This is a genomic window from Ferrigenium straubiae, assembly GCF_051257895.1.
GTDB lineage: Bacteria > Pseudomonadota > Gammaproteobacteria > Burkholderiales > Gallionellaceae > Gallionella > Gallionella straubiae.
Genome location: NZ_CP194331.1, coordinates 2,441,331 through 2,499,001 on the forward strand (window position 1 = coordinate 2,441,331; position 57,671 = coordinate 2,499,001).

Here is a 57,671-nt window from a genome sequence, read left to right on the forward strand (position 1 = left end):
GGTGCGGATCTTCAGTGTGACCGGCACCGCCACCGCGCCGACCACCGCTTCGAGTATCTCGGCGACCAGCGGCTCGTTCTGCAGCAGCGCGGAGCCGGCCATCACGTTGCAAATTTTTTTGGCCGGGCAACCCATGTTGATGTCGATGATCTGCGCACCGCGATCCACGTTGTACTTCGCGGCCTGCGCGAGCATTTTGGCGTCCGCACCGACGATCTGCACCGAGATCGGGCCGGGCTCGCCTTCATGGTTTGCGCGCCGTTTGGTCTTCTCCGAGCCGTACAGCAGCGAATTGGACGCCACCATCTCGCTCACCGCCATGCCCGCGCCCATGCGCTTGCACAGCATGCGGAAAGGGCGATCGGTCACCCCGGCCATAGGGGCGACGATGAGATTGTTTTTGAGATGGTAAGGACCTATGCGCATGATGGTTTTTCGCGAGGGATGCGATTATAAATGAAACTGGATGCCATGCTATGATTGCCGCCCTGAATTTTTGAAGTCGCGATGGCCGGCTTGACCGCCATGCCCGAATATCAGGGATTGCCGTCGGCATGAACGAAAACTCAGGAAAAGCAATCGGTTACTGATTACGACACGCCCACAACCAACCAAAGAGAACATCATGAAAAAATTTCCCGCCTTGAGCCTGTGGAAGTGGCTTGTCCTGTTTATGTCTGCATGGCTGTCCTGCGCGCAAGCCGGGGAGGAGGAAATCCGCCAGTCGCTGCAAGGCAAGTTTCCCAACATCGGCAAGCTCGAGCATATCGTCAAAACACCCTATGCCGGACTCTATGAGGTGGTCATCAACGACCAGCTTCTCTATACCGATGCGCAGGGGCAATACCTGTTCGATGGCAGCGTGATCGAGGTGAATAGCCGCCGCGACATGACGGAAGAGCGCCGCCGCGTATTGTTTGCCATCGAATTCGACAAGCTGCCGTTCGATCTCGCGGTGAAGAAGGTCAAGGGCAACGGCAAGCGCAAGCTGGCCTATTTCAGCGACCCCAATTGCGGTTTCTGCAAACGCCTGGAAAAGGAGTTGAGCAAGGTCAACGATGTCACCCTGTACCTGTTCCTGTACCCGATCTTCCAGGGCTCGGACGAGCTCGTGCGCAACGTGTACTGCGCCAAAAATCCGGTCAAGGCATGGGACGAATTGATGCTGGACGGCAAGGTGCCGACCAACGCATCCTGCAAGACGCCCACCGACAAGGTGCTGGCGCTGGGCAAGAAGCTGCGCGTTAACGGTACGCCCAACCTGATTTTCGGCAACGGAATACAAATTCCCGGATACCTGCCTGCCGAGGAACTGGAAAAACGCCTGAATGAGGCCGGCAAGAAATAGGAGAGCAGCGTGATATCTGCGGCCAATATTCCCAAAGAACTGCTTGCCCAGGCAGTCGACCAGTCGCACGATGGCGTCACGATCGCCGACGCGAAGCAGCAGGGTTTTCCTCTGATTTACGTCAACAAGGGGTTTGAGACGTTGACCGGCTACACCTCCGACGAGATTCTCGGCAGCAGTTATCGCATCCTGCAAGGCACCGATACCGGGCAACCCGGGCTCGACATCGTCCGCGCGGCTGTCGCCAAGGGGGAGGGCTGTCTGGTCACGCTGCGCAACTACCGCAAGGATGGCTCGATGTTCTGGAATGAACTCAGCATCTCCCCGGTGCGTGACGCCGACGGCACACTGGCGCATTACATCGGCATCCAGAAGGACGTGACTGCGCGCATCCTGCTCGAGCAGCACCTGCACCAGTCCAATCTCGATTTGCAGACGCTCAACCAGCAGTTGAATACGCTGGCTTATACCGATCATCTGGTCGGCCTCAGCAACCGAAGGCATTTCGGCGAGCAGTTCACGAGCCTGCTTTCTGCCGCGCAGCGCACCCATAGCGAGCTGTCGGTGCTGATGATCGATTTCGATCATTTCAGGCAGTTCAACGAGCGTTACGGTCGGTCGGCGGGGGATGGGTGCCTGCGCATGGTGGGGGATTGCATCGCCAAGTCGTTTGCGCGCACTTCGGACTGCACGGCGCGCTACAGCGGAGACGAATTCGCTGTGGTTTCGCTGGCCGCAAATCTCGAAGACCTGCGGCGCCATGCGCAGAAGCTTTGCGAGCAGGTGCGCGCTCTCAATATCCCGAACAGCGACTCGTCATACGGCGTCGTGACCATCAGCGTCGGCGGCATTCATCGCCTGCCCGAGCGCGGGGCCACCGAGGCTGAGCTTGTCGGGCTGGCCGACCAGGCGCTGCTTGCCGCCAAGCGCAGCGGCGGCAACCGCGCCAACATCATCACCTAGGGAAGCGCTGAAATAACCCCCGTTTGTGGTTAAGTAGTGACTTGGCACGGTGTCGTCGTGCTTAGTCAATACTTAGTTGCTCCACCAGAGCCTGTCGAACCATGAATGGGGAAGTGTTTGCAATCGACAGGATGTGGAATTCACCCTTCGACAGGCTCAGGGCGAACGGACTTATTCAGCGCCTCCCTTATTGGCTGAGCGCCGGCTCCGCACCCTTGGGGAACAGCACCCACATCTGCCCGCCCTGCTTCATGCGCCCCGCCTGAATGCCCGCCTGTTCGCCGAAGCCCCAGAAAAAGTCGGCGCGTACCGCGCCCTTGATTGCGCCGCCGGTATCCTGCGCCAGCACCAGGCGATTGAGCGGTTCGGCGGTGTTCGGGTGGGTGGTCGCGAGGAACACCGGCGCGCCGAGCGGGATGGTGCGCGGGTCCACCGCGATGCTGTATGCCTCGGTCAGTGGCACGCCCAGTGCGCCCAGCGGCGCGGCCAAACCGTTCGGCAGTTCGCGGAAGAACACATAGCTGGGATTTTGCGCGAGCAGCGCAGGCAGCTTTTCGGGGAAGCGGTTTGCCCAATCCTTGATGCCCTGCATCGAGGCTTCCTCGAGCTTGAGTTCGCCCGTCTCGACCAGCTTCCTGCCGATGGAAACATAGGGATAGCCGTTCTGTTCGGCGTAACCGACCTTCACCAGGCTGCCGTCCGGCAGTTCGATGCGCCCCGATCCCTGTATCTGCAGGAAGAACAGCTCCACCGCGTTGTCCACCCAGAACAGTTCACGGCCCTGCAGCGCGGCTTTTCCTGCCTCGATTTCGGAACGGTTGTAATAAGGCACGACGCGCTTGCCCTGCAGCCGCCCGCGCAGGCGCAAGTCCTTGAGCTGCGGGTAGGCCTCGCCCAGATCTATGGTCAGCAGGTCGTCCGGTGCGGCATACAGCGGGTAGCGGAAACGCTCGGTCCGGACGCGGCTGCCGGCCAGCTTCGGCTCATAGTAGCCGGTAACTAGCCCCTGCGAAGAGCCGTCGGAATTGAATACCTGATAAGGCGTGAAGCCTTCCTCGAAGAAGGCACGCAAGGCGGCGTTGTCGGGCTGCGCCAATTCCTTGCTGCGCGTGCAAACCGCTTGCCAGTTTGGCTTGCCGTTCAGCGCACGGCAGCTCTGCAGGAAGGCTGCCCAAGCCGGCTGCAAGTCGGTGGTCTGCCAGTCCGGCAGCATCTCCCATTTGCTCACCGCAAACGGTGCGGCGGGAGATGCAATAGATGGAATCGCCGCTTGAGGCGGTGCGACTGGCGGCTTGGGCACGGTGCAGGCGGTGAGGAAGATCAGCAGGAGTAGGGCGGCTTTGAATTGCATGGTGCGGAAAATCTAGTGGAGCACGCGCGGTACGCTCAATACAAATTGCGGAATCTCGACATCGAACTGGCTGCCGTCGTCGGCGTGCATGCGGTAGCTGCCGCGCATCGTGCCGACCTGCGTGGACAGTACCGTACCGCTGGTGTATTCGAAGCTCTGGCTCGGCCGGAGCAAGGGTTGCTCGCCCACCACGCCCTGCCCGCGTACTTCCTGGACGTTGTTGTGGGCGTCGGTGATGATCCAGTGACGGCTGATGAGTTTTGCGGCGATGCTGCCGAGGTTGGTGATGCTGATGGTATAGGAAAATACGAAGCGGTTGCTCGCTTCATCGGATTGATCCGGCAGGTAATTTACCTGTGTCTGGATGATGAAACCTTGCGGGTCGTCTTTTTCCATGCGCGGCATTTGAACCGATTTTTCCCCGGCTCGCAAGCTGGGGGGGAAACTAAAAATTAATTTTGCGGTACTAGAAGGAAAAATCTACCTCGGCGGTCACGTTGCGGCCGGGCAGCAGGAAGTAGGAATAGGCCTTCTTGTCTAGCAGGTTGTTGACCGCGAGCGCTCCCTTTACCGCCCGCGTGAAGGCGTAGGCCAGCTTTGCGTTCACCATGGTGTGCGCGTCGTAACTGCCCGGCACACCTTCCACGACATCGGTGTTCTGCGCCGTCCAGAAAATATGGCTCACGTAGCGCGCATTCAACGAGCCGGACCAGGCTCCCTGCCGTGCAGTCAGCCCGATGCCGGTGATGTTCCTCGGGGCATCGGTCAGGCGCTTGCCGACGCTCAGGGGATCGGCCGCGTTTTCGAGCACTCTTGAATCTATATAGGCATAGTTGGCATCCAGCTCCAGCCATTTGGCCGGTTTTGTTGTGACGCCCAACTCAATTCCGCTGACTTTCGCCTTCCCCGCGTTGATGCGCAGCGAATTGGTCGCACTGACCTGCTTCAGGTAGATCAGGTTGCTCAGCCGGGTGTCGTAATAGGTGGCGGTCACTTTGGTGTCTTCCGTGAGGCGGAATTCGCCGCCCACCTCCCAGGTGGTGCCGTGCTCAGGCTGGAGATTGGGGTCGCCTGTCGTCGTGCGGCCCCGGCTGGTCGAAGAGGTGTAGAGGTCCTGATTGGCCGGCGCGCGGAACGACTTTCCGAACGAGGCGCGCAGCACGGCAGTTTTCGTTGGCTGGTAAACGGCGGATGCCTTGGGGCTGAAAGCCGAGATGCTGCGCGCCGCATAGCGCGTCGTGCCGATCGGCGCGGTGTTGCTGAAATTGTCGCCCTCGGTTTTCCAGTCATCCCAGCGTCCGCCCAGATAAATTTTCAGCGCCTCCGTGGCGCTGAACTCGTCCTGCGCGAAGACGGAAACGGTGGTCGAATGGCCGCGGTAACCGCTGTTCACGGCGGTTTTTGTGTCCGGATTGCGCCAGTTGGAGAGCGCGTAGATTTGCTGGTTCACCGAGTCCTTGTGCAGCGCGAGGCCGGTCACCAGCACCTGTCGCGAGCCAACCGGGAAGGTCAGTTGCGCCGTGCCGTCGAGGCCATCGTTCGGCGTGTCCGAGAGCGAGCCCGCGCCGCCGTTCCAGGTGGCAGCGGGGTTCGCCAGCGTGAAGTGGTACTTGCGCTCGATTCTCGCAAGGTCAATCTTCAGCAGGTAATCGTTGCCGACCGTTCCGTCGTAACCGGCAAAATAGCGCGTCGCGGATTCATAGAGCGGCAGGAACGAGAAAAGGGTGAAATCGGAATTCGCCAGGACGACGCGCTGTCCGTTGATCCCGAGCGTCCCGCTCGAGACCGGTGTGCCGGCGGCGTTTCTGAGATAGGTGTTGAACTGGGTGTAATCCTGCCTGGTTTCCTGGTAGTTGGCGCCCGCGTAAATCTTGTTGCGGCCATTCAGGTTGTAAAACAGTTTGGCGGTGGCATTGGCCGCGTTCCACGGCACGGCTCCCAGATCGCCTACCAGATAGGCCGGGACGCCTTCCCGGGTGGTGATGGCCTGCGCACCCGTGACGGGCGTGCCTGCCGCTCCCGCTACCGGCGTCTTGACGACGAAATCGTTCACGTAGCTGTCGTGCCTCTGGTGGCCGAATCCGGCTACCAGCCCCAGTCCGTTATCCATCTTGTCGCGGAAATAAAGGCTGCCGTCCTCGCCGCGGGCATCGCCCCAGCCTTTCTTCACCTTCGCGGTGAGTTCGCGTTTATCCGGCTGTTTGGTGATGATATTGACGACTCCGCCGACGGCATTGCTGCCGTAGAGCGAGGAGAACGCGCCGGGTACGACCTCGACGCGGGCGATGTCTTCGACAAACGGGATGCGCCAGTTCACCTTTCCAGAACCCGCGTCCTGGATGGGCTGCCCGTCCAGCAGGATGAGAACCTTGTTCTGGTCGATGCCGCGTAGCGACATGCCGCTCGTTCCTATGGTGCCCTGCGACTGGCCGAGCGCGCCGCCGCGCAAATAGAGGCTGGGCACCTGATCCAGCACGTCGCCGAGTCGCGAGGCGTTTTTCGTTTCGATATTGTTGGCGTTGATTACGGTCACTGCGGCGGGCGCCTCGGAAAGCGTAGCGCTGGTTCTGGTCGCAGTCACCACTACTTCGCCCAGCTCTGCTGTTGCATCGCTTTCCGCCGCACCCGCTGCATTGGCCAAGCCATAAATACAGCCCAACGCCAACAACAATTTTCTATTGCGAAATTGATTTTTCATCATACTTTTCTGTGAAATTTTTTGATGAAACTGAAAGAAAGGGCGGGTTTTTCCCGCCCTTCAAGGATACACGTTTCAACACAAGTCTTTGTGATTCGCCATTCCGGCAAAGATCCACCGGAATGGCGAAACCGGAATTTACCGGAGAGTCCTAGTAAATATCGTGCATCGTATTGTTGACGTTAAAGTGCCCGGTAGGCGTAATCAGCCTCGGGTCATTGATGACCTTCTTCAGCTTGCGCGTCTTGTCGTCAACTACTACGAGAGCAGACTTCTTGTCGGCGGCATTCCAGACTGCAAACCATACCTCGTCGCCTGTCTTGTTGTATTCCGGCTGAACGACACGCTTGGCGCCTTCACCAAGGTTGGCCCATTCGGCGATTGGCAATACGGTCACCCCTTTTTCAAGATTGTTGATGTCAAGCACCCCGATCGATTGGCTGATCTTTGCATCCTTGTTGAGCGGTGCATCTACCCACAGATTGGTTGACTTGGGATGGCTCTTGATGAACAGCGACCCACTTCCATGTCCCTTGATGGTTCGCACCACTTTCCATGCATGCTGCTTGTGCTTTTCAGGATCGGTGCCAATTACGGCGATCGTGTCGTCGCCCAAGTGGCTGGTAGCCCAGACCGGCCCGAATTTCGGGTCGATGAAGTTTGCGCCGCGCCCCGGATGCGGAACCTTGCCCACATCGATCGTGGCAGCCAGCTTGCCTTCCTTGAGGTCGATGACCGCAATCTTGTTCGAGGCGTTGGCGGCATCCATGAAGTAACGATGAGTGGATGTTAAACCGCCGTCATGCAGGAAGCGCGGTGTGTCGATCGTTGTTGTTTTCAGGTTGTTCAGGTCCGAGTAGTCGACCATCATCACCTTGCCGGTTTCTTTTACGTTGACCATGAACTCGGGTTTGTAGTGGGAAGCCACGATAGCTGCGACGCGCGCTTCTTTTACGAATTCATTGGTCTCGGAGGCGATACCGCTGGTTGCGACGACTTTCAACGGCTTCAATGTGTCACCTTCATGAATCACATATTGCGGCGGCCAGTAGGTGCCGGAGATCGCATACTTGTCTTCCCAGCCCTTGAACTTGGAGGTTTCCACCGAACGTGCCTCGACACCGGTCTTGACTTCAGCCACAACTTTGGGTGTTTCCATCCACAAGTCGATCAGGCTGAGCTTGGAATCGCGGCCGGTCACATACAGGTAGCGGCCGGACGCGGAGTAGCGGGAAATATGTACCGCATAACCGGTCTTCAGAATGGTAATGATTTCTTTGGTATCGCCATCGATCAAAGCCACTTCGCCTGAATCGCGCAGCGTGGTGGAGAAGACGTTGGAGATATTGAAGTTGTTCATCTTTTTCGTTGGGCGGTCCTTTACCGGCACAATCAGCTTCCAAGTGGCTTCAATGTCCTTCAAGCCCATTTCAGGTGGGGCTACGGGTGGTTGTTGCACATAGCGCGCCATCAGATCGATTTGGTCTGCGGTCAATTCGCCTCCAGTGCCGAAGTTCGGCATACCGCCTGGGGTGCCATTGGAGATAGTCTTCTTCAGGTAAGCGGTGCCTTTCATTGATACATCGGCAGGAGTCAACGGTTTGCCGGTTGCACCTTTACGCAGAACACCGTGGCAACCTGCGCAGCGCTCGAAATATATCTGGTTTGCCTGCTTCATTTCGTCCGCAGACATCGCCGGAGCTGTTGCTGGCGCAGCCGCATCTGCATCTGCAGCGTAGGCATTGGTAATGGCTAGCGGCAAAGAGGCCAGGATAGCCAAGGCCGCTAGTGTTTTTTTGTATTTCTTTTCCATGTTGTCTCCAAGTTTAAGATTGCCGAACAATTCCTTGCTTGCATCAAAGATTTTGGAAGAATCTCTAGGTTCTTAACCAATCAGCCGGTTAAGTACAATGAAGCGGAATTCTATGGAACCCGAGCGTGGTTTTTATTTCGGGTTCGAATGAATAGTACAGAGAAAAATTTGCATCAGGAATGCGACATGATGTCGCGCGACAATTTGCCGCATCCCTTATTTCATAAGGTTTTGTGGCGATTGTGAATCTGCGGGAAATCGATGATTATGGTGTGTATTTTTATCATCTTGGCGCGTCTTGCAGAGCTCGTACGGTGTTGCATCACCCTCCATCAGGGAGAATGAGTGAATGTGGAAATTGGGGCAAGAGGTGGGGGTTTTGCCCTGCTCTTCAATAAGCTCAATAGAGCAAAGGATTTGCGATAGCGATTTGAAAAACTTGTTCTCTCTCAATTTGGCAAACATGTTTTCCCTTGTTGTTCGGGGTGATTGCATGAATGGGTGCCAAAAGTCCGCATTACGTTCTCGGCAAATTGAAGTGTCGATCGGGAGAGGGCACATCACACACTAGCGCCGGAAATCAATGATGCGTACTTCTGGCGAGGCGGATTGTTTATCAAGAAAACCGGTTTGGGAATGTGGCATGATGCCGCGCGGCAATTTGTCGCGCCTGCCTGTTCGACATGCAGCTCCAGGAGCAATTGGGTGGGTATGTCTTGTGGTTTTGCTGCAAAGGCGTTAACCCCAAGGGCGAATGGTCATGCCTTCCAGATAGTTTTTTCGATTTCCCAGGAGTCTAGTAAATGTCGTGCTGCGTGTTGTAGAGGTTGAAGTGGCCGGTAGGCGTAATCAGTCTCGGATCGGTGATTACCTTTTTCAGCTTGCGGGTCTTGTCGTCAACAATCACGATGGCGGATTTGTCTTTCGATCCGCTCCAGACCGAGAACCAGACTTCGTCACCGGCCTTGTTGTATTCCGGGTGGACAACGCGCTTGGAGCCTTCGCCGAGGTTGGCCCATTCGGCGATTGGCAGCACGGTCACGCCGGCATCGAGATTGTTGATGTCGAGCACGCCGACGGACTGGTTGATCTTGGCGTCGGGATTGAGCGGCGCATCGACCCACAGGTTCTTCGACTTTGGATGGCTCTTGATGAACAGCGATCCGGCGCCATGACCCTTGATGGCGCGCACCACTTTCCAGGCGTGCTGCTTGTGCTTGACCGGATCGGTGCCGATCACGGTGATGGTGTCTGCCCCCAGGTGGCTGGTCGCCCAGACCGGCCCGAATTTGGGGTCGATGAAGTTTGCGCCGCGTCCCGGATGCGGAACCTTGTCCACGTCAATCGTGGCAGCCAGTTTGCCTTCCTTGATGTCGATGACCGCGATCTTGTTGGAGGCATTGGCGGCATCCATGAAGTAGCGCTTGCTCGACTCGAAGCCGCCGTCGTGCAGGAAGCGCGGCGTGTCGATCGTCGTCGTCTTCAGGTTGTCCAGGTCCGAGTAGTTGACGATGAGCACCTTGCCGGTTTCCTTCACGTTGACCATCCACTCCGGGTGGTAGTGGGAGGCCACGATGGCAGCAACGCGCGCTTCGCGGACGAACTGGTTGGTCTCGGAGGCGATGCCGCTGGTCGAGACGACTTTCAGCGGCTTCAGCGTATCGCCTTCGTGGATCACGTATTGCGGCGGCCAGTAGGAGCCGGAGATCGCATACTTGTCTTCCCAGCCCTTGTACTTGGAAGTCTCGATCGAGCGCGCCTCGGCGCCGGTCTTTACTTCGGCGACAACCTGCGGCACTTTCATCCACAGGTCGATCAGGCTGAGCTTGGCATCGCGGCCGGTCACATACAGGTAACGGCCGGATGCAGAGTAACGGGAGATATGCACCGCATAGCCGGTGTTGAGGGTGGTGATGATCTCCTTGGTGTCGCCGTCGATCAGCGCCACTTTGCCGTCATCGCGCAGCGTGGTGGAGAAGATGTTCTCGATGTTGATGCTGTTCATCTTCTTCGTGGGGCGATCCTTCACTGGCACGATGACTTTCCAGGTGGCCTCGATTTCCTTCAGTCCCATTTCGGGAGGGGCCACCGGTGTCTGCTGTATATAGCGCGCCATCAGATCGACTTCCTGCTCGGTCAGTTCGCCGCCGGTCTGGAAGCCGGGCATGCCGCCCGGCGAGCCATAGCCGATGAATGCCTTCAGGTAGTCCGTGCCTTTGGGGATGGTGACATCAGGAGTCAGAGCTTTGCCGGTCGCGCCTTTGCGCAGCACGCCATGGCAGCCCGCGCAACGCTCGAAGAAAATCTTGTTTGCCTGACCCATTTCCGCTTCGGTCATCGCCGGGGCACCGGCCGCCGCGCCGTGGGCGCTGGCAATGGTCAGTGGTAAAGCAGCCAATATTGCGAGTGTCTTCGTATAACGTATATTCATGGTCATCTCCAGATTTAAGTTAACAATTCACACTGTTCGATTAAAAATTCTGCAAATACCGCCCCGCTTATTAATAAACCGGTCCGTGAAACATGCCGGAATGCCTTCCGAATGTGAGAGTAAGAAACAAGAAAACCAAAAGTATCCATCGCACTCTTGCGCCAGCCTACGCCCCTTGCCATGAGGCTCCATGAACAAAGAGGCAGAATTTGCGAAAGCGGGATGGCGATGCGCTACCAAGGGCTGCGCAGATTATGCGCCAACCTTTTTGAAATTGGAATGCGGCGATTCACCACCTTCATGTGTTTGGAGCGGCGATGAAATTCCGGGAGCTGTTGGATGGAATTTTCCCGCAATTTTGTTTTCCGGAAACGATGGAAACCGAAGCAGCCGGGTTAAAGTTCCTTGCTGATTTCCGTCAGGTTCCAGCGCGGTTTGACGTTGAAGCGGTAATCCTTGTTGCCCTGCTGTTGTGCGAGACGCAAGGCTCCGGCGAAGGCGATCATCGCACCGTTGTCGGTGCAAAATTCCAGGTCCGGGTAAAACACGGTGCCGCCGCGCTTGCCGATATCCTCATTCAGGCGGCTGCGCAATAAGCGGTTTGCACCCACGCCTCCCGCAACGACCAAGCGGCTCAGGCCGGTTTGCGCCAAGGCGGCGCGAGCCTTGTGCGCCAGCACATCGACGATGGCTTCCTGCGTCGCACAGGCGATGTCGGCGCGACTCTGTTCATTGTCGTCGCTCTGCCTGACCAGGGTGAGCACCGCGGTCTTTAGTCCGCTGAAACTGAAATCCAGGTCGCCGCTGTGCAGCATCGGGCGCGGCAGTTTGAATTGTCCGGGGCGGCCCGATGCGGCGAGCTTCGCCAAGGCGGGCCCGCCCGGGTAACCCAGGCCCAGTAGCTTTGCGCTCTTGTCGAAGGCTTCTCCTGCGGCGTCGTCCAGTGTTTCGCCGAGCAAGGCGTATTGCCCCACGCCGTCCACGCGCATCAGCTGCGTGTGCCCGCCGGAAACCAGCAAGGCGACGAAGGGAAACTCCGGCGCGGGGTCGGACAGCAGAGGCGAGAGCAGGTGGCCTTCCAGATGGTGGATGCCGATGACGGGAATGTCGAGCGCATAGGCCAGGGCATTCGCGGCACTGGCGCCAACCAATAATGCGCCACCTAAGCCTGGTCCCTGGGTATAGGCAATCGCATCGATTTGATTGAGAGCCACATTGGCTTCATGCATGACCTGACGCACCAGCGGGATGACGCGCCGAACATGATCGCGTGAGGCGAGCTCGGGAACCACGCCGCCATACTCGCTGTGCATGGCGACCTGGGTATGCAAGGCGTGCGCCAGCAGCCCGCGCCCCATCTGGTAAAGCGCGATGCCGGTCTCATCGCAGGATGATTCGATTCCAAGGGTGATCGGTGACATTTTCAGATTCTCTGGCATGGCGGAATTGTAGTTAATTTTGCTCGGGAACAGGCTTTGCGCAGGCATTTGCAAAAATTTTTCAGAAAAGTGTTGACGGGAATTTTTCTGTCCCTATAATGCGCACCTCTTCGCTGCCACGGCAGCCCGATCTTTAAAAAGAAAACGAACAACCGACGAGTGTAGGCACTTGGTTTTTGGGAAGTTTTCGTGTCCTTTTGGATGCGGGAACGACTTTAAAAATATGCAGTAAAAAGTGCTTACGCAAAGTCGAAAAGAATCATGTCAATGATTCACTTTGAGTAAGACCGGTTCAGAAGTGAACCAAAACAGGAATTGAACTGAAGAGTTTGATCCTGGCTCAGATTGAACGCTGGCGGCATGCTTTACACATGCAAGTCGAACGGCAGCACGGGGGCAACCCTGGTGGCGAGTGGCGAACGGGTGAGTAATATATCGGAACATGTCCGGAAGTGGGGGATAACGTAGCGAAAGTTACGCTAATACCGCATATGCCCTGAGGGGGAAAGGGGGGGATCGCAAGACCTCTCGCTTTCGGAGTGGCCGATATCGGATTAGCTAGTTGGTGAGGTAAAGGCTCACCAAGGCGACGATCCGTAGCTGGTCTGAGAGGACGACCAGCCACACTGGGACTGAGACACGGCCCAGACTCCTACGGGAGGCAGCAGTGGGGAATTTTGGACAATGGGCGCAAGCCTGATCCAGCCATGCCGCGTGAGTGAAGAAGGCCTTCGGGTTGTAAAGCTCTTTCAGACGGAAAGAAATCGCACGATCCAATACATCGTGTGGATGACGGTACCGTAAGAAGAAGCACCGGCTAACTACGTGCCAGCAGCCGCGGTAATACGTAGGGTGCGAGCGTTAATCGGAATTACTGGGCGTAAAGCGTGCGCAGGCGGTTTCGTAAGACAGATGTGAAATCCCCGGGCTCAACCTGGGAACTGCATTTGTGACTGCGAGACTAGAGTGTAGCAGAGGGGGGTAGAATTCCACGTGTAGCAGTGAAATGCGTAGAGATGTGGAGGAATACCGATGGCGAAGGCAGCCCCCTGGGCTAACACTGACGCTCATGCACGAAAGCGTGGGGAGCAAACAGGATTAGATACCCTGGTAGTCCACGCCCTAAACGATGTCAACTAGGTGTTGGGGAAGGAGACTTCTTTAGTACCGCAGCTAACGCGTGAAGTTGACCGCCTGGGGAGTACGGTCGCAAGATTAAAACTCAAAGGAATTGACGGGGACCCGCACAAGCGGTGGATTATGTGGATTAATTCGATGCAACGCGAAAAACCTTACCTACCCTTGACATGCCAGGAAGATTCCAGAGATGGGATTGTGCCCGAAAGGGAACCTGGACACAGGTGCTGCATGGCTGTCGTCAGCTCGTGTCGTGAGATGTTGGGTTAAGTCCCGCAACGAGCGCAACCCTTGCCAATAATTGCCATCATTCAGTTGGGCACTTTATTGGGACTGCCGGTGATAAACCGGAGGAAGGTGGGGATGACGTCAAGTCCTCATGGCCCTTATGGGTAGGGCTTCACACGTAATACAATGGTCGGTACAGAGGGTAGCCAACCCGCGAGGGGGAGCCAATCTCAGAAAGCCGATCGTAGTCCGGATTGTTCTCTGCAACTCGAGAGCATGAAGTCGGAATCGCTAGTAATCGCGGATCAGCATGTCGCGGTGAATACGTTCCCGGGTCTTGTACACACCGCCCGTCACACCATGGGAGTAGAATCTGGCAGAAGTAGGTAGCCTAACCGCAAGGAGGGCGCTTACCACGCTGGGTTTTATGACTGGGGTGAAGTCGTAACAAGGTAGCCGTATCGGAAGGTGCGGCTGGATCACCTCCTTTCTAGAGATATCCAAAGGCTGAGTGCCTACACTCATCGGTTGTTCAAGAGCAGGATTGAAGATTGTGGAAAGAGGATTGAGTAGGGGCAGCGTGCTGCTTTACCCCTCAATCCCAATTCTCGCTCCTTGGTCCTGACAAGTTCAGGGTCTGTAGCTCAGCTGGTTAGAGCATCGTGTTGATAACGCGAGGGTCGTTGGTTCGAGTCCAACCAGACCCACCAGAGAAAATGGGGGTTTAGCTCAGCTGGGAGAGCACCTGCTTTGCAAGCAGGGGGTCGTCGGTTCGATCCCGTCAACCTCCACCAATACCTGAAACACAAAAAGCAAGAACCTATATCCAAGCCTTGTTGGTTTTGATATTGGCTTTTGCCGATAAGCAGTTCTTTAAAAATTTGGAAGAAGTAAAGAAAGTGATTCACGCAAACGTGGACATAGGGAGACCTATGGAAGCGGATGCATGAAAAATCATGGGTTTTGATTGTATCAAGTCAGTTCATGCTAGTCGTATGAACTGGACACAAATGCGAAACACCTATGGCGCCTTGGCAGCGATGCTGAGGGCTTAACGTTATAGGGTCAAGCGAATAAGTGCATGTGGTGGATGCCTTGGCGATTACAGGCGAAGAAAGACGTGACAGCCTGCGATAAGCTGCGGGGAGCTGGCAATAAGCTTTGATCCGCAGATTTCTGAATGGGGAAACCCGGCCCGCAAGGGTCACTCCTGGCTGAATACATAGGTCAGGTAGAGCGAACCCAGGGAACTGAAACATCTAAGTACCTGGAGGAAAAGAAATCAACCGAGATTCCGTAAGTAGTGGCGAGCGAACGCGGAAGAGCCTGCAAACTTTAGCTTTCAAATTAGTGGAACAGTCTGGAAAGTCTGGCCATAGTGGGTGATAGCCCCGTACGCGAAAATTTGAGAGTGGAACTAGGTTTGGAACAAGTAGGGCGGGGCACGAGAAACCCTGTCTGAACATGGGGGGACCATCCTCCAAGGCTAAATACTCGTAATCGACCGATAGTGAACCAGTACCGTGAGGGAAAGGCGAAAAGAACCCCGGAAGGGGAGTGAAATAGAACCTGAAACCGCATGCATACAAACAGTGGGAGCCCGCAAGGGTGACTGCGTACCTTTTGTATAATGGGTCAGCGACTTACATTCAGTAGCGAGCTTAACCGAATAGGGGAGGCGCAGCGAAAGCGAGTCTGATAAGGGCGATAGTTGCTGGGTGTAGACCCGAAACCAAGTGATCTATCCATGGCCAGGATGAAGGTTGGGTAAAACCAACTGGAGGTCCGAACCCACTAACGTTGAAAAGTTAGGGGATGAGCTGTGGATAGGGGTGAAAGGCTAAACAAACTTGGAAATAGCTGGTTCTCTCCGAAAACTATTTAGGTAGTACCTCATGTATCACTCTCGGGGGTAGAGCACTGTCATGGCTAGGGGTCTATTGCTGATTACCAAACCATTGCAAACTCCGAATACCGAGAAGTGCGAGCATGGGAGACAGTCATCGGGTGCTAACGTCCGGTGACAAGAGGGAAACAACCCAGACCGCCAGCTAAGGTCCCAAAGACACAGTTAAGTGGAAAACGAAGTGGGAAGGCTAAAACAGTCAGGATGTTGGCTTAGAAGCAGCCATCATTTAAAGAAAGCGTAATAGCTCACTGATCGAGTCGTCCTGCGCGGAAGATGTAACGGGGCTCAAACTGTGCACCGAAGCTGCGGATATGCGTAAGCATATGGTAGGAGAGCGTTCTGTAGGCCTGCGAAGGTGTCCCGTGAGGGATGCTGGAGGTATCAGAAGTGCGAATGCTGACATGAGTAGCGATAAAGGGAGTGAAAGGCTCCCTCGCCGAAAGCCCAAGGTTTCCTGCGCAACGTTCATCGGCGCAGGGTGAGTCGGCCCCTAAGGCGAGGCTGAAAAGCGTAGTCGATGGGAAACAGGTTAATATTCCTGTACCTCAATGCAATGCGATGTGGGGACGGAGAAGGTTAGGCAAGCCGGGTGTTGGACGTCCCGGTTCAAGCGTGTAGGAAGATCCTTTAGGCAAATCCGGAGGGTCAATTCTGAGGCGTGATAACGAGGAGCCTTGTGCTCTGAAGTTGCTGATACCAAGCTTCCAAGAAAAGCCACTAAGCTTCAGTTGCATTGGGACCGTACCGCAAACCGACACAGGTGGGCAGGATGAGAATTCTAAGGCGCTTGAGAGAACTCGGGTGAAGGAACTCGGCAAATTAGCACCGTAACTTCGGGAGAAGGTGCGCCCCGGTAGAGTGTAGAGACTTGCTCTCGAAGCTCGATGGGGTTGCAGTGAAATGGTGGCTGCGACTGTTTAATAAAAACACAGCACTCTGCAAACACGAAAGTGGACGTATAGAGTGTGACGCCTGCCCGGTGCTGGAAGATTAAATGATGGGGTGCAAGCTCTTGATTGAAGTCCCAGTAAACGGCGGCCGTAACTATAACGGTCCTAAGGTAGCGAAATTCCTTGTCGGGTAAGTTCCGACCTGCACGAATGGCGTAACGATGGCCACACTGTCTCCACCCGAGACTCAGCGAAGTTGAAATGTTTGTGAAGATGCAATCTACCCGCGGCTAGACGGAAAGACCCCATGAACCTTTACTGTAGCTTTGCATTGGACTTTGATGGGACCTGTGTAGGATAGCTGGGAGGCTTTGAAGCGGTGTCGCCAGACATCGTGGAGCCGACGTTGAAATACCAGCCTGGTGTCATTGAGGTTCTAACCTAGACCCCTTATCGGGGTTGGGGACCGTGCATGGTAGGCAGTTTGACTGGGGCGGTCTCCTCCCAAATTGTAACGGAGGAGTACGAAGGTATCCTAGGTACGGTCGGACATCGTACTGATAGTGCAATGGCAAAAGGATGCTTAACTGCGAGACTGACAAGTCGAGCAGATGCGAAAGCAGGTCATAGTGATCCGGTGGTTCTGTATGGAAGGGCCATCGCTCAACGGATAAAAGGTACTCTGGGGATAACAGGCTGATTCCTCCCAAGAGTTCATATCGACGGGGGAGTTTGGCACCTCGATGTCGGCTCATCACATCCTGGGGCTGTAGCCGGTCCCAAGGGTATGGCTGTTCGCCATTTAAAGTGGTACGTGAGCTGGGTTTAAAACGTCGTGAGACAGTTTGGTCCCTATCTGCCGTGGGCGTTGGAAATTTGAAGGGACCTGCTCCTAGTACGAGAGGACCGGAGTGGACGAATCTCTGGTGTACCGGTTATCACGCCAGTGGTATTGCCGGGTAGCTAAATTCGGAAGAGATAACCGCTGAAAGCATCTAAGCGGGAAACTCGCCTTGAGATAAGATTTCCCTTGTGCCTTGAGCACACTGAAGGGTCGTTCGAGACCAGGACGTTGATAGGCTGGGTGTGGAAGCGCAGTAATGCGTTAAGCTAACCAGTACTAATTGCCCGTGAGGCTTGATCCTATAACGTTAAGTAACAAAGGCGTTTCGCAACGCACAATCAAAACCACTTTACTTCTTCCAGATACGGTTCGACGAACGAGCGTCAAAACTCAATCGGAGAACTACAGACAGGGTAGGCGACAGAACACCGTCGAATACCGAACAGTTTGTCTGACGACCATAGCGAGTTGGTCCCACTCCTTCCCATCCCGAACAGGACAGTGAAACGACTCCGCGCCGATGATAGTGTGGATTCCCATGTGAAAGTAGGTCATCGTCAGACTCCTTACAAACAAATAACCCGGCCTCGTGCCGGGTTTTTTGTTTTGGCGGTTTACGCCTGACCTGCTCGAACGCAGTGACAGCATGTTCCCGAAGCGAGCTTCTTGCACCGCAAGGAGAGACTGTTTTCTATCGGCTAAATGGGCATCCGGTACGCTTATCCGCGAAAGTTGGCATGTCACGTGTTAGAACCGGCCTTCGCTAAAGCTGTCCTATCGGCTAATTGGCTGGAGTTCCGGCCTCACAAGCTTAAGAAATGGTTGATGAAATCGGGTATAATCCACCGTTTCTGTGCGGCATTTACGTAATTAGGAACCTGACATATGGCGAAGCCTAAAGACAAGAAAAAACAGGACAAGAAGCAAGCTGTCGATATTCCGCAGCCGGTCGTTGACCAGCAGCAGGACATCGAGGCACGGCGCACGCGCCTCAAAGCCCTGATTGTGCTGGGCAAGGAGCGCGGCTACCTGACCTATGCGGAGATTAACGACCATTTGCCGGATATGCTCGAAGTCGAGCAGATCGAAGGCGTGGTGAGCATGATCAACGACATGGGCATCACGGTGTGCGATGTCGCCCCCGATGCCGAAACGCTGATCATGACGGATGCCGCGCCCGTGGCGGCCGACGAGGACGCCGCCGAGGAGGCGGAGGCTGCACTGTCCACCGTGGACTCGGAGTTCGGCCGTACCACCGACCCGGTGCGCATGTACATGCGCGAAATGGGCACGGTCGAGTTGCTCACCCGTGAGAAGGAAATCGAGATTGCCAAGCGCATCGAGGAAGGCCTGAAGCACATGATTCAGGCGATTTCCGCGTGTCCGGCGACGATTGCCGAAATCCTGGCGCTGGCCTCCAAAATCGAAAATGACCAGATGCGCATCGACGAGTTGATCGACGGTTTTGTCGATACCGCTGATGAAGCGGTCATCGGTGCCGAAGGCGACGAAGAAGCCGAAGACGCAGAAGAAGGCGGCAGCCATGCCTCCGACGAGGAAGAAGACGAAGAGGCGACTGCCGCCGCCGCCGCAGCCAATCTGGCGCAGCTCAAGGCCGATGCGCTGGCACGTTTTACCGTGATCGCCGACCTGTTCAACAAGATGGGCAAGGCCTACGAAAAATACGGCTACCGCAGCAAGCAATACGACAAGTTCCAGTCCGGTATCTCTGACGAACTGATGAACTTCCGCTTCTCCGCGAAACAGGTGGATGCGCTGTGCGATACCATGCGCGGCCTGGTTGAAGAAGTGCGCCGTTGCGAGCGCAGCATCCAGGACATGTGCGTGACCAAGGGCAAGATGCCGCGCCCGCATTTCATCAAGGTATTCCCGGGCAACGAGGACAACCTGCAATGGGTCGCACAGGAACTTAAGGCGAAGAAGCCCTACGGCGAAACGCTGGAACGCTACCAGCACGCCATCGTCGAGCAGCAGCAGCACCTTCTGGACTTGGAGCGGCGCGTCGGCATTCCGATCAAGGACCTCAAGGAAATCAACAAGCAGATGACCAACGGCGAAGCCAAGGCGCGCCGCGCCAAGCGCGACATGATCGAGGCCAACCTGCGCCTGGTGATTTCCATCGCCAAGAAATACACCAACCGCGGCCTGCAGTTCCTCGACCTGATCCAGGAAGGCAATATCGGCCTGATGAAGGCGGTGGACAAGTTCGAATACCGCCGCGGCTACAAGTTCTCGACCTATGCAACCTGGTGGATCCGCCAGGCCATCACCCGTTCCATCGCCGACCAAGCGCGCACCATCCGCATTCCGGTGCACATGATCGAAACCATCAACAAGATGAACCGCATCTCGCGGCAGATCATGCAGGAGACCGGTCTGGAACCGGATGTGGCGACCTTGGCGATCAAGATGGAAATGCCGGAAGACAAGATCCACAAAATCCTGAAAATCGCCAAGGAACCGATCTCCATGGAAACGCCGGTGGGCGACGACGACGATTCGCACCTGGGCGATTTCATCGAAGACTCGAACACCGCCGTACCGCTTGATGCCGCAGTTTATGAAAGCCTGCGCGGCGCAACGGCGGACATCCTCGATAGCCTGACCCAGCGCGAGGCCAAGGTGCTGCGCATGCGCTTCGGCATCGAAATGAACACCGACCACACACTGGAAGAAGTCGGCAAGCAATTCGATGTAACTCGCGAACGCATCCGTCAGATCGAAGCCAAGGCTCTGCGCAAGCTGCGCCACCCGTCTCGTTCCGAGAAGCTCAAGAGCTTCCTCGACAGCGAAGGCTGAACGTTTACGGGTCGTTAGCTCAGTTGGTTAGAGCAGAGGACTCATAATCCTTTGGTCGTTGGTTCAAGTCCAACACGACCCACCAGCAAATTGAAGGCCTGCAGAAATGCAGGCCTTCTTCTTTTCTACAACTTTGGTATGCACCAGATGCAAACGCCATTACTATTACCCCACTCTCGAGAGGGATTTGTGCTGTTGTGAAAATTGCCGGAAGCGTCTTGTGACATGGCTTTGCGGGTAGTTATTTCAGCAATTTTCACTCGCTGCCACGACGTTGACATTGCAACATACAGTTGATATCGTTCGCGCCCCCATCATCAATTATCTGAGGTTTTTAAAAATGGTTACAACAATGTTGCCTATCGCCTTCGTCGTAGTCGCTGTCTTCGTCCTTGTTTTCCTGGTTAAGTAAAACTGGATCGATATCGAGAAGACTGGTCGAGAGCCAAGCCTTAAATACAGGTTGCAGGCTTTAAGATAAGGGACTCGGGAAATCGAGTCCCTTTTTCTTTTATGAAACATTCTTCATCCATGAATACCGTATTGTCGGCAAGTGCTTTGCGGCGCAAGGCGCGGCTCGATGCGCTCGCCGAAATCGAATTTCCCGCCGACCTGCCGGTGGTGGGCAAGCGCGAGGATCTGGCGCGCGCCATCGCCGGCAACCAGGCGGTCATCGTGTGCGGCGAGACCGGCTCGGGCAAGACCACGCAGCTGCCGAAAATCTGCCTGGCGCTGGGACGCGGTATTTTGGGCTGTATCGGCCATACCCAGCCGCGCCGCGTCGCGGCACGCTCGGTGGCGTCGCGCATCGCATTCGAACTCAAGACCGAGCTGGGCGGCGCGGTCGGCTACAAGGTGCGCTTCCACGACAAAGTGTCGCCCGACACCAGCATCAAACTGATGACCGACGGTATCCTGCTGGCGGAAATTCACAGCGATCCGCTGCTGAGAAACTACGACACGCTGATCGTCGACGAGGCCCATGAGCGTTCGCTCAATATCGACTTCCTGCTCGGTTACCTCAAGCAGTTGCTGCCGCGCCGCCGCGACCTCAAGCTCATCATCACTTCGGCCACACTGGATGCGGAGCGCTTCGCCAAACACTTCGATGCGCCGGTGGTCGAGGTGTCGGGGCGCAGCTATCCGATCGAGACGCGCTATCGGCCCTTGCAGGTGAACGACGAAGGTGAGGCTCAGGACGTGCCGCAGGGGGTGAGCAGCGCACTGGACGAACTGGCCGCAGGCGGTTTGCGCGGCGACGTGCTGGTGTTCCTGCCCGGCGAGCGCGAGATACGCGATACGGCGGAGGCGTTGCGCAAGCATCATCCGCCAAGCATGCGCCACGGGGGCATCGAGGTGCTGTCGTTGTTCGCACGGCTGTCGGCGGCGGAGCAGGATCGGGTATTCAAGATCGGCGCACAGCGACGCGTCGTGCTCGCGACCAACGTCGCGGAGACTTCGCTGACCGTGCCCAACATCGGCTACGTGATCGACTGCGGGCTGGCGCGGGTAAACCGCTATAGCATCCGCCAAAAGGTCGAGCAGTTGCACATTGAGAAAATCTCGCGCGCCGCCGCCAACCAGCGCGCTGGGCGATGCGGGCGTGTGATGAGCGGCGTGTGTATCCGCCTCTACGACGAGGCGGATTTCCTGCAGCGCGCCGAATTCACCGACCCGGAAATTTTCCGCGTCTCGCTGGCTACCGTGATCCTGCGCATGAGCTCGCTGGAGCTCGGCGAGGTTTCCGAGTTTCCGTTCATCGAGCCGCCCACCCCGCGCATGATCGCCGATGGCTACCAACTGCTCGCCGAGCTCAATGCCATCGATGAGGCGCAGCAACTCACTCCCCTCGGGCAGGAGCTGGCCAGGCTGCCGCTCGACCCGAAGATCGCGCGCCTGCTGCTGGCCGGAAGGCAGTATCACTGCCTGACCGAAATCCTCGTTATCGCCAGCGCACTGTCGGTGCAGGACCCGCGCGAGCGTCCGCTGGACCGGCAGGAGGCGGCGGATGCCGCACACAGGCGCTTTGCCGACGAACGCTCCGACTTCCTGGCTTACCTGAAGATGTGGGCATGGTTCGAACAGGCGGTGGCGCACAAGAAATCCAACCGCCTGCTGGCGGAGGAATGCCGGCAGAACTTCCTCTCGCCGTTGCGCCTGCGCGAGTGGCGCGAGCTGCACCAGCAGTTGCACGCGCAGGTCACCGAGATGGGCATGCGCGAGAACGAGCAGCCGGCGAGTTATGAACAGATCCACAAGGCCCTGCTGTGCGGCCTGCTCGGCAACATCGGCATGAAGAGCGTGGAGGGCAACGAATACCTCGGCGCGCGCGGCATCAAGTTCTTCATCGCGCCCAATTCGGTGCTGGCGAAGAAAGGCAGCAAATGGGTGATGGCGGGCGAGCTGATCGAGACGCACCGCCTGTATGCACGTAGCGTGGCGCGCATCGAGCCGGAATGGCTGGAGGAAACCGGCGCGCACATGATCAAGCGGCATTATTACGACCCGCACTGGGAGAAGAAGGCCGCGCAGGTCGCCGCCTTCGAGCGCAGCACGCTCTACGGGCTGGTCATCAATCCGAAGAAGCGCGTGCACTATGGGCCGATGAATCCCGAGGAGTCGCGCGAGGTGTTCATCCGCCAGGCGCTGGTCGGGGGCGAGTTCAACACCCAGGCGCCGTTCTTCGCGCACAACCAGAAGCTGATCCGCGACATCGAGGTGCTGGAACACAAGGCGCGCCGCCCAGACGTGCTGGTGGATGACGAGCTGATCTTCGCTTTCTATGACAGCCGCATCCCGTCGGACATCCACAATGGTGCGGCGTTCGAGCACTGGCGCAAGGAGGCGGAGCGCGAGAACGCGAAGCTGCTCTACCTGAAGAAGGACGACCTGATGCGCCACGAGGCGGCGGGCATTACCACCGAACAGTTCCCGCCGCAACTGAAGATCGACAACGTCAGCTTCGCGCTGGGCTACCACTTCTCGCCGAGTAAGAGCGACGACGGCGTCACGCTTGCCGTGCCGCTCGCGCTCATCAACCAGGTGAGCGCTGCGCGCTGCGAGTGGCTGGTGCCCGGCCTACTCGCGGAAAAGGTGCAGCAGTTCGTCAAGACGCTGCCGCAGCGGCTGCGCCGCCACCTGGTGCCGGTGCCGGAATTCGCGGCAGCATTCTGCCGCGAGGTGCAGCCATCGAATACGCCGCTGTTGCAGGCGCTGGCGCGCTACATCCGCGAGCAGAAGCAGCTCGATGTGCCGCTGGATGCGTTCCGTCTCGAACAGCTGCCGCCGCACCTGCTGATGAATTTTCGCGTGCTGGACGAGCATGGGCGGCAGCTCGGTATGTCGCGCAACTTCGCGCAACTGTATGGCGAGCTTGCGCCACATGTCGTGCCCGTTGCGGTTGCTGCAGCGGCTGCGGAAGAGAAGGGCGCAGCCGCGGCGGAACAGCGCTACACCGCATGGAGTTTCGGCACGTTTGCCGAGACGCGCGAGGTGCAGCGCGCCGGGCAGAAAGTGACGCTGTTCAATGCGCTGGTGGACGACGGCGACGCGGTGGTGCTGCGCGCCTTCGACACGCGCGATGCCGCGCAAGCCACGCATCGCGGCGGACTGCGCCGCCTGTTCATGCTGCTGCTCAAAGAGCAGGTCAAATATCTGGAAAAAAACCTGCCCGATGCGCAGCGCATCGGCATGCTGTTCATGCCCTTTGGCACGCAGCAGGAACTGCAGCAGCAGATCCTCGCGCTGACCTTCGAACGCTGCTGCCTCAACGACCCACTGCCGGCAAACGAGGCGGAGTTCACCGCGCGCGGCAAGGAAGCGAAGAACCGCCTGCTGCTGGTCGCACAGGAAATCGCGCGGCTGGCCGGCAACATTCTCAACGAATATCAGGCGGTGCAGAAGGCGCTGCCGCAGCTCAAAGCAAACGCCCAGGTCAATCAGGATGTGCGCGCGCAACTGGAATGGCTGCTGCACAAACGCTTCATCGCCGAGGCACCCTACGAGCGATTGCAGCATGTACCGCGCTACCTCAAGGCGATCAGCCTGCGCATCGAGAAGCTGCGCAGCAACCCGGCGCGCGACGCGCAGTGCATGGCGCAGATGCAGCCGCTCACTCAGGCATTGCAGAAACTGCGTCAGGCGCAGCAGGGCAGGCCTGATCCGCGCGTGGAGGAGTTCGCCTGGCTGCTGCAGGAATTGCGCGTATCGCTGTTCGCGCAGGAGCTGAAGACCCCGGTGATTGTCTCGGTGAAGCGGCTGGAGAAAATGCTGGCAGCGCTCAGGGGCTGATTACCGCGAAAGCAGGGGCAGTCGCTGCGCTATAATCGGTCAGGACGGTTTATCGGGGTGAATCATGAAGAAACAAGAAGTTGAATTGCTGAGCAGGGAAATCGAGATGCTGATGGCCGAGCGCGCACGCCTGCTCAAGGTGGTGGGTGCGGCTGCAGTGCTGGTGGCGAACACCGATGCCCAAGCCTTGCCTGTAGGTGCGATGGATGCCGCCGAGATGTTGTCGGAAACGCTGAACGCGCTGCCGGAAGAGACGCTGAAGGACGCGCTCGAATCCGTCAAAGCCGTGGCCGAATAGGAAGCGAATGGAAAAGCGCGTAGGGTTAATCCTTACCGGCGGCGGCGCGCGCGCCGCCTATCAGGTCGGCGTGCTCAAGGCGATAGCCGAATTCCTGCCGCGCCGTGCGCACAATCCTTTTCCGGTAATCTGCGGCACGTCGGCCGGGGCGCTCAATGCCGCTGCGCTTGCGATCAATGCGCGAAGCTTCCGCAAGGGCGTGCGCTACCTCGATAATATCTGGAAGAATTTTCACGCCAGCCAGGTGTATCGCACCGATGCGCTCGGCGTGTTCAACAACTCGGCGCGGTGGCTTGCCGGGTTGATCCTGCACGGCATGGGCATCAACCGGCCCAAGCAAATATCCCTGCTGGACAATTCACCATTGGTCGAATTTCTCGATGAGGTGCTCCCCTGCGAGAAAATCCAGGACAGTATCGACAGCGGGTTGGTGTACGCGCTGAGCATCACCGCCTCCGGCTATGGGTCGGGGCAGTCGGTCACGTTCTATCAGGGGGTGGACGAGATCGTTCCGTGGAACCGTACGCGCCGCATCGGCATCCCGACGCGGATCGAGAACAGGCACTTGCTGGCCTCGTCGGCGCTGCCCTTCATCTTCCCGGCGACCCTGATCAATCGCGAATACTTCGGCGACGGCTCGATGCGCCAGATTGCGCCGATCAGTTCCGCGCTGCATCTGGGCGCAACGCGCATCCTGGTGATCGGCGTCACCACGAACGGCGCTGCCAGCCCGGTCTCGCGTGCCGATATGAGCGACTACCCGACACTGGCGCAGATTGCCGGGCACGCGCTGAACAGCATTTTCCTCGACAGTATGGAGGTCGATCTGGAGCGGGTGCAGCGCATCAACGAACTGGAGGCCATGCTGCCGGAAGCGGTGCGTGTGCAAGCCGGCATGAAGCATGTCGAGGTGCTGGTCATCTCGCCCAGCCAGCCGATCGAAAAAATCGCCGAGCGCTATGCCGCGGAATTGCCCTGGACGATACGCCTGTTGCTGCGCTTGGTCGGGGCGGTGAAACAGGGAGGGTCGATCCTGGTCAGTTATCTCCTGTCGGAGAAGAAGTATTGCAGCGCGCTGATCGAACTCGGTTATCAGGACGCATTGAAACGGCGCGAAGAAATCCTGCGTTTCCTCGAAATACCGGCACAAAGGGATGCCGATCGGCCGCACCAAAATGGTGGGATGCCGCAATGACGAAAGATCTCATTCAGGCGCGCACCTGGCAGTTGCTGGATATCCTCGCGGATGGCGAATTCCATTCCGGCGAAATACTGGCGGAACGCCTCGGCGTGTCGCGCGCCAGCGTGTTCAACGCGCTGGCCGGCGTTGCGGAATATGGCGTGGCGCTGCAGCGGATACGCGGCCGCGGCTATCGCCTGGCGCGCCCGTGGCAGCGGCTGGAACGCGAAGAAGTGTTGCGCTGGCTGGGCGGGGAAGCCGCCCAGTTCGATATCGAAATCCTGCCGCAGACCGCTTCCAGCAACACCCTTCTGCTGCAGCGCGCCGGGCTGGATGTGCCAAGCGGCAGCGTGCTGGCGGTGGAGCTGCAGACCGCCGGGCGCGGGCGGCTCGGAAGGACCTGGCACGCCGGGCTGGGCAGCACGCTGACGTTCTCGCTGCTGTGGCGCTTCGATTGCGGGCTGAATGCGCTGTCCGGCCTGAGCCTCGCGGTGGGCGTGGCAGTTGCGCGCGCACTGAACGGCTTGGGCGCGCAGGGAGTGGGGCTGAAATGGCCGAACGATATCCTGGCCGAACAGGGCAAGCTGGGCGGCGTGCTTATCGAGGCTCAGGGCGATATGCTCGGCCCGAGCGCGGTAGTGATCGGCATCGGCCTGAATTGCTCCCTGCCGGAAAATCTCATGGATCAGATTGACCAGCCCGCCGCCGCGCTGGATGAAATATGCCGCGGCCTGCCCGACCGCAACCGGCTGCTGGCCGCCGTGCTGCAGGAGCTGGCCGGCGCGCTGCGGCAATTCGCGCGGGACGGCTTTGCCGCGTTCGGCGATGAATGGGAGCGCTACCATATCCACCAAGACCAGCCGATCCAGCTGCGCATGGCAGACGGTTCGGCCGTGACCGGCATTGCGCGCGGGGTCAGCGGGAGCGGCGAGCTCTGCCTCGAAACCGCAGAGGGAATGCGCCAATTCAATTCCGGCGAGGCGGGAAGAATGCGATGAGACTGCTGATCGACGTGGGCAACACGCGCATCAAGTGGGCCGTGGCTGAGGGGCAGGCCTGGCTGTCCAGCGGCGTCCTGCCCGTCGAGCAGGCGGCCGGACTGCCGCACCAGTTCGCCGGACTGCAGGGCATACGCCAAGTCTGGGTGAGCAATGTCGCCGGGGATGAGGTCGCGCAGCATATCCGCGCTGCCTGCGCGCCCGCCCAGCCCCGTTTCATCGCCGCACAGGAGGCGCAGTGCGGCGTGCGCAACGGTTATTCCAGCCCCGCGCAGCTGGGCAGCGACCGCTGGGCGGCGTTGATCGCGGCCTGGCATCTGGTCAACGGGGCTTGCCTCGTGGTGAACAGCGGCACGGCAACCACGGTCGATGCCCTGTCGGCCCAAGGGGAATTTATCGGCGGGCTGATCCTGCCCGGTGTGGAGTTGATGCAGCGCAGCCTGTGCGGCGCAACCGCGCAGTTGCAGGCGGCGCAAGGGGAGTATGCTCCATTCCCGCTGAATACCGCCGATGCGCTCTACAGCGGCGCACTGCAGGCCAGTTGCGGTGCGATCGAGCGGCAACATGCGCTGCTCGGCGGCAACGCTGTGCCGGTCGTGCTGAGCGGCGGGGCGGCCTTGGTGCTGCGGGATCGGCTTAACGCGCCGCTGCGCATCGTGGATAATCTGGTTCTTCAGGGTCTATTGTTGATCGCACAGGAAGCGAACGCGTGATGAAAGCATTGGTCTGGATTTTATTGCTGGTAAATGTGCTCTTCTTCGCGGCGATGAAGTGGGGCGGGCGGCTGACCGCCGACGAGCAGGCGGTGCAGGCGCAGCCCCCGCTGCATGAGGAGAAGATCAGTCTCGTGAGTGCGCCGCAGGGCAAGCCGGCCGCTGCATTGCCCGTCTCCGCCCCGGTTGCCGCACCTGTCCAGGCACCTGCTCCGGCGCCGGTGGAGGCGCCTGCGCCGCTCGCGGCCAGGCCGGCTGCCGCCTGCATGGAATGGGGCGAGTTTTCGGGTGCCGACCTGGCGCGCGCGACATCCGCCCTCACGGCAATGCAACTGGGCGCTAAACTGAGCCACCGCGAGGTCGAATACGCCATCGGCTACTGGGTGTATATCCCGCCGCAGAAGGACAAGGCCTCGGTGAACCGGAAAATCGCCCAACTCAAGGCGCGTGGCGTCGAGGAGTATTTCGTCGTGCCGGAAGCGCCCTGGATAAACGCCATCTCGCTGGGCGTGTTCAGGACGCGGGAGGCGGCGCAGCATTTTCTCGACGAGTTGCAGCGCACCAAGGGGGTGCGCAGCGCACAGATTGGCGAGCGCGCCAGCAAACTCAAGGCGACCGTCTTCGTGCTGAACGGGTTGGAGGCCGCAACCGCGACCAAGCTGGCCGAAATGCAGAAGGATTTTGCCGGAAGCGAGCTTAAGGATGTTGCCTGCGCGCATTGACAAGGCAGGACGAAATCCGGAGAATGCCGCGCTCTTCGCGGTGATATAGCTCAGTTGGTTAGAGCACAGCACTCATAATGCTGGGGTCGGTGGTTCAAGTCCACCTATCACCACCAGATTAACTGCCCAAGGCAACATATGAAACCCGCATGCATGGCGGGTTTTTTGTTGCCTGATTCACCTGCTGCCTTCCGCTTCGCGCGCGGGTTTTCGGGTAAAATTCGCAGGATAATCTACCGAAACCGAGAAGAGTCCAGCATGAGCAGCACGCCACCTGCCGCCGCATCAAATTTCATCCGCAGCATCATTGAAGCCGATCTGGCGAGCGGCAAGCACCAGAGCATCGTCACGCGCTTTCCGCCCGAGCCGAACGGCTACCTGCACGTCGGGCACGCCAAGTCGATCTGCCTGAACTTCGGGCTGGCGCAGGATTACCACGGCAAATGCAACCTGCGCTTCGACGACACCAACCCGGAGAAGGAGAGTGAGGAATACGCGCTCTCCATCCAGGAGGACGTGCGCTGGCTGGGCTTCCAGTGGGATGGCGAGGTGCACTGGGCGTCGGACTATTTCGAGCGGCTCTACGAGTTCGCCGTCGAGCTCATCAACAAGGGGCTGGCCTATGTGGACGACCTCACGCCGGAGCAGATGCGCGAGTATCGCGGCACGCTGACCCAGCCCGGCAGGAACAGCCCCAGCCGCGAACGTTCCGTTGAGGAAAACCTCGACCTCTTCGCGCGCATGAAGGCCGGTGAATTCGCCGACGGCAGCATGGTGCTGCGCGCGAAGATCGACATGGCCTCGCCCAACATGAACCTGCGCGATCCCGCCATCTACCGCATCCGCCGCGCGCACCACATCCGCACCGGCGACAAGTGGTGCATCTACCCGATGTACGACTACACACACTGCATCTCCGACGCGCTGGAAGGCATCACCCACTCGATCTGCACGCTGGAGTTCGAGGACCACCGCCCTCTGTACGACTGGGTGCTGGACAACATCACCATTCCCTGCCACCCGCGCCAGTACGAGTTCTCGCGCCTCGAATTGCACTACACCATCACCAGCAAGCGCAAACTGCTGCAACTGGTGAACGAGAAGCATGTGGGCGGCTGGGACGACCCGCGCATGCCCACGATTTCGGGCATGAGAAGGCGCGGCTACACGCCGGAAGGCATCCGCGAATTCGCCAGGCGCATCGGCGTGTCCAAGAGCGAGAACATCGTCGATATGGCGATCATGGAAGGCGCGATTCGCGAAGACCTCGAGGCGCGCGCGCCGCGCGTGATGGCGATCATCAACCCGCTGAAGGTGACGATCACCAATGCCGAAGGCGCGCAGGTGCGCGAGGCGGGGTTCCATCCGAATCATCCCGAGTTCGGCAGCCGCGTCGTGCCGTTCTCCAACGAGCTGCTCATCGAGGCCGACGACTTCGCCGAATCGCCTCCGCCGGGTTGGCAACGGCTCACTCTGGGCGGCGAGGTCCGGCTGCGCTACAGCTACGTGATGCGCTGCGACGAGGCGGTGAAGGATGCGTCAGGCAAGGTCATCGAGTTGCGCTGCAGCATCGACCACAACACGCTGGGCAAGAACCCCGAAGGGCGCAAGGTCAAGGGCGTGATCCATTTCCTGTCGCGCGAGCACGCGCTGCCCGCCGAGATTCGCCTCTACGACCGGCTGTTCACCGTGCCGGAGCCGGACGCGGACCGGGAGGTGGATTTCTGCACGTACCTGAATCCGGGTTCGCTGACCGTGGTGCAGGGCTGGGTGGAAAGCTGCGTGAACGATGCCGCGCCCGAGACGCGCTACCAGTTCGAGCGCCTCGGCTACTTCGTGACCGACCGCCGCGACCATCAACCGGGCAAGAAGCTGGTGTTCAACCGCACCGTGACGCTCAAGGACTCCTGGGCTAAGGAACAGAATTGATTGTCATTCCGGCGCAGGCCGGAATCCAGCGGTTTTATTCATAATGCAGTTGTTGTCTCCGCGTTGCGGAGGATTTATTGATTGACTGGATTCCGGCCTGCGCCGGAATGACGGCTCAGATAAGAACTGAAAATGCTGAAAATCTACAACACCCTCGCCCGCGACAAGCAGGACCTCAAGCCCATCGAGCCTAACAAGGTGCGCATGTACGTGTGCGGCATGACGGTGTACGACTACTGCCACCTCGGGCATGCGCGCGTGATGGTGGTGTTCGACATGGTGTACCGCTGGCTCAAGGCATCCGGCTATGACGTCACCTACGTGCGCAACATCACCGACATCGACGACAAGATCATCCGGCGCGCGGCGGAGAATGGGGAATCCATCCACGACCTGACCGCACGCTTCATCGACGCGATGCACGAAGACGCCGATGCGCTCGGCGTGCTGCGCCCGGACCACGAGCCGCGCGCGACCCAATACGTGCCACAGATGCAGGCGATGATCGCGCAACTGGAAAAGAACGGCCTCGCCTACAAGGCGGCGGATGGCGACGTGAATTATGCAGTGAGGAAGTTCGTCGGCTACGGCAAGCTCTCCGGCAAGTCGCTGGAGGATTTGCGCGCCGGCGAGCGCGTCGAGGTGGCCGACGGCAAGAACGATCCGCTCGATTTCGTACTGTGGAAGAGCGCGAAGGAGAGCGAGGCGGACGAGGTGAAGTGGGATTCGCCTTGGGGCAAGGGTCGCCCCGGCTGGCACATCGAGTGTTCGGCAATGGGTTCGGAAATCCTGGGCAAACACTTCGACATCCACGGTGGCGGCGCGGATTTGCAGTTCCCGCACCACGAGAACGAGATCGCGCAGAGCGAAGGCGCGCACCACTGCCAGTATGTGAACTACTGGATGCACAACGGCTTCGTGCGCGTGGACAACGAGAAGATGTCGAAGAGCCTCGGCAACTTCTTCACCATCCGCGAAGTGCTCAAACAATACGATGCCGAGGTGGTGCGCTTCTTCATCCTGCGCGCGCACTACCGCAGCCCGCTGAACTATTCCGACGCGCACCTCGACGATGCGAAGGGGGCGCTCACCCGGCTCTATACTGCGCTCAAATCGTTAGCCGTTCGCCCTGAGCCTGATGTAACTACTAGCCATTCGGCTAGGCTGGCAGCAAACGCCAGCCAAGTCGCTGGTTATGTCGAAGGGGAACGGGTTGACTGGAATACGCCCTACGCTGCTCGCTTCAAGGCCGCGATGGATGACGACTTCAACACGCCCGAGGCGGTGGCCGTGCTGTTCGACCTCGCCAACGAGGTGAACCGCACGCAGTCCGTGGAAGCGGCCGCGCAACTCAGGGCGCTGGGCGGCGTGCTCGGCCTCTTGCAGCGCGACCCGCAGCAATTCCTGCAAGGCAGTGCGGGCGAGGGCGGGCTGGATGACGCTGCGATCGATGCACAGATCGAGGCGCGCATCGCCGCAAAGAAGGCGAAAAACTTCGCCGAGGCCGATCGCATCCGCAAGGAGCTGCTCGATGCGGGCATCGTGCTGGAGGACAGCGCAGCAGGTACGACCTGGCGGCGCGCTTAGCTGTCGCCCGGTAAACCGGGCTCCTACATGTAGGAGCGCAGCTTGCTGCGCGATTGGCACATCATGAAGGAAAATGCGTTATGGATAATGCGGCGAAACCGCATGGAAAAGACCTCCGCAAAGGCCGCATTTCCTTGCCGGAACATGCCTATCTGGTGACGGCCGTTACCGCATCGCGCAAGGCGCTCTTTGCTTCTTTTTACACTGCACGAATCGCGGTGCGGTGTTTCCATGACCGGGATATCGTGCGTCAGGCGCGAACCCTGGCTTTTGTCGTCATGCCGGATCACATCCATTGGCTGCTGCAACTCGAAAACGACGGCAACTTGTCCGGTGCGGTCCGCCTGTACAAGGCCAAAGTGACGTCTGGTCTCGGGCAGAAAGTCTGGCAGCGCGGGTTTCACGACCATGCATTGCGCAGCGATGAGGATGTGCGCGGTGTTGCGCGTTACATCATAGCCAATTCCTTGCGTTCCGGCTTGGCCGGAAGTGTTGCCGAATACCCGCATTGGGATGCGGTCTGGTTGTAGGAGCGCAGCTTGCTGCGCGATTGGCACTTGAGGAAGCGATAAACCGGCATCGCCCGATGAATCGGGCTCCTACACGTAGGAGCGATTTATTGTGAAAAAAAAGGTTGGTGAAGCGGTTTTATGGGAGTTTCCCGGCCGTCACCATGCGGTTGAACAGTTGCGGGCGCGAAATCCAGATAACCATGTCATCGAAGGTTGAGCTGGGAACATCGCTTTGATAGATGCCGTCATAGATTGCATTTTGACCGTCGGCGGTCAGGTTGGCGCCCGTTGAAAACACGATTGCGACGGGACGCTCCGTCGTGGTAGTCAGGGTGTTGCCGCTGCTGTTCTGGATAACCAGCGAATCGGTAGAAGAGAAGGGAGTCGTCAGGCTGAAGGCGGTGGTGAAATTACGGTCCACCCTGTAGCGCCAGTAACCTGTCCAGGGATCGCCCATGCCGCTGCGTTTGCTGCCCCATGCATCGTTCTCCGGCACCCCTAGGGTTTTCCATGGTAAATAACCATCCGCGCTGCCGGTTGGGCAGCTGGCGTCCTCCACGCCATAGCGGGCATCGCCCGGATCGGTGGCGGTAGCGGGGCAAGGCAGGCGGCCATTGATGATGGCAAAGCCGATGAGGGCTTCCTTGATTTCATCCATTTGCTTCCTGGTCTCGTTTCTGCGCTGCTGTTCGATCTGGCTCGATATCGTTGGCAGCAATCCGGCCAGCAGCAAACCCACGATAGCCAGCACGATGGCCATCTCGACCAGCGAGAATCCGGTTTGTGTCCGGTTGAAATTTGTATTATTCATCATTGGAATACTACCGTGTCATTGAAGGTGGCCGAAACCGGGCTTTGCTCAAACGGTGTCGCGCCATTGGCATTTCTACCCTCCAAATAGTTGGATGAAATTCCCTTGTCCCAATTGGTGCTGCGGCTCTGTCCTGACAGCTTTTTGCCTGCAACAATCACGACGAATTTCTTGTCCGCCGTTGCAGAAGGCGGGTTGACGCTGAGGCAGGTCGGGCAGGCCGGATTCCACCACCAATACCATTCTGGTTTGTAGGCATCGGCCAGCCCGTAAAACACCATTTCTTTCCAGTTCAGCCACCAACCAGAGTTGGAGTTGATGTTGCAGTTGCCTGTCCAGCTATCATCCATGTGGTAGTTGCTATCATATTTTGTGCTATCGAAAGGCGTGTCCGGGATGCGCCCAAACATCCGATTGCTGCGGTCGTTGTAGCTGACGGGATTGGTCGAGTCGAGTCTTGCCGCCCAAGGATAACGGCCGTTGTTTTGGGAGTTGCTGGCGTATTCATTAAGGCATTGCCTTACCTCGGCAGCCACGCGCTTCTGGGCGGCCTGCATGATGTTGTCCTGCGTGATGACCAGCAGTTGGTCGTTGACGATGAGGTTGTCATTGCCATCCCTGATGCGGCCCTGTATGAAACCGTTGGTTGTATTGTCGGTGAAGCTGGCATTGTCTATGCCATTGGCGATATCCAGGTAGTTGCGGGCGGTGTTGATGCCTGCGCTGCCGCGGTCTTGCTGGATGCCGTCTTGCCGCTGCAAGATATCGCCGGGCGCGATGACGACGGCTGCCACGCCATTACCCTGGGCGGCATCGTAAATTACGTTGCCATCGGGGCTGCGAACCGTGATGGTGCCGGGGCTATCGCTGTTCAAGGTGCCGCTACGCGTGCTGTTCTTGAAGTTGGTAGAGACTGCATACCACAGCCGTTCCCCATTGCCGTCGCGCAAATCGGGCAAGCCCAGCGTTTTCCATGGCAAGCGGCCGATTCGCTGGGATTGCAGGTTGCAGGTCGTATAGGTGGTATCCCCTGGAATGCCGTCATTGTCTGTGTCGGGGCAGGGAAGATCGCCTGGCCGCTTGCCGGAGCTAAGGTTCACCGAGACAGAAAATCCAATTAGGGCCTCCTTGGCCTGCGCCAAGGCATCGGCAGTAACTCTGTTGCGCTCGATTTGCAATGCAGTGCTGCTCATTGATCTGGCCAGTATGGCAACAACCCCCATCACCATAATCACCAGCATTACGATCAGCACGGCGCCGCACTGTTTTGCTCCGGCAGGGCGGTGCTGGCGCATGGGGCCTTATTTCTCCGCGGACGCCGGGGCGACAAGCACCCTTTGCCCGACCTTTGCCTTGACTGGTTCCGATTGTCCCGGAACGGCGACGGGCACGCTTTCCGGCGAGCGCTCGTCGCTCTTGCCGGCCGGCTGCGGCACGCCGTTGATCCAGACGGTGCGTTCGCCGCCGCGCTTCTGTACGACACCGTTGATGGTCAGCGTGCGGGCGCTGCCCGGCTGGGCTTCATCCTGCGGTTGGTTGTATTCGAGTTGCGCGCGCTGTTCCGGGGTGAAAAACAGCCTCCCCAGCCCTTCCGCGTTGGCCGCTGTGGCCGCCGCAAGCGCCAGGAAAATCAGGCCTGTTCCGAGTGCTGGCTTCATTTGGGAGCGTTCCGGTTTTTCAGCGTAATCCAGCCGCCGCTGCAGTCGGCTTTGAGCGGGGTTGCAGTGGTTTGTCCACTCTCGCTGTCGGCGCCGATGCGTTGCAGCGTGCAGCCATCCAGTTGATATTTGCCCTTGATGCCGGTGCGCAGCGCATCGAAGAAACTCAGGAGCTGCCCCTCATGGAGCAGGTCGAACTGGAGTTTCATTTCGCTGTAGCCGATGTCGAAGTTGCCACTGTCGACCGGCGGCTGGGGGGCATGGATTTTTTGCGGGGCGATGCTGTAGCGGAAATCCGCCACCAGGTTTTTCTGGCGGATTTTTTCCAGGCCTTCTATCCAGTCGAGGCGCTGGTCGTCGCCGATGATTTTCTGCTCGATAAGCGCGCCATATTCGGTGGGGTAAATCGCCATGTTCTCCTGGTCTTGATGGGCGGTCGCCAGACGGTTGCGCGCGTCGTTGAGCATGTTTTGCGCGTTACGCCGGTCGTTTCGCGCGCTTTCCGCATATTCGGTGCTGCTGTACAGGATAATCGTGCTGACGAGGGCTGCGGCGCAAACTGTCAGGATGCTCCGGCGCATCAGCGGAAAGTCCGACGTGGAGAATTTCATGCTGTCGGCCTCCGGGAGATTTTCAGGGAGAAATTGAGCGCATTTGCCGATGTTTCGCGCTGGTCGGCAATGCTGCCGCCCGGGCTGACATCAAGCGGTCTGGCCAGCATCGTCACCTGGTATCCCTGCGCGGCCAGGTCGCGCTGGAAGTGTTCCAGGTAATTCAGCGCGGCGCGGTAGTCGGCTGCGAAACCGGTCAGGTGCCCCTTGAGGGTGATGACCTGGGCGGGAACATCGGCGAGTGTATTGGGGGCAACCGGCTCGGCCGCATCCATTCGCCAGGAAAGTTCGTCGAGTTGAACCTGCGGGTGGCGGTCAAGTGCCGCGCTGACCGGGAGCAAAATATGGTCTGGCGTGGAATCATACCGATTGAGCACGCGCATGATGGATACCCCGGCCTTCATGTCGGCCGCGGGGGCGTAGGTGCTCGGGAAGGTGTGGGTAATATTCTGCGCTACTTCCAGCGTGCGTTGCGCCGCGGTTCTGAGCGATGCGGCTTCCACGGCATCGCGGCGGCTTTGCCACAAATTTGCCGTTCCCCAGAGCAGCATGCCGAACAGCAGCGTGGCGCTGGCCAGGTTGAGCACGTGCCTTAATTGCCACAACGTGAAGTAGTGGGTATGGGTCGCGTTCGCATAATGGGCCTGCGGTGGCTGTACCGCGAGCTGGTGCAGGAATACCTGGGTGGCGTCCGAGTCGTCGAAGCGGTAGTCGATTCTGTGCTGGCTGGCGATGTCCGCGAGGTCGGCGAAGTCATAGTGCATGTCCGCGCTTCTCGGTAATTCCAGTTGCAGTTCGAGCAGGTCACGGCCATGACCCAGCAGGCGTACATCGAGCGTCTGCCCGGGCGGGAGCAGGCTCAGGCTCTTCAGATACTGGTAGGTGCGGGTAAGTTCTTCGACCACGGCATTCTGGAAGGTCATGCCGGAGCGCAGGGGGGTCAGCCGGGATATTTGCAGGCGGTGATTGATGAAATAGGTCTGGCGCAAGCCGGCGGATTTTTCCCAGGAAATCAGCAACAGGTGGTTCGATGGGTGATCCTTGACCAGCGGTGAACTGATCTGCGGCACGGAATAGATTCCGGCGAGCGGGATCTGCTGCGCCAGCATGATGTCCAGCCAGGGCTTGATGAGCGCCGGGTTGGTCAGCGCCGAGAACAGCATGTCGTCGTCACGCCGCCCGGTCTTTTGCCGCTGCAGCAGGGTGGCCTCGCGGAACGGAGTGCTGCGATAGAACTGTTCGAATTTGCGCTCCAGCAGCGCGCTGCGGCTGCGCCCGATCATGTGCGGGACGGTTTCCTGGCGAAAATCCTCTTCGATCAGATCGACCAGCAGATAGGTCGGGTGCTTTGCCTCCTGCAGGAAGGCGGCGAAGTTCGCCTGACCTTCCGGCGAGGCCGTGAATTCGTGCTGGGCGGAGATATTTCCGTGCGCCATGACCTGCGCATGGAGGTGGTTGGCGCTCAGGAATAGCAGCAGCTGCATCAGAATTGCACCTTGCTGATGATGTCGTAGATCGGCGCCAGCACCGACAGCATGACCCAGCCGAGCAATGCGCCGAGGATGATGGTCATGGTCGGTTCGATCAGGGACTGGATTTTATTGATGGAGTCCTTCACGTCGCGGTCGTAGAAATAGCTGACATTGAGCAATGCCTTATCCAGCGAGCCGGTCGATTCACCCACTTTGAGCATGCGTATTATCAGCGGCGGGAAGATATCGGTTTGCTGGAAGCTTTGGGTGAGGTTCTTGCCGGATTCGATTTCGCGGACGATATCGTCCAGGCTTTTTACGATCACGCGGTTGTTGACCACATCGCGAGAATTGACGATGCAGTTGAGGATGCTGATGCCGGAGCTGTACATCATCGCAAAGGTGTTGGCAAAGCGAGCCAGGATGATCTTGCGCAGGATCGGGCCGATCACCCAGAGGTTGAGCTTCAGGTTGTCGAGCCGGAACTGCATCTCCGGACTGGAGGCGACGATCAGCCTGGCTGCGACTGGCAGGATCACGGGCAGGGCGGCAAGCGCATACCAGTAATTCACGAAGAATGCCGATGTGGCCAGCAGCATGCGTGTCTGGATCGGGATTTCCTGCCCTGTGCTCTTGATGAAGCCGACCAGTTGCGGCACCAGGTAGATCATCAGGAAAAAGGTGATCGCCACCACGACCGTGCCGACGAAGGCCGGGTAGAGCATGATGGTCTTGGTATGCGACGCCATTTCGTCCTGCCACTTCAGCGATTCGGTGATGTGCAGGAACACTTCCGGCAGGCGCCCGCTTTCCTCGCCGGCATGGACGAGGCTGATGTATATCCTGTCGAACGCATCGGGATGCTGTTCCATGGCCTGGGAAAGTTTTTTGCCGCCTTCGATGGTCTCGACGAGGTTGGCGATGATTTCCCGGAAGTGCATGTCGGTCATGGTGTCGCGCAGATCGGCAAGGCTTTCCAGCAAGGGTACGCCGGCGTGGGTGAGCTGTTCGAGGTTGAAGAAGAAGGTGATGAGCTCGGGGCGTTTGACCCTGATGCGCCTCATGCCGGTTTTGCCGCGGTCTTCCCTGGCATCGATCAGGTCGAGGCCACCGCGCTTCAGGCGCAACTCCAGATCCACGACATTGGCCGCATCCTGGATGCCTTTGGTGGTTTTGCCGCGCTCGTTGATGGCGCGGTAGGAATAGAGCGCCATGTCAACTCAACCGGTCGGTCAGATCCACCACGCGGCTGACTTCGGCCAGCGAGGTAACGCCCTGCATGATGCGCCGGATGCCGTCGATAGCCAGTGGCTGGAATCCCTTGGCAAGCAAGGCTTCCTTGATCTTGCTGGTGCTGGCGCGGGAAGCGACCAGGTCGTCCAGGTCGTGATCCATCTTCAGCAGCTCCATGATGGCCATGCGCCCGTGATAGCCCTGGTGATTGCAGGCTTCGCAACCGGCGGCGCGGTACAGGGCGATGTCCTGGTCGGCAGCGATGCCCAGCAGCTTGCGCTCCAGCGCATCCGGCTGGTAAGGGTATTTGCATTCCCTGCACAGCACGCGCACCAGGCGTTGCGCCACGATGCCGATGATGTTGCCGGCCATGATGTCTGGCAGGATGCCGATATCGAGGAGGCGCGGGATCGCGCCTATGGCCGAATTGGTGTGTAGCGTCGAATAGACCTGATGGCCGGTCATCGCGGCGCGGAACGCCATTTCGGCGGTCGGATGGTCGCGGATCTCGCCGACCAGGATGACGTCCGGATCCTGGCGCATCATCGAGCGGATGCCGTTGGCGAAATCCAGCTTGACGGACTCGTTGATCGAGGTCTGGCGGATCATGGCGATCGGGTATTCCACCGGATCTTCCAGGGTCATGATGTTGATCGATTCGGTGTTGATGTGGTTCAGCACCGAGTACAGCGTGGTGGTCTTGCCGCTGCCGGTCGGGCCGGTGACCAGCACGATGCCTTCCGGCTTGGCGATGATCATCTTGAGCAGGTTGAGGGCGGCATCATCGAGGCCGATCTGGTCGAGCGGCACGATGCCTTTCTGCCGGTCGAGAATGCGCAGCACCATGTTCTCGCCGTACGTGGTGGGGTGCGAGGCTACACGGAAGTCGATCTGGCGGCCGGACAGGCGTAGCGAGATGCGCCCGTCCTGCGGCGCGCGCGTCTCGGCGATGTTCATGTTGCTCATCACCTTGAGGCGCACCACCATCGCGGGCCAATAGCTCTTGTGCAGGCTGCGCACTTGGCGCAGCACGCCGTCAATGCGGTAGCGGATGCGCAGGAAACTGCTTTCCGGCTCGAAGTGGATGTCGGAAACGCTGTGTTGCACCGCCTCGGTGAGCAGCGCGTCGATCAGGCGCACCACCGGCTGGCTGAATTCGTTTACGCCGGGCTGCAGCGCCTGGTATTCCATCTCGCCCGGCTCGATCTCGTGCAGGATGCCGTCGATGGAAAGCTCGAAGCCGTAGTACTGGTCGATCGCGCGCAGGATGTCGGATTCGCTCGCGAGCTGGGTGATCAGCCGGTACTCGTCCTTGAGCAGCGCGCGCACCTGGTCGAGCGCGATGATGTTGTCCGGGTCGGCGACCGCCAGGGTCAGGGTGCGGCCGGTCTTGTCCACCGACAGCGGCACCAGCTGGTAGCGCCGCGCGACGTCTTTGGGGATGAACGCCAGCGCGGCGGGATCGATGATGACGGCAGTGAGGTCGACGCTTTCCTGCCCGAGGTTTTCCGATAGCACATCGCGGATGGTGGCTTCGGAGAGGAACCCCAGGCGCACCAGCAGGCGGCCGAGCGGCTCATGCGATTTGCTCTGTTCTTGCAGGGCGATGCGCAACTGGTCGTCGCTGATCACGCCCTTCTCGACGAGGATGCGCCCCAGTGGCTGCTGGAGTTGGTTTTCCATTTTCTGGATTTTCGGCATGGCGGTTAACGCGCCAATTCCTGTGCGCGTTGCGAAATCCGGGAGTGGTCGAAACCGGCGCTGTGCGACGGGTCGAGCTGCATGGCGCGCTGGTAATGCTGCGCAGCCGGTTTTTTCTGTCCGAGATGGTCGAGGCTAACCGCGAGATTGAAGGCGTATTCGGCATTGCCGGGTTCCAGCGTATAGGCGTTGAAATAGGCCTGCTGCGCCTCGCCCCAGCGCGATTGCCCGGCATAGAGGTTGCCCAGCGCAAAATGCAGCACGGCCGAGTTGCCTTGCTCGCGGAGCAGGATTTTCAGGCGGCTCTCGCTGTAATCGTCGTCGGTGCTCAGCGCGGACATTCCGGCATTTGCCGCCGCATTGCGCGGGTCCAGCACCAGCACCCGGCCGAAATATTGCGCCGCCTCTCTGGTTTCCCCGCGCTGCTGGGCGATGGCCGCCAGCCCGAGCAGCACATCGGGATTGCGCGCATCCCTTTCGAGCCTGCTCAGGTACAGCCGCCGGGCTTCGTCCAGCCTGCCATTGCCATAGGCGAGATAGGCGTCGCTGAGCAGTGCATCGACCGGCTCGATTTTCTTCGGCTCGATGCGGATGGGCTCCTGGCGCGCCGGGGCGCGGATGCGCGATTGCGGCTCGGCGGCGGGAGCGCCCTTTGCCGGTGGAGTGGCAGCGAGCCGTTCTGCTCCGGGGGGGGGGCTGCGGGAGTCGGCCCGTTGCCTGCCGCAGTCGGCTCATGCGGGATTGCGGGCTCCGTTGCGGCGGTGGGCGGCGTTTGGTGGGCCGGTGGGGCGGGCGGCGCGCTGATGGGGCGGGGAGGTGTCGTGTGGCTCGTGGAATCCAGATACCAGAGATAAATCATGCCGCCGACAAGCAGCAGGATCGTGCCGCCCAGGGCGTAGAGCAGATTGCGGTTGGGCAGCGCACCGCCGGGGATCGGGAACAGGGACTTTGCGGTGAACAGCTTCTGTCTGGTACTGCGCGTCTGGTCTGCGGCCTGCGGGGTGGCCGTTTCCGTGCCTGTGCCGGTTCCCGGCTGCGTGGCTTGCAGCGACTTTTTGCGGGCATCCAGGAGCAGGCTCATAGGTTCCTCAAGGCTTGGCCGGTTCTTTGAAGAAATTTTCGTCCGGCAGGGTATTCCGGTAGGCGCTGAAATCGCCAGTTATGCTAGCCTCCTTGATGACTACCGGGCGCAGGAAGATGACCAACTCGGTCTTCCTCGAAGTGTCGTTGCGGTTCTTGAACAGGCTGCCCGCTCCAGGGATGCTGGACAGGCCGGGAATGGCGTCGGTATTGGTGCTTGCCTCGTCCTGCATCAGCCCTCCCATCACCGCGATCTGGTTGCTTTCGATCTTCAGTATCGATTCCATCTCGCGCGTCGAGGTGATCGGAATATGGCTTACCACAGGCGGTGTTGCTAGGGCTAAACTTGGATTCGGATCGTTAACATAGCCAACTAAGCGCGAAATTGATGGATGCAAATTGATTTGTACCGTGTCGCTATCATTTATTTGGGGCGTCACACTCATGGTGAAGCCAATCGGTACAGTGTTGGGGGTGGTTGAATATGTGCTGAATGCCGAGCTGGTTGCAGTAGGCGCCGTAGTTGTGACATTAATAACAAAATACACTAAATTATCTACTACGCGCAGTATGGCAGTCTGGTTGTTTAACACGCTGAGTTTGGGGCTGGAGAGCACCTTGACTTTGCCGAACGATTCCAGCAGGGAAATATTCGCAGACAGACTGCCAAATTTTGAAGCTTGGTTGAGATATCCCAGGGTGAACATGTTGCCGGTCTGGGCGGCACGCAAAACACCCGCTGTAGCTTCGGTCGCCTTTTGATTTAACGTGAAGCCCTTGCCGCCAAGATGGGATGCAGACCAGTCGATGCCCTGCTGGTATTGGTCACTCAATTCTACTTCCACCACGGTGGCTTCGATCAGCACCTGCCGGCGGGCGTTGGCCATGATCTGATCGACGAATTCCTGGATTTTTTCATGCTGCTTGCCGGTGGCGCGCACGGTGATGATGCCGTTCTCCGGGTTGGCGATGACCGAGGCGGCTTCGCGGAAGGTGTTGCGCCGCGTGATGGTGGTGCCGCCTTCCTGGATGCTTACCGGAGCCGGGCTGTTTTCAATTCCGCCCTTGGGCGAGGTTTTTTTATTGCCGGCCGCTTGCATCCCGGTGCCGGTGCTGCTGGCCGCGCTCACCTGCTGGACGACGGTTTCGCTGGAGCCATCCGGCAGGATCTTGTCAGTTTCGTGCAGGATGTCCTTGATGTTCTGGATCAGGGTCTCCCAGAACCGGTTGTTAGATTTGTTTTTGATAGTAAGCGATGAATTATTGCTGGCGGAGCTACCTGTCACGGTGGCACTGCCGGACGAATAGGAGCCAACTTGCGTTGCGTTAGACATCGTTCCTTCGGTGTCGCGCGTCATGTTCACATAGTCGATCTTGTAATGGTGCAGATAGGGTGTGTCCGGCATCACGGTCAGGTTGCCGTTGTTCAGTTCGTAGCGCATGTCGATCTGTCTCGCGATGCGCGTCAGGATTTGCGGCAGGGTCTGGTCGAGCGCGTTCAGGGTGACGGTGCCCTGGATGCCGGGATGGATGTCCAGGTTGATTTTCGCGTCGCGCGCCAGGGCGAACAGGATTTCCTGCGCGGGAACGTTGGTGACGATGACGCTGTAGGTTTCCGCCTTGGCCATCGGCTTGGGCGGCGGGAGAGCGATGCTGCGTTTCAGGGGTTGCGGAATGCCGGTTTCGGGAGAGGGGGGGGGGCTGGATATGCTTGTCCGACGGCTGGATCGGCTTGGTGCCGCAACCGGCCATGATTACGCTGACGGTGCAGAGATAAAACATGTTGCGTAAGCGCATTCTTTTTCTCCCCTACCTTATTGGCGCAAAGCCTAGCAGTTTTGCGGGGTTGGCTCAATATGCCTGCAGTTTATAGCCCCGCTAGAAAGTGTAAACGGATACGGTGAAAGCCTCCTGGTAGCGTTGCGGCAATTCCTTGATCGCATTTTGCGCCGCATTGGCCGAGGGGTATGCGCCGTAGAGTACGCGCAGCCCGTCCCTGTCGCCGAACCTGGCTGGCAGCAGGTAGATTTCCGGGAGCTTGCCCAGCCCCTTTGCGCGCCTCAGGAAATTCTCGATGCGCTCCAGCTTGACTTCTTCGCTGTAAAACAACTGGATGCTGGCAGCGGCCTTTTTCTGCTCGAGCAATTGCCTGCCCGCCGCCAGGCGCTGTTCGTACAGGCTGGAACTGCCGGCCGCTACGGGCGCAGCCGATGGTGGCAAACTGGTTGCCGCCGGAAGAGGTGGGGGAGCCAGGCTGGCAGTGACGGTTGCCGGACTTGTTTTTTTAGCGGGAGCAGGGTCAGGCTGTGCCGTCGCCGTCACCGGCGGCGGCAGGACTGGCTCGGCCGATTTGTCCTGAACCTGGCCTTTGGTTGCCAAAGCGGCCTGTTGAATTGGCGCCGATGGTTTGTTAAGCAGCCACCAGCTTGCCAGACCCGCCAGCAGCAATATGCCCGCCGCGCTCCCGATCAGCAGTTTTCTGCCGGGCAGGGAACGGGCCGGTTTGAGTTCGCTGTCGCGCATGGCCGCCTGCACGTGGCGGGCTTCGATGTTGTGGGTGTCTTCCACGAAGGCGGCCAGCAGCGATTTGTCCGCGAGGATGTTGATGCGGCGCATCAGCCCGTTGGACGCCTCTGCGATAAGCTTGATGGCGTTCGGCGAAAAAATGTCCGGGCCGCGGTAGCCGGCCGCGCGCATCCTGAACATCAGGTAGCTTTCCAGGGTGTTGCGCGACAGCGGCTGGATGTGGAAATGGTGGACGATGCGATCCTTGAGCTGGCGCATGTTCGGCTGGTCCAGCTTGGCGTTCAGTTCCGGCTGGCCGAACAGGATGATCTGCAGCAGCTTGGCATTGCCGATCTGCAGGTTGTAGAGCAGGCGCAATTCTTCCAGTGTATCCAGCGGCATGGCGTGTGCCTCGTCCACCAGCACGACGATGCGTTTGCCTTCGCGGGCCTTCTCCTCGAGCTTGCTCTGGATGCTGTGCATGACGATGCCGACGCGCTTGCCGTCGATGCTCAGGCCGAGCGCATCGGCGATCGCATAAAGCATTTCCTCGCGCGACAGGCTCGGGTTGGCGAGGTAGATGGTTTCGACATGCTTGGGCAGCCGTTCGAGCAGCATGCGGCACAGCATGGTCTTGCCGCTGCCGACCTCGCCGCTGACCTTGATGATGCCTTCGGCCTCGCTCAGCGAATAGATCAGCGCCTCGAGGATTTCGCCACGGTTGGCGCCGGAAAAAAAGAATACCGTCACGGGCGTGATTCTGAACGGCGGTTCGTCGAGTCCGAAATGCTCCAGGTACATGCCTGAGTCCTATTGGTTGAGGTTTTTCGTGCGCATCCATGTGGCTGTGCAGCGCGGTGCGGTTGATGCCGGGTAGCCGGTAGGCATCAAATGCTGAGCATAGCGGTAAGCGCTTACAAGCTCAATAGGAAAAAGGCATAGATATTCATGGATATGACGATTTGTTGAGGATGGGCTGTGCTCTGGTTTAGAATGCGCGCTCTCGATTTTCCGGATACCGATTTTGTCTTCTCCTGCATTGGCAGAAATTCGCGATCTCAATTTCGCCTACGATAAGCGCCCCGTCCTGAAAGGCATCAATATGGTTTTCCCCAAGGGAAAGCTGATTGCCATCATGGGCTTGAGCGGCTGTGGCAAGACCACGCTGCTGCGCCATATCGGCGGTGCGCTCAAGCCGACCAGCGGTTATGTCAAGGTGGCCGGCCAGGTGCTGCACGAACTGGATCAGGACGGTTTGTACGCCATGCGGCGCAAGATGGGCATGTTGTTCCAGTTCGGCGCGCTGTTCACCGACATGTCGGTATACGACAACGTGGCATTCCAGATGCGCGAGCATACCAACCTGCCGGAAGAGCTCATCCATGACCTGGTGTTGATGAAGCTGCATGCGGTGGGATTGCGCGGCACGCATAATTTGATGCCTTCGGAGCTGTCAGGCGGCATGGCGCGGCGCGTGGCGCTGGCGCGCACCGTGGCGCTGGACCCGATGCTCATCATGTATGATGAGCCGTTTGCTGGGCTGGATCCGATTTCGCTGACGGTGGTCGGCGACCTGATTCGCAGCCTGAACGATGCGTTGGGTGCGACCTCGATCATCGTCACGCACGACATTCAGGAGTCGCTGAAGATCGTGGATTACGTTTATTTCATGGCCAACGGCGTGATCGAGGCGGAGGGCACGCCCGACGAAATCCGCGCATCGGGCCAGGAATTCGTGCACCAGTTCGTGCACGGCGAGATGGACGGGCCGGTGCCCTTCCATTATCCGGGTAGCGATTACCGTCAAGACATGAATCTGGGAGGCTGACACAATGCCGGCAGTTAAAGTATTCAAGGGAATAGGCCATCGCACGGTCAATGCGGTGTGGCGCATCGGCGTGGCGACGCGCTTTTTTCTGCTCACGCTGACGCACTCGGGCAGCGGCTTCCGGCGCTTCCACCTGGTCATCAAGGAGCTGTTTTCCACCGGCGTGATGTCGCTCATCATCATTATCGTGGCGGGGCTGTTCGTCGGCATGGTGCTCGGCCTGCAGGGCTACGAGACGCTCAAGCGCTACGGTTCGGAATCGGCGCTGGGCAGCATGGTGGCGCTCTCCCTGGTGCGCGAACTGGGGCCGGTGGTGGCCGCGCTGCTGTTCGCCAGTCGCGCCGGTTCGGCGATGACGGCTGAAATTGGGCTGATGAAGGCGACCGAGCAGATCTCCGCGATGGAAATGATGGCGGTCAACCCGATCGCGCGCATTGTCGCACCGCGCTTCTGGGCGGGCGTGATTTCCATGCCGCTGCTGGCCGCCATGTTCAGCGCGGTGGGGGTGTTCGGCGGCTACTTCGTCGGCGTGGTGCAGATCGGCGTGGACGAGGGTTCGTTCTGGTCGCAGATGCAGTCCGCCGTGGATTTTCGCGAGGACATCCTGAACGGTGTGCTCAAGAGTTTCGTGTTCGGCATCGTGGTGACGGTGATCGCGCTGTTCGAGGGCTACGATGCGCCGCCGACGGCGGAAGGAGTCTCCGGCGCGACGACGCGTACGGTGGTTACTTCGTCGCTGGCGATATTGATGCTGGATTTTATTTTGACCGCAATCATGTTTAGGGGAAATTGAGTTATGGAACGCACGACGGTTGATTTGTGGGTGGGGATATTCGTGGTGGCAGGCATTGCCGCATTGGTGATGCTGGCAATGAAGGTGGGGAACCTGGGCACCTACAACGTGTCGGAGTCCTATCAGGTGCATGCCTATTTTTCGAACATTGGCGGCCTGAAACCCAAGGCGTCGATCAAGAGCGCGGGCGTGCTGGTGGGGCGCGTGACGGACATCACCCTGGATACGGGGCGCTACGAGGCCAAGGTGGTGATGAGCCTGGACAAGCGCTACCAGTTCCCGAAGGACACGTTTGCCAATATCCTGACTTCCGGCCTGCTGGGCGAACAGTACGTCGGCCTGATGCCCGGCGGCGACGATCAGATGCTGAAAAACGGCGATCAACTGAAGAAGACGCAGTCCGCCCTCGTACTGGAAGACCTGATTGGCAAGTTCCTGTACAGCAAGGCCGAAGAGCCGGCCAAATAATCTAAGGAGTTTTGGGAATGAAGATGTTGCTGAAAGTTGTTGCAGTTTTGTTTTGCATGATGGGTGTTGCGCAGGCCGAAGTGGTCGCGCCTGATACGTTGATCAAGACCACCGCGCAGGACGTCCTCGAGATCGTCAAACAGGATAAGGATATCCAGGCAGGCAACCAGAAGAAAATCCTGGATCTGGTGGATGCCAAGGTGCTGCCGCATTTCGACTTTGTGCGCATGACGCAGTTGGCGGTGGGCAAGCATTGGCGCACCGCGACCAATGAGCAGAAGCAGGCCTTGGTGACGGAGTTCCGCAACATGCTGGTGCGCACCTATACCAAGGCGTTCACGGTCTACCGCGATCAGACGGTGGAGGTGAAGCCGTTCAAGATGGCTTCCGACACGACCGAAGCGACCGTCAAGACCACCATCAACAAGCCGGGCGCGCCGCCGGTTCCGGTCGATTACGAAATGAGGAAGACGGCCGACGGCTGGAAGGCGTTCGACGTGGCCATAGAGGGGGTCAGCATGGTGAATAGCTATCGCGGCACTTTTGACACGCAGATACAGCAAAACGGCATCGACGGGCTGATCAAGATGCTGTCCGACAAGAATGCCAATGCCGCCAATGTCCCCTTGCAGAAGGCGGAGAAAAAGTGATCGCACGCGAGGATGGCCGGCTGGTGGTGCGCGGCCGCCTGACCATCGCGACCGTACCCGCGTTGTTTGAAGCGGGCCTGCAGCATCTGGCCAGCGAGGATATGCTGGTGGACTTCTCCCAGGTCGAGGCGGTCGATTCCGCGGCGGTTAGCATGCTGCTGGGCTGGTTGCGCGCTGCGCAGCGCAGCCAGCGCACCCTGCGCGTGACCGGCCTGCCGGAAGACCTGCTCAGCCTGGCGCGTCTGTATGGCGTGGCCGACCTGCTGCCGCAGCAATCCGCCTGAAACAACCCCGGAAAATACGCCTCACCACGAAGTACACAGAGGCCACGAAGGTTTTGGAATGGGGCTCATTTAGCAGCAATATGTTTTTCTTCGCGCACTTCGTGTGCTTAGTGGTTCAAACAGGAAATTCAGAATAATGGTCACTCCGGAAAGCATTGAAATCGGTATAGCGCAGGGCATGGCGACCGAGTACCTGAGCGTGGACGGCGACGGCCGCCACTTCGAAGCGATAGTGGTCAGCGATGCGTTCGCCGGCAAGAGCCGCGTGCAGCGCCACCAACTGGTCTATCAGACCCTGGGCGAGCGGATGCGCGAGGAAATCCACGCGCTGTCGATAAAAACCTATACGCCGCAAGAATGGGAAAACAGGGGTTAAACATTTAGCTTGGTAGGGTGGGCACGCTGTTGTGCCCACCTTGATTCATAACCGTGTGGGCACAACAGCGTGCCCACCCTACCCAAAAAATCTATGCAAAAACTGGCAATCCTGGGCGGCAATCGCCTCAACGGCGAAGTGCGCATCTCCGGCGCCAAGAATGCGGCGCTGCCGATTCTGTGCGCCGGTCTGCTGACCGGTGAACCGCTGCAACTTGCCAATGTGCCCGACCTGAACGATGTTGCCACGATGCGCAAGCTGCTGCAGCAAATGGGTATGGCGATAGAGGTAAACGGCGGGCAGGTGATCTTGTCGGCGGCGCACATTGACAGGCTCGAAGCGCCCTATGACATGGTGAAGACCATGCGTGCCGCGATTCTGGTGCTGGGGCCGCTAGTGGCGCGCTTCGGCGAGGCGCGCGTTTCCCTGCCGGGCGGCTGCGCCATAGGCTCGCGCCCGGTCGATCTGCATATCAAGGGCCTACAGGCGATGGGCGCGGAAATCCACATCGAGCACGGCTATATCCACGCCCAAGCCAAACGCCTGAAGGGCGCGCGCATCTTCTTCGATATCGTCAGCGTGACCGGTACCGAAAACCTGATGATGGCCGCGGCGCTCGCGGACGGCGTGACGGTACTGGAGAATGCGGCGCGCGAGCCGGAAGTGCTCGACCTCGCGAATTGCCTGCGCGCGATGGGCGCAAAGATCACCGGCGACGGCACCGACACCATTACCGTCACCGGCGTCGAAAAACTGCACGGTGCAGCGTACAACATCATGCCGGACCGCATCGAGAGCGGCACCTTCCTCGTCGCGGCGGCTACAGCGGGCGGTAGCGTCACATTGACCCATACGCGCGCCGATATTCTCGACACCGTGTTGGAAAAACTCACCGAAGCGGGTGCGAAGATCACGGCAAGCGGCGACCGCATCCATCTCGAAATGAACGGGCGCCCCAGGGCGGTGAACCTGCGCACCGCGCCCTATCCGGCCTTCCCCACCGACATGCAGGCGCAATTCATGGCGCTGAATTGCATCGCGGAGGGCAGCGCGATGGTGGTCGAAACCATCTTCGAGAACCGCTTCATGCACGTGCAGGAACTGCGCCGCCTCGGCGCGCTGATCGACGTCGAAGGCAACACCTGCGTGGTGCGCGGCGTGGACCATCTGGAAGGTGCGGCGGTGATGGCGACCGACCTGCGCGCCTCGGCGTGCCTCGTGATCGCCGGGCTGGCGGCGCAGGGCGAGACCATCGTGGATCGCATCTATCACCTGGATCGCGGGTATGAGCATATTGAGGCGAAGCTGTCGGGGCTGGGGGCGAATATCAGAAGGGTGAAGTAGTTTTCATCCGTTCGCCCTGAGCTTGTCGAAGGGCAACCGTCATTCCGGCGGAGGCCGGAATCCAGTGTCAAAATCAAACTCAAAACCGCTGGGGGTTGCCCGGCAGCAAGTCACCTTCTTTTGCGTCGCCAAAAGAAGGTAACCGAAGAAAAGGCGACCCCGGTTTGCCGCCCCCTTCGGGGGTTACCTCGCTCAGCCACAAACGAGCGGGGCTGCGCAACTCGCACGATCCGCTGCGCGGCCACGTGCTCAAACAGTGCTCGCCCAACAACACCGCTCGTTTACGCCTGATCGAGGCGGCGCACAGGGGAAACGAAAAGCAGATTTCGTAGGGCGGGTTAGCAAAGCGTAACCCGCCGGATGATTGTTTGATACATAGGGCGCATTACGCCTTGCGGCTAATGCGCCCCAAGGTGGCTACGTTTCGGTAGCAAGAAATGGGAACTGTGGCCAGCATGCAACGCGAATGTTGTTGAAGATGGAGTTGTCCTCTGTGCCATGTGTAGCAAGGCAAAGGTAGTAGTTTTTCCCCTCATGTTTGGCGAAGATAATCCATTCGCCCGTTAAATTTCCATCTTCCGCTCTCTGCTCAAAGGCCTCCACCGTGACGCGATGAGATAGCTCACGAATCATGCTTTCGGTTACGACAGGAGATTTGTTTGGGTCGAGAACTTCTTTCACCAATTTTTCCAGCTTGCCGCCGGATAGATGGTTCATCATGTTGTGCGCCATGAACTTAGAACAAAAGAAGTGCTTATGCCACAGGCCTTTTAAGGGAGCATGAGCGAACTGCGATGCGGGCTTGGTTCTCGTTATCCTTGAAGAATCCTCCAGAGTGCGAATTTCATCAACGATCTGAAAGGGATTGATCCCGTGAAGTTTCTCGTACGAAAGCAGATTGAGGACGAGCAGCCAGCTATATCGGTCTTCCGCATGGAGGTCGAGACGAAGCGCATCTGCATACCCTTTGAGGTCGTCGCTTGTGACAACCTCAGTTCGGTTACCAATGTGGACATTGAAGGATATTGCGAAGGGTGAGGTCATCGTCGCCTAACGTGTGATAAATGGGAAAAACGGCATTTCATCTTACCCTGCATTTAACGGTAAAATGCACGCCTTTGCATAAACCGCCGAACCCGCATGACCATCACCATCGCCCTCTCCAAGGGCCGCATCTTCGAGGAAACTCTGCCGCTATTACAGGCGGCAGGCATCACGCCATTGGAAGACCCGGAGACTTCGCGCAAGCTGATTCTGCCGACCAATCGTGCCGATGTGCGGCTCATCATCGTGCGCGCTTCCGACGTGCCGACCTATGTGCAGTACGGTGCGGCGGATATGGGCGTGGCGGGCAAGGACGTGCTCAACGAGCATGGCGGCGTCGGGCTTTACCAGCCGCTCGACCTGAACATCGCGCGTTGCCGCATGATGGTCGCGGTGCGCAACGATTTCGATTACGACTCCGCGGTGCGCCAGGGCGCGCGGCTACGCGTGGCGACCAAGTACGTGCAGACCGCGCGCGACCACTTCGCGGCGAAGGGTGTGCATGTCGATCTCATCAAGCTGTACGGCTCGATGGAGCTCGCGCCACTGGTCGGGCTGTCGGATGCGATCGTCGACCTGGTGAGCAGCGGCGGTACGCTGAAGGCCAACAACCTCAAGGCGGTCGAGCATATCGCCGACATCTCGTCGCGCCTGGTGGTGAACCAGGCCGCACTGAAGCTGAAGCATGGCGCGATCCAGCCGCTGCTGGATGCGTTCGCCAAAGCGATCGTGAAGTAAGGAACCGCCATGAATATCAGGAAATTTTCCAGCCGTGCGGCTGGGTTCGATGAGGAACTGACAAGGCTGCTGGCCTTCGAGGAAACCGCCGACGAGAAGCTGGAGGCGACCGTTGCTTCCATCCTCGCCGACGTGAAGAAGCGCGGCGATGCGGCCGTGCTGGAATACACGCGCAAGTTCGACCGCCTGCCGCTGGAGTCTGCCGCCGCGATGGAGTTGCCAGAGAGCGAACTCAAGGCGGCATTCGACGGCCTGCCTGCCGAGCAGAAGAGCGCGCTGGAGCAGGCCGCGCAGCGCGTCACCGACTATCACCAGAAGCAGGTGCAGGCTTCGTGGAGCTACACCGAGACCGACGGTACGCTGCTCGGCCAGCAGGTCACGCCGCTGGATCGCGTCGGCCTGTACGTGCCGGGCGGCAAGGCGGCCTATCCGTCTTCGGTACTGATGAACGCGCTGCCCGCGAAGGTCGCGGGGGTGGGCGAACTCATCATGGTGGTGCCGACTCCGGACGGCGTGAAGAATCAATTGGTGCTCGCGGCGGCTTATCTGTCCGGCGTGGATCGCGTGTTCACCATCGGCGGCGCGCAGGCGGTGGCGGCGCTGGCCTACGGCACAGCGACCATCCCGAAAGTGGACAAGATCGTCGGCCCCGGCAACGCCTACGTCGCCTCGGCCAAGCGCCGCGTGTTCGGCGCGTGCGGCATCGACATGATCGCCGGGCCTTCCGAGATTCTGGTGATCTGCGACGGCCAGACCAACCCGGACTGGATCGCGATGGATTTGTTTTCGCAGGCCGAGCACGACGAACTGGCGCAGGCCATCCTGCTGTCGCCGGATGAAAAATTCATCGAAGCGGTCGCAGCCAGCGCCGACCGCCTGCTGGAACAGATGCCACGCCGCAACATCATCCGAACCGCGCTGGAGAATCGCGGCGCCTTGATTCAGGTCGCCGATCTCGACGAGGCCTGCGTGATCAGCAACCGCATTGCCCCCGAGCACCTGGAGCTGTCGGTTGCAGACCCGCAAGCGCTCTTGCCGAAGCTGAAACATGCCGGCGCGATCTTCATGGGGCGCTACACCTCGGAATCGCTCGGTGACTACTGCGCCGGGCCGAATCATGTCCTGCCGACCTCGGGCACCGCGCGCTTCTCCTCGCCGCTGGGCGTGTATGACTTCCAGAAACGCAGCAGCCTGATCCAGGTCTCCGCGCAGGGCGCGCAGAAGCTCGGCGCGATCGCCTCCACCCTGGCATTCGGCGAGGGCTTGCAGGCGCACGCGCAGTCGGCGCTGTTCAGGGAAGGCTCGACGCGCTAAACCGGTTTGCAACCAGCTTTATTTTGACAAACCGCCGGGCATTCACGATAATGCGCGCCGCTTTTGATGTTCGCATCGAAACGGGTCGTTAGCTCAGCTGGTAGAGCAGTGGACTCTTAATCCATTGGTCGAAGGTTCAAATCCTTCACGGCCCACCAGATACAAGGACTTGGACGATCTCCAAGTCCTTTTTTGTTGAATTCAGGGCCGCTTTTTTTCATTCGGCGTGGATTTTGGCAACCGCTTCCTTTATCATGTCGCATCGATTTGAGGCGTAAAAGAATTGGCGGGTCTCCCCGCATTGCAGGTTGGTGAATCTGGTCAGGTCCGGAAGGAAGCAGCCACAGCCGATTACTGCAAGTGCCGGGGGTAAGGCTCGCCTCCTATTGTGGAACCATTGGAGAGAGTGATGAAAAAAACCGGTTTGCTGATTGGTGCGCTGCTCTTCAGCGGCAACGTGTTCGCCGTGGATGGGATGTACCTTGAGGTTGGCGATGGCAGGTCTTCGAACATAGCGCGGGTCGGGGCCCTCTGGAACTGGGACAAGCAATGGTTCGCCGAGGGAGACTGGCTGGTGACCGGCTTCTGGGAGGCGTCGCTGGGCTACTGGCACAGCCACAGCCAGGCCGCCGGTAACCAGAATATCAAGGATATTGGCATTACCCCGGTGTTTCGCCTGCAGCAGAAAAATCCGGGTGTGTTTGCTCCCTATGCGGAGGGCGCCATCGGCTTCCACCTGATCACCCCGACTTACATCAATGCGAGCCGGAGGTTCGGCAGCGCTTTCCAGTTCGGTGACCACCTCGGCGTGGGGGCGCGCTTCGGCGATCGTCGGCAGTTTGACCTGGGCTTTCGCTACCAGCATCTTTCCAACGGCGGTATCAAGCAGCCGAATCAGGGCATCAACTTCAGCCAGGTCCGCTTCGCCTATTATTTCTGACGTGGTGTAACTTGTCGGCAACAACCGTCCTCGCGCGCAAATGGCGTCCTAAGACCTTCGCGCAACTGGCGGGGCAGGAGCATGTCGTCAGGGCTCTCAGCAACGCGCTCGCACAAAACCGGCTGCATCACGCCTATCTGTTCACCGGGACGCGCGGGGTGGGCAAGACGACCATCGCGCGCATCTTCGCCAAGTCGCTGAATTGCGACTCGGGCGTCACCGCGACGCCATGCGGGGAATGCAGCGCCTGCAAGGAGATCGACAGCGGGCGCTTCGTCGACTTGATCGAACTGGATGCCGCGTCCAACACCCAGGTCGACAACATGCGCGAACTGCTGGAAAGCGCGCTGTACGCACCGACCAGCGGGCGCTTCAAGGTGTACATCATCGACGAAGTGCACATGCTGTCCAAGTCGGCCTTCAATGCGATGCTGAAGACGCTGGAAGAGCCGCCGGGGCACGTAAAATTCATCCTCGCCACCACCGACCCGCAGAAGATTCCGGTCACGGTGTTGTCGCGCTGCCTGCAATTCAACCTGAAGCAATTGCCGCCAGCCCTGATCGCGGAGCGCCTGCAGTATGTGCTGGAGCAGGAGCAACTTTCCTTCGAGCCTGCGGCGGTCAGCCTCATCGCGCGCGCCGCACAGGGCAGCATGCGCGACGCGCTGAGCCTGATGGACCAGGCGATCGCCTTCTCCGCCGGCAAGGTGGAAGAGACGGTAGTGCGCACCATGCTGGGCGCGATAGACCAGGGTTATCTGTTCGATTTGCTTGCGGCGTTGCGCGAGCAGGACGGCGTGAGGCTGCTTGAAATTGCCGACAGCATGGCTGCGCGCAGCGTGGCGTTCGATGCGGCTCTGCAGGAACTGGCGACATTGCTGCACCGCATTGCGCTCGCGCAGACCGTGCCGCAGGCGATTGCCGACGACGAGCCGGAGCGGGCGCGTCTGCTGGAACTGGCGCAGGCGTTCACGCCGGAAGATACGCAGCTGTTCTACCAGATCGCCATCCACGGGCGCGATGAAATCGACTTGGCACCCGACGAATACGCCGGTTTCACAATGACGCTGCTGCGCATGCTGGCTTTTGCGCCTGCCAAGGGCGCATCGCAGCCGGCCATGGCTGCGCCAGCTGTTGTGCGTCCCGCTGCCTCGGCCGGAGGATCCGGGCAGTCTGCGGCAGAACCCGCCCCAGCCCGCCGGGCTCCGGGGGATACGGGCATGCCGGACTGGGGGGTGTTGTTGACGCAGTTGAATTTGCAAGGCATGGCGCAACAGTTGGCGAAACACTGCGTGCTGGAAAGTTTTGCGGACGGGCGGATTGCCCTGTGCCTGTCGCAAGAGCACAAACATCTGCAATCCAGCAAGAATGCCATCGACAAACTGCAGGCGGCGCTGAGTGATTATTTCGTCAAACCGGTCAAGCTGAACATTACACTGGGCAAGACTGAAACCGCGACCCCTGCCGTGATGGAGCAGCAGGCCAAACAATTCAGGCAGCAGCAGGCAAGCGACTCGATCGCCCACGATGATTTTGTGCGCGAGGCGCAGGCAGAACTGGATGCGAACCTGATTACGGAATCGGTCAGGCCAATAGAATAATTTCAGGAGGGTGGGAAAATGATGAAGGGCGGATTGGGCAACCTGATGAAGCAGGCCCAGCAGATGCAGCAGAACATGCAGAAGGCGCAGGCCGAATTGGCCACCATCGAAGTGGAAGGCCAGGCCGGCTCCGGCGTGGTCAAGGTGACGATGACCTGCGCGCATGAAGTGCGGCGCGTGTCGCTGGATGACAGCGTGCTGTCCGACGACAAGGAAATGCTGGAAGACCTGATTGTGCTGGCGCTCAACGATGCGATGAAAAAAGCGGAAGATATCTCAAAGCAGCGCATGGGCGGTTTCACCGCCGGCATGGGGCTGCCGCCCGGAATGAAGCTGCCATTCTGATGGAATTTTCCCGGTGACGCCGTCCCGTCTGGAGGAATTGATCGCCGCACTGCGTTGTTTGCCGGGGGTAGGGCCGAAATCCGCACAGCGCATGGCCTACCATCTGCTGCAGCGTGATCGCCCCGGTGCATTGCGCCTGGCGCAATCCCTGGAGCTGGCCGCCAGCAACATCCGGCACTGCAGCAAGTGCAATAATTTTTCCGAACAAGAGGTATGTGCGCTGTGCGCATCGGCCAAGCGCGATGCAAGCCTGCTGTGCGTGGTGGAAATGCCGGCCGACCTGCTGATGATGGAGCAAACGCAGTGCTACCGCGGCATGTATTTCGTGCTGATGGGCCGGCTGTCGCCGCTGGACGGCATCGGCGCGAAAGAGCTGCATTTCGACCGTCTGGTCAGGCGCGTGCAAGAGCAGCCCTGCGAAGTGATCCTCGCGACCAACTTCACCGTGGAGGGCGATGCGACGGCGCATTATCTGGCGAACCTGTTGCAGGCGCAGGGCGTCAAGGTATCGCGCATTGCACGCGGCCTGCCGGTCGGCGGCGAACTGGAGCAGGTGGACAGCGGCACGCTGGCACAGGCCATACTGGAGCGGCGCGAAATATCGATATGAGCGAACAGGGTGAAAAATTACAGAAGGTGCTGGCGCAGGCCGGTTTCGGCTCGCGCCGCCTGATGGAGGAATGGATCGCTGCCGGACGCGTCAGCGTAAACGGCGAGCCGGCCACCCTGGGGATGCGCGTGGTGGAAGGCGATCTGGTGAAGGCGGAGCGCCGCACCATCCGCGTCGGCGCAAAGGAGCGCGCCGTGCGCGTGCTGCTGTACCACAAGCCGGAAGGCGAGATTGTCAGCCGCGACGACCCGGAGAAGCGTACCAGCGTGTTCGACAAATTGCCCAAGCTGCGCGGCCAGAAGTGGACTGCCATCGGGCGGCTGGATTTCAATACCAGCGGCCTTTTGATTTTTACCACTTCCGGAGAATTGGCGAACCGCCTGATGCACCCGCGTTTCGAGGTCGAGCGCGAATACGCGGTGCGCGTGCAGGGAACCATGACGGAAGCGCAGATGGATCAGGCGCTCAGGCAGGGGATCGAGCTGGAAGACGGGCCGGTGAAATTCGAAAAACTTGAGGATGAGGGCGGCGAAGGCTTCAATCACTGGTATCGCGTGATGCTCAAGGAAGGCCGCAATCGCGTGGTGCGTCGCACCTTCGATGCGCTCGGCCTGCCGGTCAGCCGTTTGATGCGCGTGCGCTTCGGCATCATCAATCTGCCACCGCGGTTGAAGCGCGGCATGACGGCCGAGCTGGGCGAGAGCGAGGTGGCGCAGGTGCTGGATTGGGCAGGGATCATCGGTGGCGGCGATGAGCCGCAGCCGGATGCGCCGACTCCTCCCAGAACAGAACGGGTGCAATCCGGGAAAAGCGGACGCCGCCCGGCTGTTGCGGCAGGGACGGTTCGCGGGAGCGGACGGGTGCGCGGCGGGAAAAGTAAAACTGGTGTAAAACCCTGACTATCATTAAAATCCGTAAAATTGCACCCGGTCGATCATCCGGGCCGAAATCCTTGGAAAATAACAGGCAAGCTACTGGAAATCTGAATGGAAGAGCGCGGCAATAAGACCATCATGTGCAGTGTGCTGTTCTTGGATATTGCGGAATATTCCAAGAAATCGGTGTCTGGGCAAATTTCGCTGAAAGACAGGTTTAACAGCTACCTTTCTGCCGCCATCGGCGACGTGCCGATGACCGACCGGATCATTCTCGACACGGGCGACGGTGCGGCGATCAATTTCCTCGGTGATGTCGAAGACGCTTTGAAGGCCGCCCTCGGCCTGCGCGAAAGCATGCTCAACGAGGCGCCCGATATCGACCCTCCGCTGCTGGTGCGGATGGGCATCAACCTCGGTCCGGTCCGCCTGGTGCGGGACATCAACGGCCAGCCCAACATCGTCGGTGACGGCATCAACGTCGCGCAGCGCGTGATGGGTTTTGCGGAAGCCGGCCAGATTCTCGTGTCACGTTCCTACTACGATGCAGTATCGCGCCTTTCCCCGCAGTATGCAGGGATGTTCCACTACCAGGGTTCGCGCACCGACAAGCATGTGCGCGAGCACGAGGTATACGCGATCGGTTATCCGGGCGACAAGCCGGTGCAGCCGGCCGCGGAGAGTGGCGCTGCCGAACAGGAAGCCGGTGTGCCATGGCGTGTCAAGCTCGGTCTGGATGTTGCGGCAAGCAGGCTGGGCGACATGGCGGGAGGATTTGCAGAAAAATTCAGGCAGGCAGCCCCCAAACAGCGCGCCTTGTATGCGGCTGTTGCCGCCATCCCGCTGCTGCTGATCGGCGCGCTGCTGCTGAAACCGTCGCACAATGGGGAAGTGCCCGCCTTGCCCGCCGAACAACCGCATACGGCAGATGTCAGCCAGCCGGCCGTTCCTGTCGCGCCTCACACAGAAAGCAAGGCGGCGGAGACGCCTGGCGCACGCGTTGCCGTCAAACCGGATGCAAAAAAGCCTGCCGAAGCCAAGGCAGACGTCAAGAAGGCGACCGGCCAGACCAGCCAACCGGCGGCACAGCCCAAGCCCAAGGCTGCCGAACCAACCGACAAGAAGGCAGCCGACAAAAAGACCTGGCTTGAAACCTTCAAGGATAGTGCCGAACAAGGCGCAGAGGCACGCATCTCCGTCAGCTGCAAGGAAGGAACACAGTTGTTCGTGGATGGCGCGGATAAAGGCAAGGTGACTGGAAAGGGCTTGACCGTAGCGGTTCCGCCGGGC

General features: G+C 59.2%; 47 protein-coding genes, 5 tRNA genes, 3 rRNA genes and 1 other RNA gene (2 of these 56 cut by a window edge). 37 read left to right on the plus strand and 19 right to left on the minus strand.

Annotated elements, in window-relative coordinates; all coding sequences use genetic code 11:
• On the minus strand, positions 1-426 hold the 5' end (the start) of the coding sequence (gene dusB, locus ACRRNM_RS11860; protein WP_435628410.1) for a tRNA dihydrouridine synthase DusB. Its footprint begins 582 nt before the window's first position; 426 of the gene's 1,008 nt are visible here — the first part of the coding sequence; the start codon lies at positions 424-426; its stop codon lies beyond the left edge, outside the window.
• 199 nt (positions 427-625) lie between these two features.
• Between dusB and ACRRNM_RS11865 the strand changes: the two genes are divergently transcribed.
• A complete protein-coding gene (locus ACRRNM_RS11865; RefSeq protein WP_435628411.1) occupies positions 626-1,348 on the plus strand; it encodes a DsbC family protein in 723 nt (240 codons plus the stop codon).
• 9 nt (positions 1,349-1,357) lie between these two features.
• Positions 1,358-2,311, plus strand: a complete 954-nt coding sequence (locus ACRRNM_RS11870; protein WP_435628412.1) for a diguanylate cyclase — start codon at positions 1,358-1,360, stop codon at positions 2,309-2,311.
• 187 nt (positions 2,312-2,498) lie between these two features.
• Here the strand turns inward: ACRRNM_RS11870 and mltA are convergent, their stop codons facing one another.
• The 5 genes from mltA to ACRRNM_RS11895 form a co-directional block, all read right to left on the minus strand.
• Complete coding sequence (mltA, locus tag ACRRNM_RS11875; RefSeq protein WP_435628413.1) at positions 2,499-3,662, minus strand: murein transglycosylase A; 1,164 nt, start codon at positions 3,660-3,662, stop codon at positions 2,499-2,501.
• 12 nt (positions 3,663-3,674) lie between these two features.
• Positions 3,675-4,058 carry a Co2+/Mg2+ efflux protein ApaG gene (gene apaG, locus ACRRNM_RS11880; protein WP_435628690.1) on the minus strand — a complete coding sequence of 128 codons (384 nt, stop codon included), beginning with the start codon at positions 4,056-4,058 and terminating at the stop codon, positions 3,675-3,677.
• Between the two features lie 70 nt (positions 4,059-4,128).
• On the minus strand, positions 4,129-6,333 hold the full coding sequence (locus tag ACRRNM_RS11885; RefSeq protein ID WP_435628414.1) for a TonB-dependent receptor: 2,205 nt from the start codon (positions 6,331-6,333) through the stop codon (positions 4,129-4,131).
• Between the two features lie 178 nt (positions 6,334-6,511).
• On the minus strand, positions 6,512-8,173 hold the full coding sequence (locus tag ACRRNM_RS11890) for a cytochrome D1 domain-containing protein (RefSeq protein ID WP_435628415.1): 1,662 nt from the start codon (positions 8,171-8,173) through the stop codon (positions 6,512-6,514).
• A gap of 796 nt (positions 8,174-8,969) precedes the next feature.
• A complete protein-coding gene (locus tag ACRRNM_RS11895; RefSeq protein WP_435628416.1) occupies positions 8,970-10,604 on the minus strand; it encodes a cytochrome D1 domain-containing protein in 1,635 nt (544 codons plus the stop codon).
• A 190-nt stretch (positions 10,605-10,794) separates the two neighbouring features.
• On the opposite strand from ACRRNM_RS11895, the gene ACRRNM_RS11900 reads away from it, so the two are divergent.
• Positions 10,795-11,016: a hypothetical protein gene (locus ACRRNM_RS11900; protein ID WP_435628417.1), complete on the plus strand. Its 222-nt coding sequence runs from the start codon at positions 10,795-10,797 to the stop codon at positions 11,014-11,016.
• On the opposite strand, the gene tsaD is transcribed toward ACRRNM_RS11900, so the two are convergent.
• Positions 11,000-12,025 carry a tRNA (adenosine(37)-N6)-threonylcarbamoyltransferase complex transferase subunit TsaD gene (tsaD, locus tag ACRRNM_RS11905; protein ID WP_435628418.1) on the minus strand — a complete coding sequence of 342 codons (1,026 nt, stop codon included), beginning with the start codon at positions 12,023-12,025 and terminating at the stop codon, positions 11,000-11,002. The genes ACRRNM_RS11900 and tsaD overlap by 17 nt on opposite strands.
• A gap of 335 nt (positions 12,026-12,360) precedes the next feature.
• On the opposite strand from tsaD, the gene ACRRNM_RS11910 reads away from it, so the two are divergent.
• The 17 genes from ACRRNM_RS11910 (at position 12,361) to ACRRNM_RS11990 (ending at position 32,118) form a co-directional block, all read left to right on the plus strand.
• A 16S ribosomal RNA gene (locus tag ACRRNM_RS11910) occupies positions 12,361-13,898 on the plus strand.
• 143 nt (positions 13,899-14,041) lie between these two features.
• Positions 14,042-14,118: transfer RNA gene (locus ACRRNM_RS11915), tRNA-Ile, on the plus strand.
• 8 nt (positions 14,119-14,126) lie between these two features.
• A tRNA-Ala gene (locus ACRRNM_RS11920) sits at positions 14,127-14,202 on the plus strand.
• A gap of 269 nt (positions 14,203-14,471) precedes the next feature.
• Positions 14,472-17,352 (plus strand): 23S ribosomal RNA (locus ACRRNM_RS11925).
• Between the two features lie 149 nt (positions 17,353-17,501).
• Positions 17,502-17,614: ribosomal RNA gene (gene rrf, locus ACRRNM_RS11930) — 5S ribosomal RNA — on the plus strand.
• The 16S, 23S and 5S rRNA genes sit together here with 2 tRNA genes alongside, the layout of an rRNA operon.
• Positions 17,615-17,936: 322 nt before the next feature.
• A complete protein-coding gene (gene rpoD / locus ACRRNM_RS11935; protein ID WP_435628419.1) occupies positions 17,937-19,871 on the plus strand; it encodes an RNA polymerase sigma factor RpoD in 1,935 nt (644 codons plus the stop codon).
• A gap of 8 nt (positions 19,872-19,879) precedes the next feature.
• A tRNA-Ile gene (locus tag ACRRNM_RS11940) sits at positions 19,880-19,956 on the plus strand.
• Positions 19,957-20,402: 446 nt separating this feature from the next.
• On the plus strand, positions 20,403-24,161 hold the full coding sequence (gene hrpA / locus ACRRNM_RS11945; RefSeq protein ID WP_435628420.1) for an ATP-dependent RNA helicase HrpA: 3,759 nt from the start codon (positions 20,403-20,405) through the stop codon (positions 24,159-24,161).
• A 64-nt stretch (positions 24,162-24,225) separates the two neighbouring features.
• The gene (locus ACRRNM_RS11950) at positions 24,226-24,459 is read left to right on the plus strand and encodes a hypothetical protein (protein ID WP_435628421.1); all 234 of its coding nucleotides are present in this window, start codon (positions 24,226-24,228) and stop codon (positions 24,457-24,459) included.
• 7 nt (positions 24,460-24,466) lie between these two features.
• The gene (locus ACRRNM_RS11955) at positions 24,467-25,654 is read left to right on the plus strand and encodes a patatin-like phospholipase family protein (RefSeq protein ID WP_435628422.1); all 1,188 of its coding nucleotides are present in this window, start codon (positions 24,467-24,469) and stop codon (positions 25,652-25,654) included.
• The gene (locus tag ACRRNM_RS11960; RefSeq protein ID WP_435628423.1) at positions 25,651-26,637 is read left to right on the plus strand and encodes a biotin--[acetyl-CoA-carboxylase] ligase; all 987 of its coding nucleotides are present in this window, start codon (positions 25,651-25,653) and stop codon (positions 26,635-26,637) included. Before ACRRNM_RS11955 ends, ACRRNM_RS11960 begins: the two co-directional genes overlap by 4 nt.
• Positions 26,634-27,350, plus strand: a complete 717-nt coding sequence (locus tag ACRRNM_RS11965; RefSeq protein WP_435628424.1) for a type III pantothenate kinase — start codon at positions 26,634-26,636, stop codon at positions 27,348-27,350. The genes ACRRNM_RS11960 and ACRRNM_RS11965 overlap by 4 nt, the downstream gene beginning before the upstream one ends.
• Entirely contained in the window at positions 27,350-28,072 is a 723-nt protein-coding gene (locus tag ACRRNM_RS11970; protein ID WP_435628691.1) for an SPOR domain-containing protein, read from the plus strand. Before ACRRNM_RS11965 ends, ACRRNM_RS11970 begins: the two co-directional genes overlap by 1 nt.
• 39 nt (positions 28,073-28,111) lie before the next feature.
• Positions 28,112-28,188, plus strand: a tRNA-Met gene (locus ACRRNM_RS11975).
• Between the two features lie 142 nt (positions 28,189-28,330).
• Entirely contained in the window at positions 28,331-30,001 is a 1,671-nt protein-coding gene (locus ACRRNM_RS11980) for a glutamine--tRNA ligase/YqeY domain fusion protein (RefSeq protein WP_435628425.1), read from the plus strand.
• A 132-nt stretch (positions 30,002-30,133) separates the two neighbouring features.
• Positions 30,134-31,588, plus strand: coding sequence for a cysteine--tRNA ligase (cysS, locus tag ACRRNM_RS11985; RefSeq protein WP_435628426.1), 1,455 nt, complete (start codon positions 30,134-30,136; stop codon positions 31,586-31,588).
• Between the two features lie 80 nt (positions 31,589-31,668).
• Entirely contained in the window at positions 31,669-32,118 is a 450-nt protein-coding gene (locus ACRRNM_RS11990) for an REP-associated tyrosine transposase (RefSeq protein WP_435628427.1), read from the plus strand.
• A gap of 118 nt (positions 32,119-32,236) precedes the next feature.
• Here ACRRNM_RS11990 and ACRRNM_RS11995 read toward each other — a convergent pair whose 3' ends face one another.
• The 11 genes from ACRRNM_RS11995 to ACRRNM_RS12045 all read right to left on the minus strand — a co-directional run bounded on the left by ACRRNM_RS11995 (position 32,237) and on the right by ACRRNM_RS12045 (position 43,972).
• Positions 32,237-32,914, minus strand: a complete 678-nt coding sequence (locus ACRRNM_RS11995) for a type II secretion system protein (RefSeq protein ID WP_435628428.1) — start codon at positions 32,912-32,914, stop codon at positions 32,237-32,239.
• Complete coding sequence (locus ACRRNM_RS12000; protein ID WP_435628429.1) at positions 32,911-34,206, minus strand: hypothetical protein; 1,296 nt, start codon at positions 34,204-34,206, stop codon at positions 32,911-32,913. The genes ACRRNM_RS11995 and ACRRNM_RS12000 overlap by 4 nt, the downstream gene beginning before the upstream one ends.
• 6 nt (positions 34,207-34,212) lie before the next feature.
• Positions 34,213-34,569, minus strand: a complete 357-nt coding sequence (locus ACRRNM_RS12005) for a hypothetical protein (RefSeq protein WP_435628430.1) — start codon at positions 34,567-34,569, stop codon at positions 34,213-34,215.
• Positions 34,566-35,180: a hypothetical protein gene (locus ACRRNM_RS12010; RefSeq protein ID WP_435628431.1), complete on the minus strand. Its 615-nt coding sequence runs from the start codon at positions 35,178-35,180 to the stop codon at positions 34,566-34,568. Before ACRRNM_RS12010 ends, ACRRNM_RS12005 begins: the two co-directional genes overlap by 4 nt.
• Positions 35,177-36,664, minus strand: coding sequence for a hypothetical protein (locus tag ACRRNM_RS12015; protein ID WP_435628432.1), 1,488 nt, complete (start codon positions 36,662-36,664; stop codon positions 35,177-35,179). Before ACRRNM_RS12015 ends, ACRRNM_RS12010 begins: the two co-directional genes overlap by 4 nt.
• On the minus strand, positions 36,664-37,866 hold the full coding sequence (locus ACRRNM_RS12020; protein ID WP_435628433.1) for a type II secretion system F family protein: 1,203 nt from the start codon (positions 37,864-37,866) through the stop codon (positions 36,664-36,666). Before ACRRNM_RS12020 ends, ACRRNM_RS12015 begins: the two co-directional genes overlap by 1 nt.
• Position 37,867: 1 nt before the next feature.
• Positions 37,868-39,568, minus strand: coding sequence for a GspE/PulE family protein (locus ACRRNM_RS12025; protein WP_435628434.1), 1,701 nt, complete (start codon positions 39,566-39,568; stop codon positions 37,868-37,870).
• A gap of 23 nt (positions 39,569-39,591) precedes the next feature.
• Positions 39,592-40,179, minus strand: coding sequence for a tetratricopeptide repeat protein (locus ACRRNM_RS12030; protein WP_435628692.1), 588 nt, complete (start codon positions 40,177-40,179; stop codon positions 39,592-39,594).
• Positions 40,074-40,667 (minus strand): hypothetical protein, encoded by a 594-nt coding sequence (locus tag ACRRNM_RS12035; protein ID WP_435628435.1) that lies wholly within the window; start codon positions 40,665-40,667, stop codon positions 40,074-40,076. Before ACRRNM_RS12035 ends, ACRRNM_RS12030 begins: the two co-directional genes overlap by 106 nt.
• A gap of 7 nt (positions 40,668-40,674) precedes the next feature.
• Positions 40,675-42,294 (minus strand): pilus (MSHA type) biogenesis protein MshL, encoded by a 1,620-nt coding sequence (gene mshL, locus ACRRNM_RS12040; RefSeq protein ID WP_435628436.1) that lies wholly within the window; start codon positions 42,292-42,294, stop codon positions 40,675-40,677.
• A gap of 250 nt (positions 42,295-42,544) precedes the next feature.
• Complete coding sequence (locus tag ACRRNM_RS12045) at positions 42,545-43,972, minus strand: AAA family ATPase (protein WP_435628437.1); 1,428 nt, start codon at positions 43,970-43,972, stop codon at positions 42,545-42,547.
• A gap of 223 nt (positions 43,973-44,195) precedes the next feature.
• Between ACRRNM_RS12045 and ACRRNM_RS12050 the strand changes: the two genes are divergently transcribed.
• From ACRRNM_RS12050 to murA, 7 genes are all read left to right on the plus strand, one after another.
• Entirely contained in the window at positions 44,196-44,999 is an 804-nt protein-coding gene (locus ACRRNM_RS12050; RefSeq protein WP_435628438.1) for an ABC transporter ATP-binding protein, read from the plus strand.
• Between the two features lie 4 nt (positions 45,000-45,003).
• Entirely contained in the window at positions 45,004-45,792 is a 789-nt protein-coding gene (gene mlaE / locus ACRRNM_RS12055; protein WP_435628439.1) for a lipid asymmetry maintenance ABC transporter permease subunit MlaE, read from the plus strand.
• Between the two features lie 3 nt (positions 45,793-45,795).
• On the plus strand, positions 45,796-46,260 hold the full coding sequence (gene mlaD, locus ACRRNM_RS12060) for an outer membrane lipid asymmetry maintenance protein MlaD (protein WP_435628440.1): 465 nt from the start codon (positions 45,796-45,798) through the stop codon (positions 46,258-46,260).
• Positions 46,261-46,277: 17 nt separating this feature from the next.
• Complete coding sequence (locus tag ACRRNM_RS12065; protein ID WP_435628441.1) at positions 46,278-46,910, plus strand: MlaC/ttg2D family ABC transporter substrate-binding protein; 633 nt, start codon at positions 46,278-46,280, stop codon at positions 46,908-46,910.
• Positions 46,907-47,194 (plus strand): STAS domain-containing protein, encoded by a 288-nt coding sequence (locus ACRRNM_RS12070; protein ID WP_435628442.1) that lies wholly within the window; start codon positions 46,907-46,909, stop codon positions 47,192-47,194. Before ACRRNM_RS12065 ends, ACRRNM_RS12070 begins: the two co-directional genes overlap by 4 nt.
• Before the next feature lie 136 nt (positions 47,195-47,330).
• Positions 47,331-47,570 carry a BolA family protein gene (locus tag ACRRNM_RS12075; RefSeq protein WP_435628443.1) on the plus strand — a complete coding sequence of 80 codons (240 nt, stop codon included), beginning with the start codon at positions 47,331-47,333 and terminating at the stop codon, positions 47,568-47,570.
• A gap of 93 nt (positions 47,571-47,663) precedes the next feature.
• Complete coding sequence (gene murA / locus ACRRNM_RS12080; protein WP_435628444.1) at positions 47,664-48,914, plus strand: UDP-N-acetylglucosamine 1-carboxyvinyltransferase; 1,251 nt, start codon at positions 47,664-47,666, stop codon at positions 48,912-48,914.
• A gap of 417 nt (positions 48,915-49,331) precedes the next feature.
• Here the strand turns inward: murA and ACRRNM_RS12085 are convergent, their stop codons facing one another.
• The gene (locus tag ACRRNM_RS12085) at positions 49,332-49,958 is read right to left on the minus strand and encodes a hypothetical protein (RefSeq protein ID WP_435628445.1); all 627 of its coding nucleotides are present in this window, start codon (positions 49,956-49,958) and stop codon (positions 49,332-49,334) included.
• A gap of 96 nt (positions 49,959-50,054) precedes the next feature.
• Here ACRRNM_RS12085 and hisG point away from each other — a divergent pair, with 96 nt between their 5' ends.
• The 10 genes from hisG to ACRRNM_RS12135 all read left to right on the plus strand — a co-directional run.
• Positions 50,055-50,696: an ATP phosphoribosyltransferase gene (gene hisG, locus ACRRNM_RS12090; protein WP_435628446.1), complete on the plus strand. Its 642-nt coding sequence runs from the start codon at positions 50,055-50,057 to the stop codon at positions 50,694-50,696.
• Between the two features lie 9 nt (positions 50,697-50,705).
• The gene (gene hisD / locus ACRRNM_RS12095; protein WP_435628447.1) at positions 50,706-52,010 is read left to right on the plus strand and encodes a histidinol dehydrogenase; all 1,305 of its coding nucleotides are present in this window, start codon (positions 50,706-50,708) and stop codon (positions 52,008-52,010) included.
• 82 nt (positions 52,011-52,092) lie between these two features.
• Positions 52,093-52,168 (plus strand) — tRNA-Lys (locus tag ACRRNM_RS12100).
• A gap of 127 nt (positions 52,169-52,295) precedes the next feature.
• Positions 52,296-52,394: signal recognition particle sRNA small type (gene ffs, locus ACRRNM_RS12105), an RNA gene on the plus strand.
• Between the two features lie 25 nt (positions 52,395-52,419).
• Positions 52,420-52,950: an acyloxyacyl hydrolase gene (locus tag ACRRNM_RS12110; protein ID WP_435628448.1), complete on the plus strand. Its 531-nt coding sequence runs from the start codon at positions 52,420-52,422 to the stop codon at positions 52,948-52,950.
• A gap of 11 nt (positions 52,951-52,961) precedes the next feature.
• Complete coding sequence (gene dnaX / locus ACRRNM_RS12115; protein WP_435628449.1) at positions 52,962-54,551, plus strand: DNA polymerase III subunit gamma/tau; 1,590 nt, start codon at positions 52,962-52,964, stop codon at positions 54,549-54,551.
• Between the two features lie 18 nt (positions 54,552-54,569).
• Positions 54,570-54,896 carry a YbaB/EbfC family nucleoid-associated protein gene (locus ACRRNM_RS12120; protein WP_435628450.1) on the plus strand — a complete coding sequence of 109 codons (327 nt, stop codon included), beginning with the start codon at positions 54,570-54,572 and terminating at the stop codon, positions 54,894-54,896.
• A gap of 13 nt (positions 54,897-54,909) precedes the next feature.
• On the plus strand, positions 54,910-55,506 hold the full coding sequence (recR, locus tag ACRRNM_RS12125; RefSeq protein WP_435628451.1) for a recombination mediator RecR: 597 nt from the start codon (positions 54,910-54,912) through the stop codon (positions 55,504-55,506).
• On the plus strand, positions 55,503-56,405 hold the full coding sequence (locus ACRRNM_RS12130; RefSeq protein ID WP_435628452.1) for a pseudouridine synthase: 903 nt from the start codon (positions 55,503-55,505) through the stop codon (positions 56,403-56,405). Before recR ends, ACRRNM_RS12130 begins: the two co-directional genes overlap by 4 nt.
• An 87-nt stretch (positions 56,406-56,492) precedes the next feature.
• Positions 56,493-57,671, plus strand: partial view of a hypothetical protein gene (locus ACRRNM_RS12135; protein WP_435628453.1) — the 5' portion only. It continues 105 nt past the right edge of the window; the window shows 1,179 of its 1,284 coding nt (coding positions 1-1,179); its start codon is at positions 56,493-56,495; the stop codon falls past the right edge of the window.

What these genes read in the sequence shown, in the direction of transcription:
- ACRRNM_RS11865 (WP_435628411.1), top strand. Translation starts at nt 626, where the DNA reads ATGAAAAAATTTCCCGCCTTGAGCCTGTGGAAGTGGCTTGTCCTGTTT.
- mltA (WP_435628413.1), bottom strand. Translation starts at nt 3,662, where the DNA reads ATGCAATTCAAAGCCGCCCTACTCCTGCTGATCTTCCTCACCGCCTGC.
- apaG (WP_435628690.1), bottom strand. Translation starts at nt 4,058, where the DNA reads ATGGAAAAAGACGACCCGCAAGGTTTCATCATCCAGACACAGGTAAAT.
- ACRRNM_RS11890 (WP_435628415.1), bottom strand. Translation starts at nt 8,173, where the DNA reads ATGGAAAAGAAATACAAAAAAACACTAGCGGCCTTGGCTATCCTGGCC.
- ACRRNM_RS11895 (WP_435628416.1), bottom strand. Translation starts at nt 10,604, where the DNA reads ATGAATATACGTTATACGAAGACACTCGCAATATTGGCTGCTTTACCA.
- ACRRNM_RS11900 (WP_435628417.1), top strand. Translation starts at nt 10,795, where the DNA reads ATGAACAAAGAGGCAGAATTTGCGAAAGCGGGATGGCGATGCGCTACC.
- tsaD (WP_435628418.1), bottom strand. Translation starts at nt 12,025, where the DNA reads ATGTCACCGATCACCCTTGGAATCGAATCATCCTGCGATGAGACCGGC.
- rpoD (WP_435628419.1), top strand. Translation starts at nt 17,937, where the DNA reads ATGGCGAAGCCTAAAGACAAGAAAAAACAGGACAAGAAGCAAGCTGTC.
- hrpA (WP_435628420.1), top strand. Translation starts at nt 20,403, where the DNA reads ATGAATACCGTATTGTCGGCAAGTGCTTTGCGGCGCAAGGCGCGGCTC.
- ACRRNM_RS11950 (WP_435628421.1), top strand. Translation starts at nt 24,226, where the DNA reads ATGAAGAAACAAGAAGTTGAATTGCTGAGCAGGGAAATCGAGATGCTG.
- ACRRNM_RS11955 (WP_435628422.1), top strand. Translation starts at nt 24,467, where the DNA reads ATGGAAAAGCGCGTAGGGTTAATCCTTACCGGCGGCGGCGCGCGCGCC.
- ACRRNM_RS11960 (WP_435628423.1), top strand. Translation starts at nt 25,651, where the DNA reads ATGACGAAAGATCTCATTCAGGCGCGCACCTGGCAGTTGCTGGATATC.
- ACRRNM_RS11965 (WP_435628424.1), top strand. Translation starts at nt 26,634, where the DNA reads ATGAGACTGCTGATCGACGTGGGCAACACGCGCATCAAGTGGGCCGTG.
- ACRRNM_RS11970 (WP_435628691.1), top strand. Translation starts at nt 27,350, where the DNA reads ATGAAAGCATTGGTCTGGATTTTATTGCTGGTAAATGTGCTCTTCTTC.
- ACRRNM_RS11980 (WP_435628425.1), top strand. Translation starts at nt 28,331, where the DNA reads ATGAGCAGCACGCCACCTGCCGCCGCATCAAATTTCATCCGCAGCATC.
- cysS (WP_435628426.1), top strand. Translation starts at nt 30,134, where the DNA reads ATGCTGAAAATCTACAACACCCTCGCCCGCGACAAGCAGGACCTCAAG.
- ACRRNM_RS11990 (WP_435628427.1), top strand. Translation starts at nt 31,669, where the DNA reads ATGGATAATGCGGCGAAACCGCATGGAAAAGACCTCCGCAAAGGCCGC.
- ACRRNM_RS11995 (WP_435628428.1), bottom strand. Translation starts at nt 32,914, where the DNA reads ATGATGAATAATACAAATTTCAACCGGACACAAACCGGATTCTCGCTG.
- ACRRNM_RS12000 (WP_435628429.1), bottom strand. Translation starts at nt 34,206, where the DNA reads ATGCGCCAGCACCGCCCTGCCGGAGCAAAACAGTGCGGCGCCGTGCTG.
- ACRRNM_RS12005 (WP_435628430.1), bottom strand. Translation starts at nt 34,569, where the DNA reads ATGAAGCCAGCACTCGGAACAGGCCTGATTTTCCTGGCGCTTGCGGCG.
- ACRRNM_RS12010 (WP_435628431.1), bottom strand. Translation starts at nt 35,180, where the DNA reads ATGAAATTCTCCACGTCGGACTTTCCGCTGATGCGCCGGAGCATCCTG.
- ACRRNM_RS12015 (WP_435628432.1), bottom strand. Translation starts at nt 36,664, where the DNA reads ATGCAGCTGCTGCTATTCCTGAGCGCCAACCACCTCCATGCGCAGGTC.
- ACRRNM_RS12020 (WP_435628433.1), bottom strand. Translation starts at nt 37,866, where the DNA reads ATGGCGCTCTATTCCTACCGCGCCATCAACGAGCGCGGCAAAACCACC.
- ACRRNM_RS12025 (WP_435628434.1), bottom strand. Translation starts at nt 39,568, where the DNA reads ATGGAAAACCAACTCCAGCAGCCACTGGGGCGCATCCTCGTCGAGAAG.
- ACRRNM_RS12035 (WP_435628435.1), bottom strand. Translation starts at nt 40,667, where the DNA reads ATGAGCCTGCTCCTGGATGCCCGCAAAAAGTCGCTGCAAGCCACGCAG.
- mshL (WP_435628436.1), bottom strand. Translation starts at nt 42,294, where the DNA reads ATGGCCAAGGCGGAAACCTACAGCGTCATCGTCACCAACGTTCCCGCG.
- ACRRNM_RS12045 (WP_435628437.1), bottom strand. Translation starts at nt 43,972, where the DNA reads ATGTACCTGGAGCATTTCGGACTCGACGAACCGCCGTTCAGAATCACG.
- mlaE (WP_435628439.1), top strand. Translation starts at nt 45,004, where the DNA reads ATGCCGGCAGTTAAAGTATTCAAGGGAATAGGCCATCGCACGGTCAAT.
- mlaD (WP_435628440.1), top strand. Translation starts at nt 45,796, where the DNA reads ATGGAACGCACGACGGTTGATTTGTGGGTGGGGATATTCGTGGTGGCA.
- ACRRNM_RS12065 (WP_435628441.1), top strand. Translation starts at nt 46,278, where the DNA reads ATGAAGATGTTGCTGAAAGTTGTTGCAGTTTTGTTTTGCATGATGGGT.
- ACRRNM_RS12075 (WP_435628443.1), top strand. Translation starts at nt 47,331, where the DNA reads ATGGTCACTCCGGAAAGCATTGAAATCGGTATAGCGCAGGGCATGGCG.
- murA (WP_435628444.1), top strand. Translation starts at nt 47,664, where the DNA reads ATGCAAAAACTGGCAATCCTGGGCGGCAATCGCCTCAACGGCGAAGTG.
- ACRRNM_RS12085 (WP_435628445.1), bottom strand. Translation starts at nt 49,958, where the DNA reads ATGACCTCACCCTTCGCAATATCCTTCAATGTCCACATTGGTAACCGA.
- hisG (WP_435628446.1), top strand. Translation starts at nt 50,055, where the DNA reads ATGACCATCACCATCGCCCTCTCCAAGGGCCGCATCTTCGAGGAAACT.
- hisD (WP_435628447.1), top strand. Translation starts at nt 50,706, where the DNA reads ATGAATATCAGGAAATTTTCCAGCCGTGCGGCTGGGTTCGATGAGGAA.
- ACRRNM_RS12110 (WP_435628448.1), top strand. Translation starts at nt 52,420, where the DNA reads ATGAAAAAAACCGGTTTGCTGATTGGTGCGCTGCTCTTCAGCGGCAAC.
- ACRRNM_RS12120 (WP_435628450.1), top strand. Translation starts at nt 54,570, where the DNA reads ATGATGAAGGGCGGATTGGGCAACCTGATGAAGCAGGCCCAGCAGATG.
- ACRRNM_RS12130 (WP_435628452.1), top strand. Translation starts at nt 55,503, where the DNA reads ATGAGCGAACAGGGTGAAAAATTACAGAAGGTGCTGGCGCAGGCCGGT.